The organism is Kitasatospora sp. NPDC088160 (assembly GCF_044741445.1).
In the GTDB taxonomy this organism is placed as follows: Bacteria; Actinomycetota; Actinomycetes; order Streptomycetales; family Streptomycetaceae; genus Kitasatospora.
The window spans coordinates 17,307-72,887 of sequence record NZ_JBIUSS010000003.1 but is presented as its reverse complement, the minus strand read 5'-3'; the positions used below and the strand labels follow the sequence as shown (position 1 = coordinate 72,887).

Below are 55,581 nucleotides of genomic sequence, written 5' to 3'. Positions count from 1 at the left end.
ACGGGAGCGGTCCGCACCTCGCCGCCGAGGCCGACCAGCCAGCGGGCGTAGCCGAGGGTCGCCGGATCGTCGTGGACGCTGTCCTGGTAGATGGTGCGCAGGCCGACCCCGCGCAGCAGGGCCTCCTCGTCCAGGGGGCGGGAGGCGGCCAGGCTGGCCGCGGACTGGGCGCCGCCGGGCATCACCGCCAGGGCCTCGGTGGTCAGCCGGGCGCTCAGCATCTCCAGCTTCTCCTGGATGGCGTCCAGCCCGACGAGCCGTTCGCGGCCGCCGACCGGGGTGTCGGTGCGCAGCGTCGCGTACGCCGCCAGGGCGCGTGCGACGGCCGCCTTGGAGGCGGCAAACTCCTGCTGACGGCAGGCGAGTTCCTCTTCCTGTCGGCGCAGCAGGAGGTCGAGCCCGCGTTCCGGGCTGACCGGTCGCAGCGCGCCGGGCCGATCGCGGGAGGCCCGGAGCAGGGTGAGGTCCGCGAGCCGGTCGAGGGCGGTGTGCACGGCGGCCTCGGGAAGCGCGAGCCGGTCGCAGATTTCGGCGATCCCTCCGTCGGGGTCGGTGAGCATTTCCCGGTAGACCGCTTCCGCGGTGGTGTCCAACCCCAGCAGTTCCAGCATTCCGCGCCCCCGATCCCCGTGGTCGATTCGGTATTCCCGATCGGCCCGTTGTCGATCTTTCCGCCGGGTGGACACCCTTGCAAGGCATGATCCGGTCAACGCCCCCGCCCAGGTCGTCCGGGCCTCTTTGCAGCAAGCTGCCTGGCCTGATCCTGCCTGCCGGATCCGCTTCCCGTGACGGTTCGTGGAGGGGAGGATTCGCCGTGCGCGCTCTCTCGCCAAAGCCCGGACACCCAGAATTCCGGCGCCCTCGCCCTGGTTCCCGCACAGAACAGGACTCCGTCGTGTCCGTCCGCCCGCTCGCCACCGTCCTCGTGTCCCTCGCCCTCGCCGCCCCGGTCGTCCCCGCTCTCGCCACCCTCGCCGCCTCCGCCGCCTTGGCCCTCGCCGCCGGGGGTGCGGGCGGCGGGATCGGCTGGGACGGCCCCTCCGCCAGGTCGATCGGTTGGGACGCCCCGCCTGCCGCCGAGGCCTCCGGGCGGTCCTGACCTCGGTGTTACCGGTCCACTTGGCCCTGTCGGCCGGTTCCGCCTGGCCGTCGGGCGATGCGGTCGCCGCGAAGGTCCAGGCCGCCCTGTGGTCGTGTGCCGGTCCCGGCGGCGGCCTGGAGCACGCGCGCCTGCGCCGTCGTCGTCGGCGCAGGCCTGGTGCTCCACGTCCGCGCTCTTGACGGGACGGCGGCCCGTTCGAGGGCGTGGGCGCTGGTGGCCCGGGCACGGGCCGCCAGGGGTCGGCATCCGTTCGATCCGCGGTAGCCGGGCTCGAATGGTTTCCAATCTTCCGGACGGTTTTCGATCGATTTCGACTGCCTGGCAATTTGGCTGATTCATTGCGATTGCTTTGCTTCGCCATGACTCTCATGGGCTCGTCATGTCGATTCTTCCTCTCTCCTCCAACGACCGGCCCTCCCGAACCGCCGGCCCTCACCCGACGAACCGTCGACACCACAAAGAACCGTCACCCACACAGACCATCGAGGAGTTCCATGCCACGCCCCACGGGCGAACCGCCACGGCACCGGGCCGCAACCGGCGCGCCGTCCCCCTTGCCGACCCGCCGCCGTACCGCGCTGCGCAACACCGCCGTCGCCCTGGCCGTGGTGCTCGCCGCCGAGTCGGCCGTCGTCATCATGACGACCGGTCAGGCCGTCGCCGTCACCACGGAGCAGGCCCCGCGGCCCACCCGGTCCCTGGGCCCGGCCGAGGCCAAGGACCTCGCCACCGCCCACCTCAAGGCCCGGCTGGAGGACCGTCGGATCGAGGTGGTCGACGAGCGTACCGAGTCCACCACCACCTGGATCAACCCGGACGGCACCACCACCCTGGACGTCGCCTCCGGGCCGGTCCGCTACCAGGACGCGGCCGGTCGCCTGCAGCCGATCGACGTCGACCTCGCCCGCCAGCCTGACGGCAGCGTCAAGGCCAAGGGCCACCCGCTCAACCTCGCCCTGGCCGGCGCCACCCCGCCCGCCGCCGTGTCGGCGTTCAAGGCCGCCGGTGCCCAGGCCGGGGACCAGAAGGCCCCGAGCACCCCGCTGGTGTCGCTGGACAACGGCAACGGCACCGCCATGTCGCTGTCCTGGCGCGGCGCCCTGCCCGCCCCCACGCTGGACGGCGCCCGCGCCCGGTACGCGGACGCGCTCACCGCCACCGACCTCGTCATCGAGTCCACCCGCACCGGCTTCGAGCAGTTCCTGGAGCTCAAGGACCGCTCGGCGGTGGCCGCCAACGGCAGCGTCACGCTCACCCTCGACGCGGACGGCCTCCGGGCCCGGCAGAACCCGGACGGCTCGGTGTCGTTCCTCGACCCGAAGACCGGCCAGGAGGCCGGCCAGCTCCCGGCGCCGGTGATGTGGGACGCGCAGGTCGACGAGCGCAGCGGCGAGCACACCCGCACCGCGCCGGTCGGGCTGAAGGTCACCCAGGACGGCGACGCGATCGATCTGACGCTCACCCCGGACGCCGCCTTCCTGACCGACCCGAGGACCGTCTACCCGGTGACCGTCGACCCCGCGGTCAACATCGGCGTCGGCTTCGACACCTTCGTGCAGCAGGGTTACGGCACCGACGTCTCCGCGCAGACCGAGCTGAAGCTGGGCAACAACGGCTCCGGCCAGGTGGCCCGCTCCTTCCTGCAGTTCCCGATGGCGAAGATCAGCGGGAAGCAGATCACCGGCGGCAAGCTCAACCTGTGGAACTTCCACAGCTGGTCCTGCACGGCGAAGAGCTGGGAGGTCTGGGACACCGGCAGCGCCACCACCGCCACCCGCTGGACGGCGCAGCCCAACTGGAACCGCAAGTGGGCCACCTCCACCGCGACCAAGGGCTACTCAAGCTCCTGCAACGACGGCTGGGTGAACCAGGACATCACCGCCCTGGTCAAGGCCTGGGCCGGGAACGGCAACGCCAACAACACCCTGGGCATCCGGGCCACCGACGAGGCCGACCCGTACGGCTGGAAGAAGTTCAACTCCGGCAACGCGTCGTCCAACACCCCGTACCTGTCGGTGACGTACAACACCCCGCCGGCGGTCTCCACCCTGGTCTCCCCGGCGAACGCCGCGCTGACCAACGAGGCCAGGCCGACGCTGTCCGCCAAGGCGACCGACCCGGACGGCGGGAACATCGCCCTGGACTTCGAGGTCTGGACGTCCACCGGCACCGCGGCGCTCCAGTCCGGCCGGACCGGCCTCGCCGCCTCCGGCTCGACCTTCACCTGGACGCCGGGCACCGCGCTGGTGCCGGGCGCCTACAAGTGGCGCTCGCGGTCCTGGGACGGCACCGCCAACAGCGCGTGGTCGGGCTTCCGCACCTTCACCGTGGACACCACGGCGCCGGGCGCCACCACCGTCTCCTCCACGGACTTCCCGGCCGGCCAGTGGGCGGGCTCCCCGGACGCGAACGGCGACTACAGCGGCACCTTCACCTTCACCCCGCCGACCAGCGACGTGAAGGACGTCCAGTACCGGCTGGACGGCGGCGCCTGGGCGACGGTGGCGACCACCGGCGCGCCGGTCTCGGCCAAGCTCACCTTCAAGGCCGGGGCGCACAAGGTCACCGCGCACACCCGCGACGCGGCGGGCAACGTCTCCGCCGACAAGACCCACGCCTTCTACGCGGGCAAGGGCTCCGCCCTGGTGGCCCCGGGCCCCGGCGAGCGCCCGGCCCGCCGCACCTCGCTCCAGGCGGAGGGCAACAGCACCTACACCGGCGTGCGCTACCAGTACCGCCGCGGTGAGACCGACGCCTGGAAGGACGTGCCGGTCGCCAACGTAGCCACCACCGACGGCAAGCCGGTGGCCGCCTGGCCGTTCGCCGCCTCCGCCGGCAAGCCGGCCGCGCTGACCTGGAACATCACCGACACCCTGGCCGAGAACGGCCCGGTGGACGTGCGCGCAGTGTTCACCGACGGCACCGCCACCGACGCCACCGAGCCGACCACCGTCACGGTCGACCGGCACGCCGGCGACGCCCCCGAGACCCCGGTCGGCCCCGGCCAGGTCAACACCCTCACCGGTGACCTCACGCTCTCGGCCACCGACGCCCAGGGCTTCGGCCTGAGCGCCGAGCGCTCGTTCTCCTCCCGCCGGCCGCTCAACGGCTCGGCCCAGGAGGGCCAGGCGGCGATCTTCGGCCCGCAGTGGAGCTCCGGCACCACCGCCGAACTCACCGAGACCGCCTACTCCTACGTCCGCCAGACCTCTCCGACCTCGGTGTCGGTGGTCTCCTCGGCCGGCGGTGAGATCGGCTTCACCGCGACCGGCGCGGGCGGCTGGAAGCCGGAGCCGGGCGCGGCGGACCTCACCCTGAGCGGTGCGTTCACCGGCGCCTTCACGCTGAAGGACACCGCCGGTACCACCGTCACCTTCGGCAAGGTCGACCCGGCGGCCACCACCTGGCAGGCCACCGGCTCCTCGCTGCCCAGCGCCGACTCCACCACCTCCGTGGTCTCGGAGAAGGTCGTGGCCAGCGGCCGGACGCTGGCCCGCCCCAAGTACGTCATCGCGCCGACCGCCGGGACCGCCTCCGCCGACTGCGCCGCCGCGCCCGCCACCGCTGGCTGCCGCGTCCTGGAGTACGTCTACGCCACCGCCACCACCGCCACCCCGGCCGCCCTGGGCGACGTGGCCGGCCAAGTGAAGCAGATCCGGCTGTGGTCCACCGAGCCCGCCGCGAGCAGCGCCACCCCCGTGGCCGTCTCCCAGTACGCCTACGACGAGCAGGGCCTCCTGCGCGAGGTCTGGGACCCGCTGATCAGTCCCGCGCTGAAGACCGTCTACACCTACGACGCCGCCGGCCGGGTCGCCACCGAGGCCCAGCCCGGAGAGTTGCCCTGGACGCTGGAGTACGGCAAGGCCGGCAACGCCGCCACCGCAGGCGAGGGCATGCTGCTGGCCGCCTCCCGGGCGACCCTCAAGCAGGGCAGCAAGGACGTCACCGACGGCGCCGCGACCACCTCGATGGTGTACGACGTGCCGCTGTCGGGCGCCAACGCCCCGTACCCGCTGGGCCCCTCCGACGTCGCCGCCTGGGGCCAGAGCGACGCCCCGACCGACGCCACCGCCGTACTGCCGCCCGACGCCGTACCGGCGGGCCACGACGGCAAGGCCCTCGGCACCGCCGCCTACGCCCGCGCCTCGGTGACTTACACCAACGCCTCCGGGCGCGAGGTCAACATCGCTACCCCCGGCGGCGGAATCGTCACCACCGAGTACAACGCCCACGGCAGCCCGGTGCGAACCCTCTCGGCCGAGAACCGCATCCTGGCCCTGGCCGCCACCGGTGAGGGCCTGGGCAAACTGCGCGCCCTCGGCATCGCCGGCCGCTCCACCGCCGACCGCGCCCAGATGCTGTCCGCCCTGTCGGTGTACTCGGCGGACGGCAAGCGACTGGTCGAGCAGTACGACCCGCTGCAGCTCGTCACCCTGGAGCACGACCTGGCGGCCTCCGGCACCAGCCCCGCCCTGGTCGCGGGCGACGAGGTCCCGGCCCGCGCCCACACCGTCACCACCCACGACGAGAACCGCCCGGCGAACGCCGCGGTCAGTGACCGGGAGACCTCGGTCGCGGTCGGCGCCAGGATCGAGGGCTACGCCGCCGACGCGGACGTGCGCACCACCGCCACCGGCTACGACTGGGCCCAGGGCCTGCCCACCCGGTCCGTCCAGGACCCGATGGGTCTGAAGATCACCACCGCCACCGGCTACGACGCGAGCGGCCGCGTGGTCTCGCAGTCCCGCCCGAACTCCGACGGCTCGGACGCGGGCACCACCGTCACCACCTACTACGGCACCGGCGCCACCGGTTCGTGCGCGGGTCGCCCGGAATGGGCCGGGCTGGTCTGCTCCACCGCCCCGGCCGCGGCGGTCACCGGAGGCAGCGCCCCCGCGCAGCTGCCGACCAAGACGTACCAGTACGACCGCTGGGGCAACGTCACCGTCCTCACCGAGTCCGCCAACGGCGTCACCCGCACCACCACCCGGACCTACGACGGCGCCGGTCGCCCGACCAAGGTCTCCGTGACGGGCGGCACCGGCACCGCCGTGCCCGACACCGTGTACGGCTACGACCAGGCCACCGGCCAGCCGTCGACCACCGGCAACGGGACGGCGACCGTCACCCAGGGCTACGACCGGCTCGGCCGCCCCGTCTCCTACGACGACGGCGCCGGGAGCGTCACCACCACCGAGTACGACCGGCTCGACCGGGTGGTGAAGAAGTCCGACTCGGTGCCCTCCACCGTCACCTACGGCTACGACACCGCCAAGGACCCGCGCGGCCTGCCCACCAGCATGACCGATTCGGTCGCGGGCACCTTCACCGCCGGCTACGACGTCGAGGGCCGCCTGGTCTCCCAGACGCTGCCCGGCGGCAACACCCTCACCAGCTCCTACGACAGCCGGGGCATCCAGACCGGCAAGACCTACGCCACCCAGGCCGGGACCGTCCTGCTCGCCGACACCGCCGGCTTCACCGTCCACGGGCAGCAGGCCGGACGCACCCAGACCGACGGCAACAGCACCAGCGAGGACTACACCTACGACGCCGCCGGCCGCCTGTTGAAGGCCGTCTCCGGCAACGGCCTGGACTGCGCCACCCGCAGCTACGCATTCGACCGGAGCAGCAACCGCACCAAGCGCACCACGGTCGGCGACGACTGCGACCCGGCCACCGCCGACGCCGTCACCACCGCCGAGAACCACGGCTACGACGCCGCGGACCGGATCACCGACCCCGGTTACGCGTACGACGCCTTCGGCCGCACCACCACGCTGCCCCGGGGCACCCAGCTGAGCTACCACGCCACCGACCTGATCCGCAGCGAGACGCTCGGCGGAACCCGCAAGACCTGGGACCTGGACGCCGCGGGCCGCCTCGCGACGGCCACCACGGAGACCAGGGGCGAGGACGGCACCTGGACCGTCACGGCCCGGGCCACCCACCACTACGACGGCACCGACGACAAGCCGACCTGGACCAGCGAGGTCAACGGCAAGCTCACCCGCAACGTCACGGACCTCGGCGGTCAGCTCGTGGCCGCCACAGGTACCGACGGCGGCGCGGTCCTGGTCCTCACCAACCTGCACGGCGACGCCTCGGTCCAGATGTCGCCCGACGGCACCCAGGACCTCGCCGTCTACCACTACGACGAGTACGGCAACGTCGCCGACGCCACCGGCACCACCGAGTACGGCTGGCACGGCGGGGAACTGCGGGCCAGCGACTCGCTCAGCGGCCTGATCCTCATGGGGGTCCGGGTCTACGACCCGGCCACCGGCCGCTTCCTCCAGACCGACCCGGTCCTGGAGGGCTCGCCGAACGCCTACGGCTACCCGGTCGACCCGATCACCATGGCCGACCTCGACGGTCTGCGCTGGCTGAAGAGTTGGAGCGCCACCATGAGCAAGGCGGGCGCCGCCCGCGTCGCCAAGCTGCTGAAGAACACCGGCTCGATCAGCAGCATCATCGGCCTGATCGTCGGACTCTTCCCGCACTTCGTGGCGAAGATCATCGGCGGCATCCTCAAGGCACTCGGCTTCCTGGTCAAGAGCATGGGCAAGGGGATCGCGGAGGCCAACAACCGCCGGGGCAGCAAGGGGGTGATCCTCACCCTCGGCATCTGGCAGAAGCACTACTGGACGCTGCCGTACCCTCGGAGCGAGATCAAGACCAGGTACTGAGCCCGCGTCCGGACCCGACCCGACCCGACCGGGCCGGGTCCGGACGCACCGCACCACGACGCTCCGCACCAGCAGGCCGGCCGGCCCGGGGATGCCCCCGGGCCGGCCGCCTCGACGTACTCGGCGGACGGCAGTGCCCGGCGGAAGGGCCGTCCGGTGTTGTCGACGGGCAGGATGCGGTCGCCGGTGCCGTGCAGGATCGGGACCGGTACGTCGATGCGTGCGATGTCGGCGCGGAAGTCTGTGTACCAGGTGGAAGGTGCGGCGGAGACGACGTAGGAGCCCCCGGCGGCCGCGGTGTTCCAGCTGTTGCGGACGGCCTCCTCGCTTGGCCTTGTCCTGAGTGGCGAAGCCGGATTCCTCCGTCTGGCGTCCTGCCGCGTTGCGGTACCTGATCTTGTACTCGTGCGGGTACTTGCTCCAGCGGGACTCGGGGTGCTCGCACTCCTTGCAGAAGCTGCCCATGCCGCGGGTGAGGCCTGTGGTCGCGATGGTGGTTGGAACCTCCGGGAGTCTTGCTGACCTTTTGCTGACTCCGGATGGTCGATCATGCCCCTGAGCTGGGCGGAAACGTCAGTCCCGCCATATCCTGCGGAAGGTGATCTGGATGGTTCCGGGCTTCACCGTGGCGGCCTACCGGGACCGGCTGCGCGAACTGGACGCCCTGATCCGGGCGGAGGGGCCGTTCGTCGCCCACTCCGCGCGCTTCCTGATCGAGGCGCGCAGGCCGTAGGGCGGTTCAGGCCCGGCCGCGCCCCGCCGGGGAGACCGGCGGGGCGCGGCCGGGCTGGCGGGCGGGCGGCGCCGCTCACGCCAGGGCGACCAGCTCCAGGTAGGAGTCGTGCCACAGGTCCTCGTCGCCGTCGGGGAGGAGCAGGACGCGGTCGGGTCGCAGGGCCTCGATGGCACCCGGGTCGTGGGTGACCATCACGATCGCGCCCGGGTAGGTGCCGACCGCCGCCAGCACCTCCGCCCGGGAGGCCGGGTCGAGGTTGTTGGTGGGCTCGTCGAGCAGCAGGACGTTGGCGCCGGAGTGGACCAGGCCGGCCAGCGCCAGCCGGGTCTTCTCACCGCCCGAGAGGACCCCGGCCGACTTGTCGGCGTCGTCGCCGCGGAACAGGAACGCGCCGAGGACGTGCCGCAGTTCGCCGTCGCTCAGGTGGGGCGCGGCCTGGGCGAGGTTGTCGCGGACGCTGCGCGCCGGGTCGAGGGTGTCGTGCTCCTGCGCGAAGTAGCCGAGCCGCAGGCCCGGGCCGGGCACCACCCGTCCGGTGTCGGGGCTCTCGTGGCCGGCCAGGACGCGCAGCAGGGTGGTCTTGCCGGCGCCGTTCAGGCCGAGCACGACCATCCGGCTGCCCCGGTCGACGGCCAGGTCGAGGCCGGTGAGCACCGGGCGGCCGGCGTAGGCCTTGGCGAGGCTGATCGCGCCGAGCGGCATCCGGCCGCAGGGGGCGGGTTCGGGCAGCCGGATCCGGGCCGTCCGTTCGGCCTGCCGGGCGGGTTCGAGGTCGGCGAGCATCCGGTCGGCGCGGCGGGCCATGCTGCGGGCGCTGGTGGCGGTGGCGACGTTGGCCCGCATCCGGTCGGCCTGGGCGTGCAGGGCGGCGGCCTTGCGTTCGGCGTTGGCCCGTTCCCTGGTGCGGCGGCGCTCGTCGGCGGCGCGCTGGTCGAGGTAGGCCCGCCAGCCGGTGTTGTGGACGTCGATCGCGGCGCGCTGCGGGTCGAGGTGGAAGACCCGGTTGACGGTGTCGGCGAGCAGACCGAGGTCGTGGCTGATCAGGACCAGCCCGCCCTGGTGGGACGCGAGGAAGCCGCGCAGCCAGGCGACGGAGTCGGCGTCGAGGTGGTTGGTGGGTTCGTCGAGCAGCAGGGTGCCGTGGTCGGCGAAGAGGATCCGGGCCAGCTCGACCCGGCGGCGCTGGCCGCCGGAGAGGGTGCCGACCGGGGTGTCCATGACCCGGGCGGGCAGTCCGAGGCCGGCTGCGACCCGGGCGGCCTCGGCCTCGGCCGCGTAGCCGCCCCGGGACTGGAACTCGGCCTCGGCGCGAACGTAGACGTCCATCGCCCGGCGCTGGTCGTGCGGTCCGTCGGCCTGCGCCATCGCCTCCTCGGCGGCGCGCAGCGCGCGGACGGCGGTGGCCAGGCCGCGGGCGGACAGGATGCGGTCGGTGACGGTGGCGGACGGGTCGGCGGCGCGGGAGTCCTGCGGGAGGTAGCCGACGGGGCCGGTGCGGGTGACCGTCCCGGCGGCGGGCGGCAGTTGTCCGGCGAGGGTGGCGAGCAGGGTGGTCTTGCCGGCGCCGTTGCGGCCGACCAGGCCGATCCGGTCGCCGGGGGCGATGTGGACGGTGATGTCGGACAGCAGCAGGCGGGCGCCGACGCGCAGGTCGACACCACGGGTGGTGATCATGGGATAACGCTCCGAAACAGCGAACGGACACACGGGTGGTGTGGAGGCGGGTCCGTTGGCTAGGAAATTCGGGGCGTAGACATGCGGCCAGGATAGCGGGGCGGGTGAAGCGTCCGCATCCGAATTACCGGGGGAGCGCACCGCGTCCGCGCGGGTTTCGGCCAGTGGGGCGGGTGTTGGCTCGTGGGGCCCCCTTGCCGGGGCGCGGGCCCCGGGCTTCCATGACCCGCATGGGTCGACGTGAGCTCGTTCTCCTGACTGATCACAGTTCGACCGAAGGAAGCCGGGACGTCCTCGTCGCCGCCGCCCGGGCCCTCACCGGCCGGGCGCCCGTGCTGCTCGACGCCCGGCACTTCATGACCGGCGGGGGCGGCCGGATCCGCCCCGACGACGAGGGCGGGCTGCGCCTGGAGGCGGACGGCCGCAGCGTGGCGGCCGACGCCGTCGTGGTCTACGAGATCCCGCCGCACCGGCGGCGCGACTTCGCGCCCTTCCAGCGGCTGCTGGGCGCGCACGGCGCCCGCTCACTCGGCACCGATGTGCAGGCCTGGCGGGCGGCCACCGAGAAGGACCTCACGGTGGCCCGCTTCACCCGCGACGGCGTCGCGCACATGCCGACCGTCTCGCTGTCCCGGCCGAGCCCGCGGGCCGCCGCCGAGGCCTTCGACCGGCTCGGCGGCGACGTCTGGGCCCGGCCCTGCGTCGGGATGGGCGGCGACGACGTCTTCCACGTCACCACCCACGCCCAACTCGCCTCCGCCGCACGGCACTACGAGGACGACGGGGCGGACTGGCTGATCGCCCGGGACGCCCGCAACTTCACCCCGGACGGCCGCCGCCACCAGTACCGGGTGGTGGTGCTCGACGGCCGGGTGGTCCGGGTCGTCGAACACGTGCAGGCGGATCCGGACGCCCCCTGCAACGAGAGCCGCGGCGCCGTCTCCGCCCCGCTCGCCGCCGCCGAACTGCCCCGGGGGCTCGCGGACCTGGCGATCCGCGCGGTCGCCTGCCTGGGCCTGCCGCTGGCCGGTGTCGACCTCGCCGCCGAGAGCGGCGGCGTGGTCTTCGAGGTCAACGTCCACCCGGCGTTCGGCCGCGGCGCCCTGGAGCAGGTCGCCGTGCCGTACGTGGCCGCGCACCTGGAGCCCGTCTGACGGTTCCGGCCGGGCGCACGGCGGGCCGGGCGCGCCCCTGGTCGGCAGCCTGTGCGGAGCAGGCCGGCTCTCCTCACCCGAGGGCGCCCCCGGCCGGTCAGCTCCGCAGGATGGCGGCGAGGAGCGACGGGCGGAACAGCAGCGTCGGCGGGGCGACCAGCGACATCACCTCGTGGAACGCGGCGGTGACCGCCGGGTCGTGGGCGGCGCCGGCCAGCACCTTGTCGAGGAAGCGGTGCTGGAACGCGAGCAGGGCGCCGGAGGGGCCGCCGGTGGTGGCGGCGAAGCGGACGTCCTCGGTGCAGGACATCACCCACGGGTTCTTGGAGACGGCCGCGATCGCACGCCGGGCGTCCCGGGCCGTGGCGTGGCCGATGCCGCCGTGGCGCAGGGCGGTGCGGCGCAGCTCGCGGGCGCAGAACAGGGCGACGGTGACGCCCTGCCCGTACACCGGGTTGAAGGTGCTGGCGGCGTCGCCGACCACCACCAGGCCGTCCGGGGCGCTGCGTTCGTAGTGTCGCCGGATGCCGGGGCCGGGGACGAAGCCGCGCACCTCGCCGGCCGGCTCGGCCTGCTGGAGCGCCTCGCGGATGCTCGGGTCGCGCAGCCGGGCCAGTTGCTTGGTGAACCCGGCTTCGCCGGGCTCGGGTTCGGCGCCGCGCATGCCGGCGACGCTGACGATCCAGCGGTCGCCCTCGACCGGCAGCAGTACGCCCAGGTGGGGCGCGTCGGGGGCCTTGGTCTGCAGGTATATCGCCTTGTAGCCGATGTCGACGCCGGCCGGGCGGTGGAACAGCCGGGAGGAGTACGCGACGCCCGCGTCCACCCGCTCCTCGGGCACCGGCGGGTGGCCCAGCTCCGCCAGCCAGTCCGGCACCGAGGTCGTGCGGCCGGCCGCGTCCACCACCAACTCGGCCGGGATCTCCCGGACTTCGCCGCGCTCTGGCCCGCGGTCGCGGACCTTGACGCCGGTCACCGTGCGGGCCGACCCGAGCAGGCCGACCACGTCGGCGCCTTCCAGGAACTCGATCGCGGGATCGGCGCGGACCCGGTCCAGCACCGCCTTGTCCAGCACCGGCCGGGTGCAGGAGAGGAAGGCGAGCTGCGCCGGGTACTGCGCCATCCACCCCGCCGAGCTGAGCCACTTCAGATCGCCCGAGACGGCGACCCTCATCGCGCCCGCCTCCGTGAGCTCCTTCTTGATGCCGGGCATCATCTCCTCCAGCGCCCGGTGCCCGGCCTCCAGCACCAGGTGCGCGTGTCGGCCCTGCGGCACCCCGGCCCGGAACGTGGGCTCCGCCGGGTAGCGGTCCCGCTCCACCACCACGATCCGCTCGGCGAACCCGCGCAGGGCCCAGGCCGCCACCGTGCCGGCCAGTCCGCCGCCGATCACCACCGCCGTGCCCCGCCCGGGGGCCGTTTCCGAAGAAGTCATGACACGTAGCGTAGTCGGGCGGTGGCGGCCCCGTAGTCGCATCGGCGGGACGAACGGGCAGGGTGCGGGCGGCCGTTGGAGCCCGAACGCGCCGGGCGCACGACCGGCCCGGAACGTTGCCGCGCGGGCCCCCGGGGGCGGGCGGTGGGAGGCACCCGGGAGCGGGTACTACACTCGGCGGGAGTTGTGCAGGCCCCCCTTTCGGTGCGCGGGCGCGCGGAGCCGAGGAGGTGAGAGCCGTGGAGTGCAGTAGTCCGGGTCGAAGTCGGCCCCGCCCCCGGTTGTCCCGCACCATTCGCGGCACCCGGCGTTCCTCCTCCCGTACGGCTCCCGCGCGGCGCTGACCTCGTCCTCGACGAGGTGCCGCCGGTCGCGCCGTGCGCGTGGTGGCCGGCCGGGCGCCTCCGGCCCGCTGTCCCCGGACGGCGGCCCGGGCACCCACCGTGGAGGTATCCGCCATGTCCGACTGGCGTGTGCGCGCCGTGCGCGCGAGCAAGCGTCCGTTCTCCCGCCCCGTCGGGGGCTCCGGCCCCGTCGACACGCAGCCGGCGCCGGAGCACTCGATGGATCCGCGGCCCGACCAGCCCGTCGAGCCGGTCACCCTGGAGCGCTCGGTGGTGGACGCGGCGGTCTACCGGGACGGGCGGCGGATCGACGCACCGGCGAACCTCGCCGACATCTACCGCGAACTGCCCGACCGGCCCGGCGCGATGGCCTGGATCGGCCTGTACCGCCCGGCCGAGGCGCAGCTGCTGGAGGCGGCGGACCGGTTCAACCTGCACGAACTGGCCGTCGAGGACGCCATCGTCGCCCACCAGCGGCCGAAGCTGGAGCGCTACGGCGACACGCTGTTCGTGGTGCTGCGTGCCGCGCGCTACCTGGACGAGGCGGAGGAGGTCGACTTCGGCGAGATCCACCTCTTCGTGGGCCCCGACTTCGTGCTCACCGTCCGCCACTCCCAGGCGCCGGACCTGTCCGCGGTGCGCCGCCGCCTGGAGACGGACCCGGACCTGCTCGCGCTCGGCCCGGAGGCGGTGCTGTACGCGGTGCTGGACGCCGTGGTGGACGGTTACGCGCCGGTGATCGCCGGGCTCCAGCACGACATCGACGAGATCGAGACGGAGGTGTTCGGCGGCGACCCGCAGGTCTCCCGGCGCATCTACGAGCTGTCCCGCGAGGTGATCGAGCTCCAGCGGGCGACCCGGCCGCTGCTGGAGATCATGAGGAGCCTGGAGGCGGGCTTCGGCAAGTACGGCACCGACGACGAGCTGCAGCGCTACCTGCGCGACGTCGCCGACCACGCCACCTACGCCGCCGAGCGGGTGGACGGCTTCCGGCAGATGCTGCAGAACATCCTGACCGTGAACGCGACGCTGGTCTCGCAGCGGCAGAACGAGGAGATGAAGCAGCTCGCCGAGGCCGGGCACGTGCAGAACGACGAGATCAAGAAGATCTCCTCCTGGGCGGCGATCCTCTTCGCGCCGACGCTGATCGGCACCGTCTACGGGATGAACTTCGAGATCATGCCGGAGCTCAAGTGGGCGTTCGGCTACCCGTTCGCGATCGGGCTGATGGCGCTGGTCTGCACCGGGCTGTACGTGGTCTTCAAGCGCCGCAACTGGCTCTGACAGCGGGGCGGGGTGGGGCGCGGCGCGGCGCGGCGCGGTCGGCTCGGGCGCGGTGCTCGCGACCGGCTCCGCCGTGCGCCGAAATCCGGTGCGGGTTGACCGGCGGCCGCAACCGGCGTCGGCCGCACGGCTGTTCGCCCGGCGTCAGGGATTCGTCAGGGCGGCGGCGCGGCGCTTGCCCCGGTCCGCGCCCGCCGGTTGGATGAGGAGCATGAACCGCCCGGCACGCCACCACGACCGCCCGCCGCATCCGCGGCCGCCGGTCCGCGTCGCCGCGGCCGCCATCGCCGTGCGCTGATCCGCGCCTCCCCGCCGGAGGGCACGGCACGTGCCGCGCCCCGCCCCGTCGCCCGATCGGCGCGGGGTGCGGGCGGGCGCGCGAGTTCCGCATCTCATCAGGTCTTTTGAGCCCGCACCCCGGCCCGGACAGGGCCGGCGGTGCCCCGCACCCTGGGAACGGTCATGTCCGAATCCGCCCTGTCCGCTCGTACCGCCCTCGTCACCGGCGCCTCCTCCGGCATCGGCTGGGAGACCGCCCGGCTGCTCGCCGGGCTGGGCGCCACCGTGCTGGTGCACGCCCGGACCACCCCGGAGGCCGAGGCGGCCGTCGCCCGGCTGGTCGACGCCGGCGCCCGCCGGGACCAACTCGTCGAGCTGGCCGCCGACTTCACCCGCCTCTCGGAGGTCGCGGTGCTGGCCGGTACGGTCGTCAAGCACTACCCGGCGCTGGACCTGCTGGTCAACAACGCCGCCGCGATGGCGCCCGAGCGCTGCACGCTGACCGACGACGGCAACGAGGTCTCGCTGCAGGTCAACTTCCTGGCCGCGCACCTGCTGGCCAGGCTGCTGCGGGCGCCGCTCTCGGCATCCGGCGACGCCCGGATCGTCAACGTCTCGTCCTCGCTGCACCGGACGGCTTCGATGAACTGGTCGGACCCGCACCGGGTGAAGAGGTACTCGCGGGTGGCCGCGTATGCGCAGTCGCAGCTCGCGCTCACCATGGCGACCGCCGACATGGCCCCGGCCGGCTCCGGCATCACCGCCGTCAGCCTCAACCCGGGCCTGTGCGACACGGCGCTGCTGCCGCTGTACGGGCGGGCCGGCGCGCCGGCGGCGGAGGGTGCGGCGGCCGTCGTCCGGCTCTGCCTGCCGGACGTCGCGGTCGCCAACGGCGCCTACTACGACGGCGGTTCGGTGGCGCCGGTGGCGCAGGCCGCCCAGGAGGAGCGCTCGCTGAAGCGCCTGGTCAAGCTGGCAGACCAGTTGGTCGGCCAGGCCGCTTGAAGCCCTTCCCCGGAATCGGAGAGCACGCGATGTCCAAGCGCGCCCGCAAGAAGAGGGCCCGGCGGAAGAACACGGCGAACCGCGGCCGCCGGGCCGGGCAGGGCTGACCCGCCCACCACCGCGGGCCACCACCCATCACCACTCACCACTCACCACTCACCACTCACCACTCACCACCGCCGAGAACCACCGCGAACCGGCGGACACCGCCGGGCGCCGGGGACGGTCGCTAAGGATGCGTCAAGAACGGCGCCCGGCGGCGTCAAGGAGCCGTCAGGGGGCGGCTTCCCGCAGGTGGCGCGGCACTAGCGTCGCCCGGCGGAGAGAAACGGTTCTGCTCCGGTTTCAGCAGGAAACCCCGGCGGACCGTGCAGCGGGGGAGAGGAACGTGCGGCCATGACCACCTCGGCAGCGGGCACGACGGCCACCACGGGGGAGGCGGCCCCGGGGACGGAAACCGGTCCGGCGGGGGAACCGGCCCCAGCCGGACCATTGGCCAGGACAACGGCCACAACAACGGCCCGGACATCGGCCCGGACAGCGATTCGGACAACGGCCGCCCCGAGCGCCCTGGCCCGGCTCCGGCACGGCGCACGGACGGTCGGCGGCCGCGCCTACTGGACCACTCCGCGCCTGGTCCGAGGCCTCACTACGCTCAGCCTGGCCGCCCTGATCGGCCTCGGCGCGGCCGCCACCACCGTCCTCGGCGGGGCCCGCGACGGCACCGACACCATCGGCCACCGGGCCGCCCCGCAGGCCACCCGCGCCGCCGACCTCTACTTCGCGCTCAGCGACATGGACGCCCAGGCCGCCAACCTGCTGCTGGTCGGCGCCGACCCCGACTACACGGCGCTGCGCAAGCAGACCCTCGACACCTACGAGCAGCGCCGTGCGCAGGCCGACGGCGACCTCCAGCAGGCCGCCCAGGCCGCCGCCGCCGACCCGGCCGGCCAGAGCGCCGTCCAGCAGGTGCTCGGCCAGCTCGGCAGCTACGAGGCCCTGGTGGCCCGCGCCCAGCTGCTGGAGGAGCAGGCCAAGGCCCCGGCTGGCCAGCCCTCGCCCGCCGCCCTGGACGCCTACCGCCAGGCCACCGACCTGCTGCGCCAGCAACTGCTGCCCGCCGCCGACCAGGTCACCGCCGCCAACGAGGCCACCGTCGAGCAGGTCTACACCGAGCGCCGCGACGCCCTCGGCAGCGGCTGGTGGTGGCTGCTCGCGGTCGGCCTGCTCGCACTCGCCGCGCTGCTCGGGCTCCAGCGCGTCCTGGCGGTGCGCTACCACCGCGTCGTCAACCCGGCGCTGGCCGCAGTCACGCTGCTCACCGGCGTCGTGCTGGCGATCGGCCTGCACCTGGTCAGCCGCGCCGACGACCACCTGGTGACCGCCAAGAGCAACGCCTACGACTCGGTGATCGCGCTCAGCCGCGCCCGTGCCGTCGCCTTCGACCTGAACGCCGACGAGAGCCGCTACCTCACAGACCCGTCCCGCGCGGCCGCCTACGAGCAGAGCTTCCTCGACAAGACCCAGGCGATCGCCCGCCTGGACGGCGCCACCCTCGCCGACTACAACGCCCAACTGGCGGCCGCCGCCGCCCGGCACCGCGCCGACCACGCGGCCGTCCCCTTCGGCGGCTACCTCGGCACCGAACTGCACAACATCACCTTCCCCGGCGAGCAGGACGCCGCAGAGCGGGTGCTGGCCGCCTTCCAGCAGTACCAGCAGGACGACCGGAAGATCCGCGCGCTGCGCGACGAGGGCCGGCTCAAGGAGGCGGTGACGCTCAACACCGGTCTCTCCCAGGGGCAGTCCAACTACGACTTCGACCAGCTGAGCACGGCCATCGGGGACACCATCGCGGTCAACGCCATGGCGATGGACTCGGCGGTCGCCGCGACCGACGGCGACCTCGACGCCAGCACGGCGGCCCTGGCCGCGGGGGCGCTGGCGGCGGCGCTCGCCCTCACCGCGCTGGGTGTCCGGCCGCGCCTGCGCGAGTACCGGTAGCCGCCGGCACCGACCCCGCGGCGGGGCCCGGTAGCGACGCACGCCGCCACCGGGCCACGCCGCGGGGCAGCCGGTCATGCCCCGGGCGGGCTTCGGCGGAGCCCCCGGCGGGCTCCGGTGCCCCGGTCTCAGCCGGCGGCGAGCCGGTCGTACTCGGCGTCCGGGTCCAGCTGGCGCCGGTACTCGGCGTGCAGCCGGACGTCGCCGTCCGGCCCGGCCAGGCGGGCGAGCGGGCCCCGGACGCCCGGGAGCGGCCGGGCGCGCGGCCACTGCTGGGCGAGTACGGCGAGCGGGGTGCCGTCGCCGGAGCGCAGGATCCAGCTGGCGCGGCCGCCGCCGATCAGGGGCAGGTACGGCCGGGGGAGTCCGAGGGCGGCGAGCGCCTCCGGCAGATCGAGGCCGTCGGGTAGGGCGAGCGCCGCGGCGTGCGGGGCGTCGGCGTCGTCGCCGGCCGCGACGCTGTCCCGGGTGAGGTGGATGCGCATGGCCGGACAGCATAGGGCGCGCCGACGCGCCCGCGCGCCCGTGCACCGGTGTGCCGGTTTGACAAACACCCTTGCCGTCCCGGCGAATGGCAGGCATGGCCGACGAAGACTTCGAGAACGTCCTCACCACAGTGGGCCCCCGGCTGCGCGCCCTGCGACGCGAGCGCGGCACCACCCTCGCCAAACTGGCCGCCGCCACCGGGATCTCGCTCAGCACGCTGTCCCGGCTGGAGTCCGGGCAGCGCAAGCCGACCCTGGAACTGCTGCTGCCGCTGGCCCGGGAGTACCGGGTGCCGCTGGACGAACTGGTCGGCGCCCCGGCCACCGGTGACCCCCGGGTCCATCCCCGCCCGGTGACCAGGAACGGCCAGACCATCATCCCGCTCACCCGCCACCTCGGCGGTCTGCACGCCTTCAAGCAGATCATGCCGCCCGGCCGGGGCACCGAGCCCGAGTTGGAGCTGAAGGTGCACGAGGGCCACGAATGGCTGTACGTCCTGTCCGGCCGGCTGCGGCTGGTGCTCGGTTCGCACGACCTGGTGCTGACGGCCGGTGAGGCCGCCGAGTTCGACACCCGGACCCCGCACGCCTTCGGCAACGCCGGGCCGCAGCCGGTGGAGTTCCTCAGTCTGTTCGGTCCTCAGGGTGAGCGGATCCATGTCAGGGCGCGCCCGGGAACCTCCGTTCGGTAGGTTCGTTCCCTGACAGCGGGGGTTTTCCGTTCCGGTCTCCCGCCAGGCCGTCGGGAGGGGCCGAGAAGATGAGTGTCCAGCAGAGCACGGAGTCCGGCGAGAGCGGTGGAACCGGGGAGCGCGGTGCGGTGGGTGCGCCCGAAGTCCCGGGCGCGGCGGGGGCCTTCGGGGCCTCCGGCGGCGGATCCGGCCGGGCCGGCGGTGGTTCCGGCGGCGGCGACGGCAGCGGCGGCAGCGGTCCGACCGGTGGGGCCGACGGGACCGGCGGTGCGGAGCCGGACGCCAAGAGCGGGCGGAAGAAGCGCCCGTTCTGGCAGGAGCTCCCGATTCTGCTGGTGATCGCCCTGCTGCTCTCGCTCGGCATCAAGACCTTCTTCGTCCAGGCCTTCTCGATCCCCTCCGGTTCGATGGAGCAGACCCTGGCGATCGGCGACCGGGTGCTGGTCGACAAGTTGACGCCGTGGTTCGGTGCCGAGCCCGAGCGTGGCGAGGTGGTGGTCTTCCGTGATCCGGGCGGCTGGCTGGAGAGCGTGCCGACGCACGCGGACGGCTCGGTCATGAGCTCGGTCCAGAAGGTGCTGAGCACCGTCGGCCTGATGCCTTCGGCGGACGAGAAGGACCTGATCAAGCGGGTGATCGCGGTCGGCGGGGACACCGTCGAGTGCAAGGCGGGAAGCCCGCTGAAGGTGAACGGCGTCGCGCTGGACGAGCCGTACCTGTTCCCCGGCTCGGCGCCCTGCGACCAGGACCCGGTGGGCATCGTCACCGTCCCCAAGGGCAAGCTCTGGGTGATGGGCGACCACCGCAACAACTCGCGGGACTCCCGCCCGCACCACAACGAGACCGGTGACGGCTTCGTGCCGGTGGGGAACGTGATCGGCCGGGCGTTCGTCGTCGCGTGGCCGCTCACGGACTGGTCCACCCTGCCCGTCCCGGACACCTTCGGCAAGGTGCCGGCGGGCGCGGCCGCGCCGGTGCAGGCGCCGTCGGCGCCGGACGCGCTCGGGCTGGCCGCCGTCGTGCCGTTCGCCCTGTGGCGCCGCCGCCGTAGCGCGCGCCGGAGCCGCCACTGAGCCGGGTGAGGGCTTCGGCGGAACTCCTCCCGTCCTTCTCTACACGCCTGTAGAGTTTCCGGGGTGAGCTGCACGCCTGGTCGCGTGGCCGCCCGACCGGGGAGGCCGCGCGCCGGGGTCGGGTCGGGAGGCGGAACCGTGGTGGAGAGTCGGCGCAGTCCTGTGGCCGTCGGGGAACCGGCGGACCCGGACGTCCAGTGGGTGTACCAGCCGGTCGAGGTGGACCTCGGCGACGGCGCCTGGGCGTCCGGGCGGATCAGCGGCTGGTGGCAGGACTCCGCCGGGCAGCGGTGGTGCCGGTTGCGGGTGAGTCGCAGCGGGCGGCCGGCGGGCTGGGAGCGGTTCGATCCGGCGCGGGTCCTGCTGCTGCCGGTCGCCGGGCTCTGAAGAGACGTCGGCCGGTTTCGACGAGACCGGTTCCGATCGGACCGGAACCGGCCTGATCGGTACCGGCATGATCGGAACCGGACCGGTGGGCCCGGACGTCCCTCGGTGCGGCGATCACGAGGCGTTGTCCATAAGAGATTCACAAAATATGACGGCATGTGCGATTCTGTGCAGCGCCCCCGTGACCCGCCCCATCCGTGTCGGCACCTTGGGGGGCCCGGGGACCGCCGACATGCCACTTCATCGACCGGGGACGACGTGAGTTCCGAGATCTACTTCAGCAGCAACTACCGCGACCTGTGCGAGCAGCACGGCACCGGCGCGGGCTTCCAGTTCGAGTTCTCCTGCTACCGCTGCTCCGACACCTGGCGCTCGTCGTTCGAGGCGTTCACCACCGGTCAGGTGGCGGGCTGGATCGGCAAGGGCGTCAGCGCCGCCTGGAACCTCATCGGCGGCAACGCCAACACCATCAGCAACGCCGCCGACGGCCTGGCCGGCCACACCTGGGGCAACGCGCGCGACGCCGCCTTCCAGCGCGCGATCACCAACGCCCAGGTGCACTTCAACCGCTGCGCCCGCTGCACCCACTACGTCTGCGGCCGCTGCTTCGACCCGGGCCAGGGCCTGTGCCACAACTGCGCCCCGGACACGGCGGCCGAGGCGATGGCGGCGCAGCGGCGCGGCCTCAACGACATGGTGTCCGACCGCTCCTACCAGCAGGGCCAGCAGTCCGGCGCCGAGTTCGACGTGCGGACGCCGCGCCAGCTCGTCTGCCCGCAGTGCTCGGCGGAGACGCACGGCACGCCGTTCTGCCCGGGCTGCGGCCACCGGCTCGCCCAGCCGACCCAGTGCGGCCAGTGCCACCAGGACATCCCGGAGGGCGCCGCGTTCTGCCCGTCCTGCGGCACCAGGCGCTGACCCCGCAGGCCTCGTAGACCTCGCAGGCCCAGCACGCCCCGCGCACCTCGCGACGGCGGGGCGCCTCCGGATCGGGATCCGCAGGCGCCCCGCCGTCGTCGTGCGTCCCGTCCGGGTCAGCCGTACGACACGTTGGCGCACGGGTCGTCGTCGGCCGACCGGGCGGCGTTGGCGACGCTGCTGGGCACCGGGGCCGGAGCGGCCGGGGCGCCGGCCGACGCGGAGGCGGCCGGGTCGGCGGCACCGGCCGGATTGGCGGCGGCGAAGTCGTGACCGAGCACCACGCTGACACCCTTGCCGCCGGCCTGGACGGTGGCACCCGGGAACAGCTTCGCGACCGCGTCGGCCGCGGCGCGCTCGCCCGCGCCGTACTCGACGACCGTGGTGGAGCGCGGCTTGCCGGTCGCGTTGCCGACGCTGGTCACGGTGTAGCCGGCGCCCTTGACAGCCTCCGCGGCCTTGCCGCCGAGCCCGGTCGCGCCGGTGCCGTTGAGCACGGCGACCTTCACGTCGGCGGGCTTGGCCTCGCCGCCCTTGGCGTCCGGCACGGGGGTGGTGGCGGTGGGGCTGGGGGTGGCCTCGGCGGCGGGGGTACCCGGCGCGGTGGAGTCCGCGGCGGTGGCGCTGGCGTCCTGGCCGTCCAGGGTGCGGTCGGCCTTGAGTGCGGCCCAGAGCTGGTCCGCGTCGGGGTGGACGAGGGCGACTCGCGGGCCCTCGTAACGCCACGGCGCCGTCACGAACTTGACGTCGTGCAGGTTGACGTCCTTGAGCGACATGGCGAAGGAGAGGAGCTTGGCCGCCGAGCCGAGGTCGGGGTCGACGGTGAGCGACTTGGTCGCGGCGTCGGCGAGCGGCAGGAGGGTGGTCGGGTCCATGCCGCGGGACTTGACCTCCTTGATGAGCGAGGAGAGGAAGGCCTGCTGACGCTTGGTGCGGCCGATGTCGGAGCCGTCGCCGATGCCGTGCCGCACTCGGACGAAGTCGAGCGCGGACTGGCCCTCCACCTTCTGCTTGCCCTTGGGGAAGACCAGCTTGCCCTTCTTGCCCAGGTTCGGGTTCAGATCGCCCTCGTGGATGTCGTTCGGCAGGCAGACCTCGACGCCGCCGACCGCCTTCGTCATCGAGGCGAAGCCGTTGAAGTCCACCACGATGGTGTGGTCGACCCGCAGGTTGGTGAGCTTCTCGACGGCGTTCTGGGTGCAGGCCGGGTTGCCCTGGTCGCTGTCGCCCACCGAGAAGGCGCTGTTGAACATCACATTGGTCTGCTCCTTGGTCCACTTGCCGTTCGGGAGCTTGCACGGCGGGATGGTGACCAGGGAGTCGCGGGGGATGGAGATGCCGACGGCGTGCTTGTGGTCGGCGTAGACGTGCAGCAGGATCGCGGTGTCCGAGCGGGCGCCGCCGTCCCCGCCGCCGCCCAGGTCGCTGTTGCCGTTGCCGCGGCTGTCCGAGCCGATCAGCAGGACGTTGACCGGGGAGCGGCCCTGGGCGTCCGGGGCCGCGGCGGCCGGCCGGTCCTTGCTGAGGGCATCGCCGTCGAAGGTGGTGAGGTTGCTGTTCAGGCGGTAGTAGACGGCGCAGCCGCCGAGGACGAGGAGGGCGGTGCAGCCGGCCGTCACCCAGAGCACCTTCTCCTTGGTGCTGCGCTTGGCCTTCGGCTTCGCCCGGCTCGTGCGGCCCGCCTGACCGGCCCCGCCTGCTTGACCGGCCCCGCTCGCCTGACCGGCCCTGCGTGCCTGACCGGTCCGGCCGGCCTGGCCGCCGTCCGCCGGGCGGCCCTCCGCGGTGCGGTCCTCGGGTGTGCGGCCGTCGGGTATGCGGCCCTCCGGCGAGCCGCCGGCCGCCCGGCGCGGCGATTTTCCGGCTCCGGGGGAACCCCTGCGACCAGACACGTCGTCATCCTCCACAGTTGCCACGAAACCCCCGTCGAACCGGCGGGCGTGCGTGACCGGGGCCGGAGCCGATCCGGGCAGGCCCGTCGCTAAACTTTTACACCGCTGTAGAAACTCAGTGGAGCATACTAGGCGCAGATGAGAAAACCACCTGGTCAGACCAGCGGATCCGGTCAGCCAGGCTCCTCCGCGCTGCTCAGAACCCGTACGAGGAGCACGATGACTCACCGGATCGCACGTTCGATAGCCGGCGCCCTGGTGGCACTGCTGGCCGCCGTCGGCCTCACCGCCGCGGCGTCGAGCGCGACGGCGACGGCCGCACCCCGGCCCGTCGCGGCCGCCGCCACCACCGTTTCCGTCACCGGCTCCGGCCCGGCCGCCCCGGCGGCGGGCCCGGCCGTCTCCGTCAGCACCCGGAGCGGTCAGACCGCGCCGGCCGCCCACCTCGCGGCCAAGGACGAGAAGAAGAAGTCGGGCTTCTTCGCCAAGCTCGGCAAGTTCCTGATCGTCGTGGTCATCCTGATCATCCTGTTCTTCGTGCTGCTGATCGTCGGCATCGTCTACGCCGCGAAGCGGATCTTCGGCCGCCGCAAGTGAGTCGCGGTGGCCCGCCCCGGAGCCGCAGCGGCACCGGGGCGGGCCACCCGGGCGCGATTGGCCCTGGGCGCGGCGTGCGACCGGCCCGACGATGGGCGGCATGAGCGACTACCTCGGCCACCGGGCCCCCGACGGACAGCAGGCTTCTGGCGGACAGCAGACCCCCGACGGACACCGGACCCCCGACGGACACTGGGCCCCCGACGGACACTGGGCCCCCGGCGCGCTGCGCCCCGAGAGCCGGATCGTCCACCCGCCTCTCGCGGACATCACCGGCAGCCGCCCGATGGGCGTGCCACTGCACCAGAGCCACCTCTTCGCCTTCGACACCAGCGACGCGCTCACCCAGGCCTTCAGCGGCCCGGGCGGGGCCTTCTTCTACAACCGCTACGGCAACCCGACCGTCCGCTCGCTGGAGACGGCGGTGGCCGACCTCGAAGGCGGCGCCGGTGCGATCGCCACCGCCTCCGGCATGGGCGCGATCAACACCGTCCTGCTCGCCCTGCTGCGCTCCGGCGACCACGTGATCGCCCAGCGAAGCCTGTACGGCGGTACCTTCGCCGTGCTCGCCGACCTCGCCGAGCGCTGGGGGGTGGAGGTCACCCACGTCGGGGGCGACGACCCGGCCGAGGTCGAGGCGGCCCTGCGGCCCACCACCCGGCTGCTGCACCTGGAGACCATCTCCAACCCCACCACCAGGGTCACCGACCTGCCCGGGCTGATCGGCGTCGCCAAGCGGGCCGGGGTGGTCAGCGTCGTGGACAACACCTTCGCGACGCCGCTGCTCTGCCGGCCGATCGAGTACGGCGCGGACGTCGTCATCCACTCGGCCACCAAGTACCTCGGCGGCCACTCGGACGTCCTGGCCGGCGTCGCCGTTCTCGCGGACGCCGAACTGCACCGCAAGGTCTGGCACTACGCCATCGAACTCGGCGCCGCCGTCGACCCGTTCGCCGCCTGGCTGACCCTGCGCGGCCTCCAGACCCTCGCCCTGCGGGTCCGCCGGCACTGTGAGAGCGCCCTCGACCTGGCCGGTCGCCTCGCCGCCCACCCCGCGGTCGGGGCCGTCCACTACCCGGGCCTGCCCGGGCACCCCGACCACGACCTCGCCCGCCGGCTCCTGCCCGACGGCCACGGCGGCGTCCTGGCCTTCGACCTCGTCGGCGGCCGCGAGGCGGCCCGCACCTTCACCGAGTCCGTCCGCCTGGCCGCCCTCGCCCCCTCCCTCGGCGGCGTGCACACCCTCGTGCTCCACCCGGCCAGCACCTCCCACCGCCAGCTCGACGACGCCGAGTTGGCCGCCGCCGGGATCGGCCCGGGGACGGTGCGGGTGTCGGTGGGCATCGAGCACCCCGAGGACCTGTGGGCGGACGTGGAGGGTGCGCTGGCGAAGGTGTGACGGCCGCCCGACCGGCGCCGCCGGGCTGTCGACCGGTTGCGTGCGCGTGCACCTAAATGTATGGTGCGTGCGCACGCACACACTTTTCCCCGGAGAAGCCGGGGAGATCCGAGGAGAGACTTCCATGGACACCGACGCCGCCCCGATCGTCCTCATCACCGGCACCTCCTCCGGGATCGGCCTCGCCGCCGCCGTGGCCGCCGCCCGCGCCGGGTACGGCGTCGTCGCCACCATGCGCGACACCGGACGGGCCGAGGCCCTGCGGCGCGCCGCCGCCGAGGCGGGCGTCGACAGGCGGATCGAGGTCGAGCAGCTGGACGTCACCGATCCGGCCTCCGTCACCGCCTGCCTGGAGACCGTCCTCGCCCGGCACGGCCGGCTCGACGCGGTGGTCAACAACGCGGGCGCCGGCCACGTCGGCACGATCGAGCAGGACGGGACGGCGCCGGTGCGGGCCGCCATGGAGGTGAACTTCTTCGGTGTGGTCGAGGTCACCCGGGCCGCACTGCCGCACCTGCGGGCCTCCGGCGGCCGGGTCGTCACCGTGACCAGCGTCGGCGGCGTGGTCGGACAGCCCTTCAACGAGGCGTACTGCGCCGCCAAGTTCGCCGTCGAGGGCTTCATGGAGTCGCTGGCGCCGGTCGCCGCCACCGTCGGCGTGCACGTCACCGTCGTCGAACCGGGCGCCGTCGCCAGCGAGTTCATCGGCAACCAGGCCATCGACCTCCCCGCGCTGACCGCCGCGGCCGGCCCGTACGCCCCCGCCCTGCGGGCCTATGTCGACCGCACGCAGAAGGCCTTCGCCCAGGCCCAGACCCCGGAGCAGGCGGCCGCCCCGATCGTCGCGGCCCTCACCGCCGAGCGGCCGCCGCTGCGGGTGCAGACCTCCGAGGCGGCCCGGGCCTTCGCCGGCACCAAGCTGGCCGACCTGGACGGCTCGGCGGTGCGGCGGATGACGGGCGGCTGGGTGGTCTGACGAGTCCGGCCCGGGTCTGACACGCCCGACGGGCCCGACAGGTCCGACAGGTCCGACGGGCCTGGTGGTCCTGACGGGCCCGAGGATCGCGCTGGGGGCGGCTCGGGGCGGCGCGGGGCCGGCAGCCGGGGTGGGAACGGAATGATCACCGGTCATACTTGGGCGGCGGCACCCGACACCGGACGCCGCGGGCCGTGCCGGCACCACCCGGCGCAGCCCGCCCGCCAGCCTTCCCGCCCAGACCGGAGGAACCGATGAGCAGCCACCTGCCGACCCACCGCCCGGCGGCCGGGGCCCCGGCAGTGCCGTGGAACCGGCAGCGGCTGCGCAGCAACAACGAATGGCTGCTGCTCGAACTGCTGCGCACCGGCGGCGGCTCCTCGCGCGCCCAACTCGCCCGGGACACCGGCCTGTCCAAGCCCACCGTGTCCGCCGCCCTGGCCGCCCTGGAGCAGGCCGGGCTGGTCCGCGAGGCCGGTCGGCTGGCCCCCGAGCGCGGCCGCACCGCGGTGCTGTACGAGGTCGACCCGGCCGCCGGGCACGTGCTCGGCGTGGACATCGGGCGGGCCAGGCTGCGGGTCGCCGTCGCGGACCTCGCCGGGACGGTCGTCGCCCGCCGCGACGTGGCCAACCGGGGCCGCTCGGCGAACGCCGTCGCCGACGCCGTGGTCGCCGCCGCCCACGAGGCCATCGACGAGGCGGGCCTGGCCGCCGACGACATCGTGCACGCGGTGATCGGCACCCCGGGCGTGTGGGACGAGCAGCGGCGCGGCGTGCGCTACGCCACCAGCCTGCCCGGCTGGGGCCGGCCCGGTCTGTTCGACCGGATCGGGGAGGGCCTGGGCGTGGCCGTCACCGTCGCCAATGACGCCAACCTGGCCGCGCTCGGCGAGTACACCCTCGGCGCAGGCCGGGGCAGCCGGATGTTCGCCTACCTGCTGGTCGGCACCGGCCTGGGCGTCGGCGTGGTCAAGGACGGCGAACTGCTGCTCGGCGCACACGGCGCGCTGGGCGAGATCGGCCTGGTGCCGCTGCCCGCCCGCCCCGGTGAGCCTCCGGCGACCATCGAGCAGGAGGCCGCCGCGGACGCCGTGGTGCGCACCGCCCAGGACCTCGGGCTGGGCGGCGCGCCCACGGCCAAGCAGGTCTTCGAACGGGCCCGGGCCGGCGACCCGGCGGCGGTCCGGGCCGTCGGCCATGAGGCCGGCCAACTCGCCTACGCCGTCGCCGTGTTGTCCGCCGTACTGGACCCGGACCTGGTGGTCCTCGGCGGCGGCATAGGCAACAGCGCGGACCTGCTCCTGGAACCGCTGGAGCAGGCCCTGCACCGGATCGCCCCGATGCGTCCGACGCTCGCGCCGAGCCTGCTGGGGGAGGAGGCCGTCCTCCTCGGTGCGGTCGCCACCGCCCTGGAGACCGCGCGCCCCGAGGTGTTCGAGCGCCGGACGGCGGGGCTGCCTTAGGTCCTGTCCTCACGGCGGCCCGTGGCTCGGCGAGCGGTTCGGCCGGCGGCTCGCCCGGGTGCCCGGCTGCTCAGCTGCTCAGCCGGCGGCCAGGGTGAGGCCGTAGGCGCTCAGGATCGGGTTGACGGGCTGGAAGTAGGTCTCGCCGCCCGAGGTGCAGTCGCCGGAGCCGCCGGAGGTGACGCCCTGCGCCTGGTTGCCGGAGATGAACGACCCGCCCGAGTCGCCGGGTTCGGCGCACACGCTGGTGCGGGTGACGCCGTAGACGCTGCCCTCCTGGTAGGTGGCGGTGGCGTTGACCTCCTCGACGGTGCCGCAGTGCCAGCCCGTCGTGGAGCCGGAGCGGCAGACCGAGGACCCGACGGGCTGCTCGGTCGAGCCGGCGACCGTCACCGCGCCGCCCGCGTAGTCGTTCACCTGCGGCTGCGCCGTCCAGCCCGGGCCGGCCTGCACCCAGGAGTAGTCGTTGCCGGGGAAGGTCGAGCCCTGGAAGGTGCCGATCGAACTGCCGTCGGAGGCCGTCGCGTTGGAACCGGGCTGCCCGCAGTGGCCGGCGCTGACGAAGCCGGGCCGGCCGTTCTGGGTGACGGGGAATCCGATCGAACACCGGGCTGCGTTGTCGATGTAGTACGCGTCGCCGCCGTGCAGGTCGGCCAGCGGCCGGGGCGTGGCGGTGGCCCGCTCGACCCGGACCAGCGCGCGGTCCACCCCGGAGCGGCGCAGGAAGTCCTCGGTCCGGGCGGCGTCGGAGGACCGGACCACGACGGCGTTGGTGCGGACGTCCACGGACCAGAACGGCGTGGCGGTGGGTGTGGCGGCCCGGGCCGCCCGGTCGAGCGCGGCCTTCGCCCGGTCGAGGGCGGCCAGGGCGTTGCGGACGACGGTGGCCCGGCCGCCGTGCGCGGTGATCGTCCGGGCGACGGAGGCGTCCGTGGTGGCGACCACCAGGGCGGCGTCCGGCCCCTCGACCCAGGCCCCGGCCCAGCGGGAGCCCAGGGCGGCGGCGAGCGCGGTCCGAACCCGGGCGGCCCGGCTCTCCCCGGCCAGCCGGTCGGCGGCGGCTTGCGGGGAGAGTCCGAGGTCGTGCTGGAGCGCGGGGAGCAGCGCGGACGGGGCCGGGGCGGTCCGGGCCGCGGGGGAAGCGAGGGCGGCGACTGTGGACGGGTCGTCAGCGGGCGCGCTGACGGCGGGGGCGGCGGTCAGGGCGACGCCCGCGAGCGCGGTGGCGACCGCGAGCACACGGATGCGGAGCATGGGGGATCTCCTCGTTCGGCGTGGGGGTTGCCGGAACGGTAGCGATCCGCTGGCCATGTCAGGAACATGCCGAATTCCCCTGCGCTCCGGCGCTATACCCCTGTTGGGGCGGTCGGCGGTTCGGCGCAGCGTGACGGCGGACCGGAGGGCGGCGCCGCTCGGTAGCCGGCAGATCTCGATCTGCCAACGAGTGGGAGATCCGTGCGCGGATCGTGTGCGAGCTCTGCTTGAATCGCACACCTCATCCAAACGGAACGGAGCGTTCTCCACCCATGCCTTCACGCATACGCGGGCGTCGGTGCGCCGGCCTGGCCGGCTTCGCCGGACTCGTCCTCACCGTCGGTCTGGCGCTGACCGGTTGCGACCCGTCGGCCGCCGACGGCGGAGCCAAGGCCTCGCCCCCGGTGACCGCCCCGGCGGGCGCCACCACCCAGTCGACCCCGCCGGCCGCACCGCCTGCGGCGCCGCCCGCCGCGTCCCCGGCCGGCACGCCGCCGTCGGCGTCGGACCCCGCGCCGAGCACGCCGACCGCCCCCGCAGCGGCGGCCCCCAGCACCCACGCGCCGTCGCCCACCCCGAAGGCGCCGCAGCCGAAGACCACCACGGCCCAGCCGCCGACCGCCCCGGAGCCGCAGCACACCGCGGCGGCCGGCGGTGCGGAGTGCGAGGTCCGCTCGAACGCGGGGAACTGCTACGCGGCCGGGCAGTTCTGCCGCAACGCCGATCTCGGCAAGAGCACCCATGACGCCAACGGGGGAATGATCTACTGCCGGATGGTCAGCGGCAAGCCGCACTGGCAGGCCTGAGCGAGGCCGATCGGGTGCGGGGGATGAACGCCTCGGCCCCCCCGCGCCCGGTCGGCCCGTCGGCGTGACCCGGGAGACCCCGGACCCTAGTCGAGCTGTCCGAGAGTGTCCCAGAACAGGTGCTCGTACGCCTGGAGCAGTCGGCCGTACTCGCGGGCCACGGCCAGGGTCGGCCCGTCCAGCGGATCCGGCCCGAGGGCGTCGGCGGCCTGCTGTTCGAGCGCGGGAGCGGGCTGGGCGAAGAAGTACCCCAGTGACCACCCCCACCCGCGCCCCCTGGATACCCGGAGGCGGCAGCGCCCTGGGGTGGGGTCTGCGTAACCCCTGCCCGGTCGGCGTCGGGCCCGCCGGAACCGACCGGGTGCAGTGGTGGGTGGTCTGGTGCCTTCAGTGCGGTGACCGGTACGCCGGGCGCCCCGCCCAGGCCGGCGACACCCACGCCCACCGCGACGACGCCCGCCACGCCGCCCGCCTCCATGCCGACGACCACGAAGCCGACTTTCGCCGGGTCGTCGCCGCCGAGCGGACCCGGGAGGCCCGCGAGCAGTCCGGGTGGACCAGCAGGGTGTACAGCCTCGTCGCGGCGGCCAGCCTGCACCCCAGCGAAGGCGGCGTGTGGTGGGACGGCACTGGCTACCGCCTCGTCCCCGCCGGGGCCCGGCTCGACGCCAAGGGCCGCCGGGTACGGCGGAAGGTGGTCGAGCTGGTCATCGCCGCCGGGTTTCTCCAGCAGGAGGAGAACGGCGACGTCGTCGCCACAGCGGACGGCCGCGCCATGCTCACCATCTGGCGGCACCACCGCACCGACCTCGCCGAGCCCTGGCCAGCCCGCGCGGAGCCCCAGGCCCTACCCCCGCTGCCCGGCGGCCACGAAGCCGCCCGCCGCCGGGAAGCCGCCCGCCAGCGCCTCGCGGAGCTGGAACGCCAGGCCGCCCAGAGCCGGGCCGAGTTCCTGCGGCGTCGTGAGGAGGCCGAGCAGCAGCACCAGGCCGAGCTGGAGGCCGCCCGCCATCGCAGCGCCGACGAGCAGGCCGAGCGCGAGCGCGCGGAGCGGGCCCGCACCGGAGCAGACATCCACCTGACGTGGTCCGCGGTGGCCGCCGGCCGCTGGAGCGTCACCGGGGCCGGCCACGACCGCCGCCTGGACGTCAGCCTCAACACCACCGACTTCGCGGCCGACATGTACGAGATCCGGGAGAACGGGCACTACATCTCCCGCCACCCCTACGAGCACCAGGCCGACGCTACCGTCCGGCAGCTGCTCGCCGACGGCGTCGAGATCGGGGAGCGGACACCAGAGCCCACCCCCGCCTCGCCCACCCAACGGGCCGTCGACACCCCCGCCGGCCGATGGCACCAGGCCCCACCCCCACCCACCCGAACGGAAGGCACTACCCCTGAGCATTCACCCCGACAACGTCCTGCCCGACGGCCGATGGAATCCGCGGTGCTTCGAACTCGACTACGAGGGCCGCAGAGGCCACTACCGGGTCGTACGGGGCCTCGGCGAACAGATCGGCACCGTGGAAAAGCACGGAGGCGTCTGGATGCCCAAGGACACCGCCGGAGCCTGGGTCGGGGCAGCCGCCGGCCGACGCGGCTACCTCACCCGCCGGGTCGCGGCCATCGAGCTGTCCATCACCGTCCCGCTCCCGCCGCCGGAGGAAGAGGAGAAGTACCGAGTGGACCCAGGGCCCGCCCCCTCCTGAGCGCGGCCCTCGCCATGCAAACCTTAAGGCGCCAACCCTGCCCGCTTCGCCATAGCGAGCAGACCGGGCTTAGAGCGTTGGTGCATGACGATCAGCACCCGTAGCACCTCGCGACCCATCGGGTGTATCTGTGCCATCTGCGGAGCGACGGCATGGGCGGCGTTGAGAGCTTCCTCGGCACCGGCGTAGTCGCGCACGGCCAACCGGGCGCGCGCAACGTCGATGTACAACCGGCCTAGGCGGTTTGGCTTCAGCCCGGCTGGTGGGGATGCGATCAGTGAACCGGACATCTGGACAGCGCGGTCGGGGGCGTCGAGTTCGACGTGGGACGCCAGCTCGTACAGTGCGGTGTTTCCCCGGCCGAACGTCAGATGGTGCTGAACCAGGTCCCTGCCGTCCGGAAGCGTCTCGGCCAGGGTCCATGCGTGCCGCAGATGGTCACGGGTGGCGTTGGCATCCTTGGCTCTCGACGCCAGCACGACGCCGCGCAGATGGAGAGAGCCGAGGTGGATGGTCCGAAAGGGGCCACTCGCGGGTACGGCCTCGTAGCGGCTGATAGCCCTCTCGATGATGGCCAACCCGTCCTCATACTGGCCAGCAGACTGGTATGTACCCGCCTCATTCCACGCTGCTGCTGCCTCGGCAGACGGGTTCCAGGTCTGCTGCGCGGCCCACATCTGGCGAGACACGATCATGTCGGCAAGATCGGGTTGTGCGAGTCGGTGTGCAACCGTGTACGCGCAGCTGTACACATCCGCGACGTAGCCCCATGCCGTCGCCTCGCCTCGGGAGTCGAGAGCGGAGGCGGTCGTTTGGCCGAGGAGCGCGGGCAGCATCCGCAGCAATTCCAGGTACTGCGTACTGGCCCTCAGGTCAGCGGCGGTCTGAACGGCCACAGTGGTCTCGGCTGGGGAGAGCGGACTCTCTCGCGGAAGGGTGTGGCGACGAACAGTGTTCCGAAGCTCGTTGAGTAGGTCCGTCTGCTCGGTCGGGCCGACGAAGGGATTCCCGTAAACGCGGGCGGTGGTGACGTGGAGAACCCGAGCGACGGCAGCCACCACCGCAGGGGTCGCAGGCCTGAGCCCAGTTTCAATCTTGGAAAGGTAAGAGAGCGTGATGCCGGCTTCCCGGGCGAGTTTGGCCTGACTCAGGCCGCGCGCTTTCCGGAGTACCGCGATGTTCTCGCCAGCTGACGGTGCTGTGTTCCCCATGCAATCAATCATCCCAACTCGACAGCTAGATGATGGCACATCAGGTTCCGCAAGGGTTGTTGTGCAAGTTTTGTGTTAACTGATCTTGGTCATCCGCCGTTGAATGATTGCAGTCAGTAAGCAAGTCATCACCTTCTAGCCCTCGGGCGGCTCCTGGCCGGCACTCGCGTACCGGCCGGGGGGCAGCCCGATGCGGTCTCCGTGCACACAGGCCGGGATTCCCTCCCGGCTGTACCGGAAGCTGTCGGCCGGGTTGAACGGGTACTCCGCGCTGGGGTGTTCGAGCACATCGAACGCCTCATCGGGGAGCCGAAGGCTGGGGCAGATCCAGCATGCATCGTGATCGTCGTCGTTGGTGATGAACGGCTCGGCGGACATGAACGCAGAGTAGCGATCGAGACACCGGAGCGCACAAGCCCAGGTGTCGCAGGAGTTCCGAGGGCCGCCCCCATACACAGCCGCCCGCGGTGAAGGAGGACCGGCCGATGGCGCGACGCACCCCCAAGCGTGAGTACCGAGAGGTCGTAACCGGGCCCTCGAAGTCCGAGTTGCAGCAGGCCCCCGCCGGCTGGAACCCGCTGGACGACTACAGGGCGGCGAACGCGGCCGACCGGGCCCCGTCCGTGGGTGCTTTCCTTCAAATCGCCGCCGTGCGGTCGTCGTGCTCCTGTGTCAACTGCGTTGCCCGCAGGGGCACTGCATGAGTTCCCGATGGAGAGGTGCAACTGTGAAAGTCGGTGTGATCCAGGGCGACCCGGTCCGGCACCGCAAGGACGGATGGACGGGCACCGTCGCGGAGACCCCGAGCAGGCTCGCTAACCACGCCTGGGTGAACCGGGACAGCTCCAGCGATCCCTACCCGGAAATGGTCCTGCTGGTGGACTTGGAGGCCGCGGATTGAACACGCTGCCGCCCTCCTGGCCTCCGGGCGAGGGGCGCGTCGTGGACCGGCCCGACGGCTACCGCGAGGGGACGTGCTGGGTCTGCTCCCGGGAGACGCTGGTCTGCGCGGGCACCTCGCTCCAGGCCCCCGGTGACCCCCAGAGCACCTGCCACCCGATCTGCAACGACTGCATCATCCGCGCCCGGACGCCCCACCGCCGTGCCGCGCTGCGGGCCGCGCTCGACAAGCGCCCGGCGTAGGTCCCGTGTCGAGATGAGGAGACCCCCGTGGACGACGGCCAGGACGACTACCGGGACACGGCCAGGAAGTCCGCCCGTGGGGACCCGACCCCCGTGACGGTCGCCGTCGCCTACACGGTTTCGCTGCTCGCGGCAAGACGGTGTACGCGGATCTGCGCCTCGGTCGGCGGCCTCGAAGCCGCCGACCCCTAAAGCTCCCAGCCCAGTTGGATGGGGAAGTCCTCTGGGCTGGGCTCCACCGGGAATCCCCGGTGGAACGTTGCACCACCTGGCAGGAAGGAACAGAGAGATGAGCGTGAACGAGCCCATCGTCACGGCCGACGAGGACGACGACGTGGCTGTCACCGTGATCGGCGACGCGGCGGCCCTCACCGTGGGCGGCACCTCCGACGGCGGCGAGGGCAAGCGGTACGTGTACCAGTACGCCGGCTGATCCGCCTTCTGCGGTGCGGCCCTTCGGGGCCGCACCGCTCCGCTTTCTGCCATTGATCTGCCAAGGGGAGGGCCACCATGGCTTTCGGGGGCTTCAGCGGCTCCGCAACGGGCACGCCACGCCCGTCAGGAGCGACACGGCTGCATCCGCAGTCGAGCGTATGGATGACCGGCATGACGCTGACTCAGCTCCACGTCACGGAGGGTGGACCGGCCCGTCGGCTGTTCGTCCTCGGGCTGAGCGGTGCGCGGCCGGCGGATCTGAAGGCGTTGGGCGCTGGGCCTCTGCCGACCGATCTGGCGTGGCGCTGGCCGGGGGCTTACGCCGTGGTGAGCGAGGCCGAACACGAAACTGTGATCTTCACCGACCCTGCTGCCGCGCAGCCGGTCTATGTCACCCGCTTCGGTTCGGGGTGGGCCTGGTCGTCGTCGGCGCGACTCCTCGCGGGGCTCAACAGGGCCCCTGTCGATACGCGGCGGCTCGTGACAGCGGTGTTCGCGCCGCTGCTCCCCGCTCTAGTTGCGGGCCGGTCGTACTTCTCCGGGGTCGAGCAGTTGCCGCCGGGCGCGCGTATCCGGCTCGCTCCGGGCACAGCACCTCAGATCACGAACCTGTGGCTGCCGCAGTCGGACATCGGACCCGAGCCGACCAGGCGCTTCCGGGTCGAGCTTGAGAAGGCGGTGGGCCTAGGACTGGGCGACGGCCCGTTCAGCACTGACCTGTCGGGCGGACTCGACTCATCGTCCATCACCCTCCTGGCAGCTCGCCGAACACCCGACAACGTGTGCGTCAACGCCGTCACGGTCCACCCTGAAGGGGACGAGTCGGGAGCAGACCTTCGATTCGCTCGGCTCGTGGCGAACTCGATGCCCGGCAGGATCGAACATCACCTACTGCCCACGCAACGCGGGCATCTGCCCTACACCGGGATCACCGACGTGCCCGCCGCTGATGAACCGGCCCCGTCCACGATGGCCTGGGCTGGGCTGCTTCGGCAGTTGGAGTGGATGGCCGAGCGATTCGACACCGCGCTTCATCTGACCGGTGACGGCGGGGACAGCGTCTGCTCGCAGCCGCCGGTCCATATCGCGGATCTGGTTCGACACCGGCAGTTCCAGGCCGCCTTCCACCAGGCCGCGGGCTGGGCCCGGCTTCGGCATCTTCCTCTTTCGAACATTCTCCGGCAGGCAGTCGCGTCGGCTCGACTCTCCCGGGCCGACGCACTGTCCGTACTTGCCGAACGGATCGTTCAAGGCTCGTCCTCGGCGGTCGGCACCGTTCACTGGTTCGCGCCCGTGCAGCTCCCTGCCTGGGCTGGTGCCGAGATCCTGCCGCAACTGCGGGGTGAGATTGAGCGGGTGGCCGCCGCTCCGGACCCGCTTGTGGGACTCGATGCCGGGGTCCGCACGGTTGTTGACGAGATTCGTGAGGTGGCCCGGACGGCGCAGGCGGATGCCGCGCTGGCGGAGGAAATCGGTATCCGACTTCGCAACCCGTTCCTGGACGCCAGCGTGGTCAACACCCTGCTGCGCGTCCCGCTCGAAGCCCGCCCACCCGTGTACGCCTACAAGCCGCAACTGGTGCGGGCGATGAGTGATCTGCTGCCGGCCCCGCTCGCCGCCCGCAGTACCAAGGGCTCGTTCAACGCCGACTTCTACACCGGCCGGCGGGAGAACCTGGATGCCCTGCTCGGCTTGGCGGACGGGTTCCTCTCCGCCCTCGGTCTGGTCGAGCCCAGGGCTCTTCGCCGCGTACTGAAGCAGGCCGCGATGGGCATGCCCGTGCCGATGGGGATTCTGGATCGGACACTCGCCGTCGAGGCATGGCTTCTGGCGCTTGACCGCGAGTCGGAGCCGCAATGGATCGAGGAAGTAGGAGACCGTGACTGACTCGCCTTCGTTCGTGAGCATGCCCCGCCATGTCCGTGGTCTGGACTTTGGGCACGCCGTTGTTCTGGTGAACTACTACAACGGCCAGGTCAGCACGCTCCCCGCGTCGGCCGGCACAGCTCTCCGTCACGCGGCGGAGTTCGGCAACGCCCAGCACATCCCGAAGCCGCTACTGAAGTCGCTGCTGGCGGCGGGCTTGCTGGTCGTGACTGACCGGCCCCGGCCGTGGCGGAGCGTCCGCGAGGTGGAGGCGCCGAAGGCAAGCTGGGGCGGCGACGAGTTCCGGGCCGGGCTGACTCCTCCCGTGCCCGTCCCGCGTACCCGGACACTGGCGGCGGCTACCGCCCTCTCGGTGGTCCACGCCATCAAGGCCGCAGGCCCGGAGCATGAGGCGATGGGCCGTGTTCTCAAGCTGGTTCACTCCGCCAGCACGACGGGGCGGAGAAGGCCGGCGACCGCCAGCGAAGCCGAACAGGCCGTCCACGCCGTACGTAGCGCGGGCTGGTACTCGCCCGGACGAACCAACTGCCTGGAGGAGTCGGCAGCCGCGATGCTGCTGCTCCAGCTCACGGGTAAGGCCGCGGTTTGGCGTCATGGCGTCGCGCCTGACCCGATACGGTTGCACGCCTGGATCGAGACCATGGACGGCACGCCCGTCGCCGAGTCCACGTCAGTTGGGCTGTTCACAGCGATTCTTAGCATCCCCGGAGCACACTATGTCCGTTGAACAGATGATCTGGCTTTCCGATGGCACCTGCGGGCTCGGCCCCCTTCGATCTGACCTGGCAGAGCAGTACTGGCGCTGGGAGGAGAACCCGAGTTCCCTGATCGGGTTCGGCCGCCCGGTTCCCGAGTCGCTGCAAAGCCGGACCCAGGGACTTCAGCAGCAGCTCGCCGGCAGGAACATCAGGTTCACGGTCTACGACCTCACGGACGCCGAGACCCCGGTGCCCAGCGGCATGACCACGCTCCAGCCCGACACCTACGCCCGCACCGCCGAATACATCCTCGTCATCGCGCCCGAGGCGCGCGGCAAGGGCCTCGCCACCCGAGCCACCCGGCTGACGCTGGACTTCGGGTTCCACGTCGCCAACCTTCGGTCCATCTGGCTCAAGGTGCTCGCGCCCAACAAGGCCGCCGTCCACGTCTACGAGAAGGCCGGCTTCAAGCACGTCGGCGCGATGCGCCAGGCCGGGTACTGGCGCGGCGCGGTGTGCGACGAGCTGATCATGGACGCGTTGGCCTCGGAGTTCTCGGGCCCCAGCGTCTTGGCATCGGCGGACTGACCGGCGAGTCCTGACCATCTCGCACCCCCGCCGCCCTCAACCCCCAGCGGCGGGCCCACCCCCGCCCTGCGGCTGCCCCCGCTGCCGCAGGGCGGAGGACTCTCCACCCTCCTCAGGAGTAGCCATGTGGGCCACCACCGAACAAGACCGGCAGGCCATGCTCAGGGCACTCGTGATCGCCGCGCTGCCGGCCATCGCCCTCCGGTACGCCTCCGGCGTCGGCGTCAGAAGGCTCGCGACGGTTTACGGGTGCGATTCCAACTGGCTCCAGGCCCAGATGATCAAGGCCGGGTACCGCGTCCGGCCGCTTGAGGAAGCAACCGGTCTGCGCCCCGCACCCTGGCCGTGGATGCCTATCAGCATGCCAGGGCGGAAGACGATGCCCTGATTGGGCGCCCCGCTCAAACCGGAGCCTCCAAGCTCACGCGACGAGCGCGTAGCTGGTGAGCTGTACGTGTTTCCGCAGGCCAGGGGTTAAGTCTACGTCTGTATACTTACTCCAGGCCGTGAAGTTGGCGACCAGCGCGGCGGCCGCGGCGGCGGGCTCGCCGTTCAGTGCGAGCCAGGCGAGGTAGGCCGGGTAGGCCGGGTAGGCCTGGCAGCCGGCCAGTGGTGGCCGGGCGGCGAGTTCGTCCGGGCCGAGGCCGCAGGCGGCGGCGAGGCCGGGCAGGGTGCGCAGCGCGGCGCTCTCGCCCCGGCGAGGGCGGCGAACCAGGCGCTCACCGGAAGGTCGGCGCTGCGGGTGGCGAGCAGCAGCAGGCTGCGCCGGTCGGAGGCGATGATCCGGTGCTGCTGGGCGGCGAGTTCGGCCAGGGCCGGGCGGGGCGCCGTGCCGTCGGCGAGCGCCGTGACGAGTGCCGGGGCGGCGTCGCCGGGCGCCAACTCGGCGCGCAGGTCGCGGATCTGGTCGAGGATCGGGTGGTTCACCGGTGCCTCCGTGGTGCGGTTCGATCCCGGTGCCATTCCTACCGCCTGGCGGGGCCCGGTCGGTGGCGACAGGCCGGGGCGGGCCCCGGGTTGCTCCCGGCCCCGCGGGTGCGGGGCCGGGAGCGGGCGGTGCGGTCGGTGGCTCAGGACCCGGCGCAGGCGCTGGTCACGTCGCCGGCGGCGTCGGTGATCGCCCCGATGTCGGGCATCTTGCCCTTGGAGACGTTGTCCTGGGCGCTGGAGACGGCCTTGTTCAGCTTGTCGGTGGCCTTGTCGAGCTTGTCCCCACTGTTGTGGTCGCGGAGCTTCTTGATGTCGTCGCCGACCTTCTTCAGGGCGTCGGAGGTGTGTTTGCGGCGATCCTGGTCGGTGAGTTGGCCGACGTTGATGGCCGATGAGGCGAGGTCCTGGATGTCGCCGGTGATGCTGACGGCCTGTTTGCCGCAGTCGAGTGCCTGGTCGACGTCCTTGCATGCGCTGAGCAGTGGAGCGGTGGCGAGCAGCGCGAGTGCGGCGGCGGCCAGTCGGTACGGTTTCCTTGTCATGTCTGTATCCCTCCCGCCGGCAACAACGCCTGATCGCCCGCTCGTGGTTCCGCCCGATCGGGTGAATCATGGGTGAACCTTTACTGTCGGCCAGGAAAGGGAGTTGATGGAACATCAGATTCCGGACTCGACTTCGCCGACTTCACGTCAGGGGTGCTGCCCATGACGTGAAGTCGGCCGGGACTGCTACCGGTTGGCCGGTCCGGAGAGGTCGCGCACCAGTCCGGCGAGGGTCGGGGTGTCGACCCCGTGTGCGGCGGCGGCCCGCAGGACGGCGCCGCCGATGGCGTCCAGTTCGATCGGACGGCCTGCCTCCACGTCGCGCTGCATCGAGGACTTCATCGACCCGGGCACCCGGTCGAAGGCGGCGAGCAGTGCCTGTGCGTCCGCCGGGGCGCCCGCCGCGCCGGAGACGGCCGCGATCTCGTCGAGGACGGTGAGCAGTTCGGACCGGTGCTCGGTGCGTACGACGCCGACCTCGCTGCGGTGGCGGGTGGTGAGCAGCGCGAACGGGGCGAGGAAGGAGAGCTTGCTCCAGAGCATCGCGGTCTCGTCCTCGCGAAGCGTGACATCGAGGCCGGTGCGCCGCAGCTGCTCGGCCAAGTCCGCTGCCGGTCCGGCCAGTTCGAGCACGGTGAAGGGGCTGGTGTGCTCGATCCGCCCGGGCGCGGTCCGAGTGGCCTCGACCCGGATCGTGCCGGCCGCGACCTGCCCGGCCGGGTAGCGCTCGCGCAGCGCCGCGACGTGGTCGAGTCCGTTGAGCAGCGGCACCACGACGGCGGAGCCGAGGGCCTGCGGCGGCATCCGGTCGAGAGCGTCGGCCAGCGCCGTCTCCTTGACGGTCACGAACGCGGCGTCGACCGGCTCGCGCAGTTCGGTGGCGGCTTCGACCCGGGCGGTGAACTCGCCGAACTGCCCGCTGTGGACGTGCAGTCCGTCCCGGTTGAGGACGGCGGTGGTCTCCTCGCCGGCCAGGCAGATCACCCGGTGCCCGGCGCGCGCGAGCAGTCCGCCGATCAGGCCGCCGACGCCGCCCGGCCCGAGGACGGCGATGGTCAAGGGGGTGGTCGCGGAGGTGGACGCGGGGGTGGTGGTCATGTCGACTCCTGGTGAAGGGGTGAGGGGTGGGCTTCCGGGGAGGAGAGGGAGACGAGGCCGAAGGTGAACGGCGGTTCGTGGCGCGGCTTCCGCCCGCCGGCCGGGGTCCAGCGCACGGGGGTGTTTCGGCTGAGGCGCAGCGTGTCGTACCGGACGTTGCCGTGGGCGGGATCGGGGACGGGCAGGCCCCCGGCGCGCAGCGCCTCGACCACCTCGTGGGCCGGCCGGCCGAAGACGTCGACGCCGTGGAGGCCGACCGGGCAGGCGGTCGCACCCTCCAGCGGTTCCACCGGGCGGCGCGAGAGGAAGACGGCCCGGAGGCGCTCGCCCGAGCCCGAGCAGAGGGTGACGCCGACCCCGGGCAGGGTGAAGTGCAGAGCCCAGCTGGAGCCGCAGACGAAGATGGGGCGCACACCGCCCGGGAGCGCCTCGTGGTGCGGGGCCAGCAGGCGGCGGACCGTCGCCTCGGTGAGGCCGAAGCGCAGTCCGGGCAGCGGCGCGGGCAGGCGGACGCCGTGGCCGGGCAGCAGGTCGATGGTCACCCGTTCATGATCCCTCGTCGGATGGGCGGCGCGGGGCCCGGGGGCGGGCGAGGCTCAGCTCGCGGGCGTACCGAGGCGGTGGCCCGAACCGCGTCCTGCCGTCGGGCGTCGCGGTCGGTGAGCGCCGGCACCGACTCTCCGGGCGGGAGGGGGCGGCGGTCCGGGCGCCCACCGTGCCGGTCAGCCGGCCGTCAGACCGTTCAGCGCGTCGGTGACCTGACGGGCGAGGGCGGGCGGCAGTGCGGCGTAGCCCAGCTGCGTCGCGGCCGGCTGGCCGGCGGCGCTCACCGCGTGGGAGAGCAGACCGGCCAGTGCCTGGGTCGGGCGGTTGCCGCGGTTGTCCGGTGCGTTGGTGTCGCAGAACACCGCGTAGCCGACCTGGACGAGCGGGTACGCGCCGGAGCCGGGGTTCGCGTAGTCGACGTCGACCGTCAGGCCGGCGCCCGTGCCGGTGACCAGGGCGGCGGTGGCGGCCTCGGTGGTGGCGGCCACCGGGCCGGAGCCGGCGGACAGTTTCGCGGTCCGCAGCCCGTCGGCGTCCTTGAGCGGGAGGAAGGCGATCGCGCCGGACTTGCCGGTCACCGTCTGGCGGACGGCGCCGAGATCGCCGACCGCCAGACCGCCCGTCGCCTGGGCGGGCCAGGAGCGGGCGGCCGTCGGGTACGGCCAGGCGGCGGACGCGGCCTTGGCGAGGTAGCGGGTGAAGCCGAGCGTGATCGGCGATTCGGCCGACGGGTGGACCGCGGTGATGGCCGAGTCGGGCAGCACCCGGCCGGGGTTGAGCGTCGCGATCGCGGGATCCCGCCAGCTGGTGATCTGGCCGTTGAAGATCCGGGCCACCGTCGGGGCGTCCAGTACCAGCGAGTCGAGCCCGGGGACGTTGTAGACGACCGCGATCGGCAGGGCGGCGAGCGGGAGTTGGGCGGGCCGGGCGGCCGTGCACCGCTTGCCGAGGCCGTCACCCTCGTCGCCCAGGGGCGCGTCGTCGAGGGTGACGGCGTCGACCTGGCCGGCGACGAACTGCTGGTCGGCGGTGCCGCCCAGGTCGGCGGTGGCCACGTTCGCGGTGGGGCACGCCTGGTGGTAGTCGGCCGTCCAACGGCTCATGACGGTCTTCAACGGCCCGTCTCCGCCCACGACGGCGCGGGCCGAGGGGCAGTCGGGCGGGCCGGACCGGCCTGACTGACCGGGAGTGGACGGAGCCGAGGCGGCCGGGGGCAGGGCACCGGCACCGCCGCTGTCCTTCTCCTGCTGCCGCAGCAGGACGGCCGCGCCGCCGGCCGCGGCCAGCGCGACGGCGACCGCGACGACGAGCGCGGCCGTCCGGCGGCGTGGCCTGGGGACGACGGGGTCGGTCGGCGCCGGTATGACGGCGGGCCCGGCGGGCGGGGGGAGGGCGGGTGCGAGGGGTGCCGAGCGGACGTCCGGCTCGGTCGGTACGGGCGGCACGGCGGGCCGCTCCCACACGGTCGCGGGCCGGGTGTCGGGCGCGGCCGGGGGAGGCTCCACGCCCGCGACGGACCACGTCAGCAACGTCTCCAGGGTGGGCCGTCGGGTCGGCTCCTTGGCGAGGCAGGCCGCGACCATGGGGAGCAGCTCCGCCGCCAGCCCGGCGAGGTCCGGCTCCTCGTAGACGACCCGGAAGCCCACCGCGTGCGAGGAGTCCGCGCCGAACGGACCGCGCCCGGTGCCCGCGAAGGCCAGCACCGAACCGAGCGCGAACACGTCGGTGGCCGGGCTGGTGTCGCCGCGCCGGAACTGCTCCGGCGCCATGAACGGCGGTGTGCCGACGGCGACGCCGGTGCTGGTGAGCTGGGTGCCGTCCAGGGCGCGGGCGATGCCGAAGTCGATCACGCGGGGGCCGTCCTCGGCGAGCAGGACGTTGCCGGGCTTGAGGTCCCGGTGCACCAGCCCGGCACGATGGATGTCCCGCAGCGCCTCCGCGAGGCCCGTCGCCAGCCGCCGTACCTCCGGCGGGCTCAACGGGCCCTGCCGGGCGACCCGTTCGGCCAGCGAAGGGCCCGGGACGTACAGGGTGGCCAGCCAGGGCGACGGGGCGTCGGGGTCCGCGTCGACGACGGGTGCGGTGAACGCCCCGCTCACCCGGCGGGCGGCCTCGACCTCGTGTCGGAACCGGGCCCGGAACTCTTCGTCCCCGGCGAGCTCGGGGCGGATCACCTTGAGTGCCACCTGCCGCCCGGACAGCGACCGCGCGCGGTACACGACGCCCATCCCGCCCGCGCCGATCCGGCCCTCCAGCCGGTACCCGCCGATCTCGCGCGGATCGTTCTCCAGCAAGGTCACGTGACCCCCGTCCTCAGACACCCGTCCCCCGTCCCCCGGTCAAACGGGAGCCAGCCTAGTACCGCACCGTCGGGCGCCGTGACGGTGGCTCGGGTCGGTCGGTCGGTCGGTCGACCTCGACGGCGCCGGGATGGGACCGGACCGCGACGGTGCCGGGGTGGGACGGGACCGCGACGGCCTCGACCCGACGTACGCGTCCTGGGTCCGGAGGTAGGGCCACCTGCGGGGTTCGGTTTTCCGAACCCCGAATTGGGGGGCCAGCCCAATCGATCGTGCGGCCGTTCATGCCCAGGATGGAGGGCATGAACGGGATGACGACAGCCGCCGCGGCGGCGAGCGGCGAGGTGGCGGGCGCGACCCTGACCGGGGACGGGCTGCACCGGGAGTACGGGCGGGGCACGGCCGCCGTCCGGGCGTTGCGGGGGGTGTCCGTGGCCTTCGCGCCGGGGACGTTCACGGCGGTGATGGGGCCCTCGGGTTCCGGCAAGACGACGCTGCTGCACTGCCTCGCCGGGATGGACCGCCCCACCCGGGGCACCGTCCGCTGGGGCGGGACGGAGGTGTCCCGGCTGCCCGAGCGGCGGCTCGCGCAGCTGCGCCGTACCAGGGTGGGGTTCGTGTTCCAGGCGTTCAACCTGATGCCCGCGATGACCGTCGCGCAGAACGTCGAACTTCCCGGGCGGCTCGCGGGGGCGCGGCCGGACGGGGCGCAGGTGCGGGAGGCGCTCGCCAGGGTCGGCCTGTCCGGGCGGGAGCGGCACCGGCCCGGGCAGCTGTCCGGCGGCCAGCAGCAGCGGGTGGCGATCGCCCGGGCGCTGGTCGCGCGGCCGGCCGTGCTGTTCGCGGACGAGCCGACCGGCGCGCTCGACCGGGCGACCGGGCACGACGTCCTCGACCTGCTGCGTTCCGGTGTGGACGCGGACGGGCGGACGTGTGTGATGGTCACCCACGACCCGGTGGCCGCCGGCTACGCGGACCGGGTGCTGCTGCTGGCCGACGGGCTGCTGGTGGACGAGCTCGACCGGCCGACCGCCGCACAGGTCGGCGAGCGGTTGAGCCGGCTGGGCGGGGGAGCGCGATGAGCCCCGTCCTCTCCCTGGCGGCCGGTCAGATCCGGCGCCGACCGGCCGCCTTCGCCGGGCTGGCGGTGGCGCTGTTCCTGGCGGTGGGGACGGTGACGCTGTTCGGCTCGCTGGTCGCCGCCCAGGCCACGGCCCCCGCCGCGGTGGCCCGCCGGGCGGTGGCCGGGCCGGGCCTGCTGCTGATCGCGGGGGCGTTCGGTGAGATCGCCGTCCTGGTCGCGCTGTTCGTCGTGGTCAACGCGCTCGGCTTCACCCTCCGCCAGCAGCACCGCGACCTCGCCCTGCTGCGGACGGTCGCCGCGACACCCCGTCAGGTGCGTCGGCTGGTGCGGGCCCAGGTCGCGGCGACCGTCCTGCTGATGGCCGTGCCCGGCGGCGCGGCGGGCACCCTCGCCGCCCGGGGCTTCCTCGCCGCGCTCCGACGGCGCGGGCTGGCCGCGCCCGGCCTGCGGATCCCCGGGACGCCGGTGCCGATGCTGGTTGCACTGGCGGTGGCGCTGCTGGTCGGCCTGGCCGCCACCGCCCTCGCCGCCCGACGGATCACCCGGCTCACCCCGGCCGCCGCGCTGACCGCCGACACCTCGGGCCAGCGGCGCACGGGCGTGCTGCGGGTGCTGGCCGGGCTGGCCGTCCTGGCGGGCGGGGTGCTGCTGCTGCGGCTCGCCGCCACCAGAGGGGCCGGTGAACTGGACAAGGCGGGGCAGGCGGCGATGCTCGGCTCGCTGGTGCTGCTGGTCGCCCTCGCCCTGCTCGGGCCGCTCGCCGCACGGGCCGTGGCCGCCGTGCTCGGCGCGCCGGTACGGGTGCTGGCCCCCGGGGCGGGCTGGCTCGCCGACGCCAACCTGCGCGGCTACGCGGCCCGGCTCTCCTCGGCCGTGGTGCCGGTCGCGCTCCTGGTCGGGCTGTCGGGCACCATGTTGATCATGACGAGCACCGCCGAGCACGTGGTCCGTACGACCGGCGCCGCGACCAGCGTCACCAAGGTGACGGACGTCTGGCTCCGCGAGGCGGAACTGGGGATGCTGGTCTGCTTCGCGGCCGTCTCCACCGTCAACACGCTGGTCGCCCTGACGGCCGACCGGTGGCGCGAGTTCGCGCTACTGCGCCTGGTCGGCGCGACCAGGCGGCAACTGCTGCGGATGCTGTCCGTCGAGGCGGCCCTCACCACGGCGGTCGGCGTGCTGCTGGGTGCGGCGGTGGCGGCCGTCGCCACGGGGGCGTTCGCCCGGGCGGTGACGGGGTCGGTGCTGCCGGTGGTGCCGGGCGTTGCGTGCGGCTGGGTGGTGGCGGGCGCGGCGGGGCTGACGGTACCGGGAATCCTGGGCGCCGGCCTGCGGGCGATCCGGGGGCGCGCGGTCGAGGCGGTCGGCGGTGAGCGGGGGTGAGCGGGGGTGGCCGGGCCCTTCGCCAGGTGCGGTGGGGCCGGGTCGAAGCCGCCTGGGTGTGTCGTCGAAGCGGTGAGTGGTGAGTGCGGTGAGTGCGGTGAGCGTGGTGAGTGGGAGTGGTGAGGTGGACGGTGGCTGAGCGTCGGCGGTATCTGTCGGTGCGCGGTGGCGAGTTGGCCTTCGCGCTGCTCGGGCTGCCGATCGGCGTGCTCGGCGGGGTCTACGCCGTGGCCGTGCTCTATGCCGGGGCGTTGCTCTCGCTCACCGTGCTCGGGCTGCCGTTCGTGGTGGCCGCCCTGGCCGGGGCGCGCGGGCTGGGCGGGCTGCACCGGCGACTGGTCGGGCGGCTGCTCGGCGAGCGGGTGTCGGCTCCGGGCGCGCTGCCCCGGCCGTCCGGGGCGATCGCCCGGGGCCGGGCGGTGCTGACCGACCCGGTGGCCTGGCGGGCGCTGCTCTACCTGCTGCTGCGGCTGCCACTGGGGGTGCTTGGCTTCCTGGTCGCGGTCGGACTGCCGCTCAGCTGCGTCTGGTTGGTGGGCTTCCCGCTGTGGGTGCGGCTGCTGGAGCCGGGGCCCAGACCGGTCGGCTGGCTGGACGTGGCCGGGGCCCCGGCCGGGCTCGCCGTACTGGCGGCGGTGCCGGCGGCGCTGCGGGCGGTGAGCGCGGCCAATCGGAGCCTCGCCCGGCTGCTGCTCGGCCCGGTGCGGTCGCAGGAGCGGGTGCGCGAGCTGGAGACCGCCCGGGCCACCTTGCTCGCCGAGAACACCGACCGGTTGCGCCGCCTCGAACGCGATCTGCACGACGGGACGCAGGCGCAACTGGTCGCGCTCGCCATCACCCTCTCGTTGGCCGACGACGCCCTCGGTGCGGTCACCGGTGAGGCCGTTGGTGAGGCCGTTGGCGACGCCCAGCCCGGGCTGACCGGGCTGCCCGGCCCGCCCGGCGCTCCGGACGCCGAGCGCCTGCGCACCCTGGTCGACCGGGCCCGTCGGCAGACCGACGACACCATCGCGGAGCTGCGCCGGCTCACCCGGGGCATCCACCCGGTGGCGCTGGACGGCGGCCTCGCCCAGGCGCTGCCCGGGCTCACCGCTACCGCGCCGGTGCCGGTCACGGTACGGCTGGACCTGAGGGAGCGGCCGGACGCGGCGATCGAGCAGGCCGTCTACTTCTGCGCGGCCGAGTTGCTGACCAACGTCGCCAAGCACAGCGGCGCGGCGGCGGCGGAGCTCGCGGCGAGCGCAGCCGACGGGCGGGTGCGGCTGACGGTGCGCGACGACGGCCGCGGGGGCGCCGCCCCGGGCGGGGGCTCCGGCTCGGGCTCCGGTTCGGGTTCGGGCCTGGCGGGCCTGGCCGAACGGCTCGTGGCGGTGGACGGGGTGCTGCGGGTGGACAGCCCGCCGGGCGGGCCGACGACGGTCACCGCCGAACTGCCGAGCCGCCTGTGACGGGTGGCCGCGGCGCGGCCGTCCACGGAACCGCTGCTCCCGGCTCAGCCGCCGGTTTCGGCGAGGTAGGTGAGGACGGCTTTGACGCGCCGGTTGTCGGTTTCGGTCGCCGACAGGTCGAACTTGGCGAAGACGGCGGCGACGTGCTTCTCCACCGCCCGCTCCGAGACCACGAGCAGCCCGGCGATCGAACGGTTGGAGTGGCCCTGCGCCATCAGCTCCAGTACCTCCCGTTCGCGCGGGGTGAGCGCGTCGACACGGTTTCGCCGCCCACCGTGCATCAGGCCGTTGACGATCTCCGGGTCGAGCGCCGTGCCGCCGGCCGCCACCCGGTGCAGCGCGTCCACGAACTCCGAGGTGCGGGCGACGCGTTCCTTGAGCAGATAGCCGACGCCGGCGGCGCCACCTGCGAGCAGCCGGGCCGCCCAGGCGGTCTCGGCGTGCTGGGAGAAGACCAGGATGCCGACCCCGGGCGAGGTGGAGCGGAGCTCGACGGCGGCGCGGATGCCCTCGTCGGTGTGGCTGGGCGGCATCCGGATGTCGACCACGGCCACATCGGGCCGGTGCTCGTCGACGGCGGCGATCAGTTCGGGGGCCGTCCCGGCGGTGGCGACCACGGTGCACCCGCGCGCGGTGAGGAGTTCGACCATGCCGTCCCGGAGGATCACCGAGTCCTCGGCGAGGACGACGCGGAGCTGCTTCTCGATCATGTCGCCATTATCGGCGGTGGCCGGTCCGCCGCCGGTCGGCGCCCGGCCGCCCGGGGCCGGCTGTCGGCCGGCTCCGCCGTCCAACTCACCGTCCGTGCCGTGCGGCTCCTCCTCCTCGCCCTGCCCGACGGCTCGCTACGCGGGGCGTCGGCCCCTTCGTCAGAATGGTATTGACGGTGCGTCAGTGTTCGTCCCCCCGCTGTCCGCGCCAGGCGTGGACGCCGGGGGCGACCTCGACCACCTCGAACGGGTAGGCGTCCCGGACGAGTTTGAGCAGGGCGCGCTGCTCGTCCAGCCAGCCGGGGGCGGGGGACAGGACGACCCGGAGGGTGACGCCGGAGTCCTCGGCGTCGGAGACGGTCACCCAGAGGCCGCCGGGTCGCCCCGGCTCGATCCGCAGCTCCGGGCCGTGCTCCTCGTCCAGCCAGCGCACCGCCTCGCGTCGCGCCAGACGTTCCAGGGCGGCTTCCCACTGCTGGAGTTGACGTCCAGTCACCAGTGTGACGAACTGCCCGCGGGCCGAGTCGGCGGTGACGGTGATCTCGCAGTCCAGCCAGTCGTGGCCGAGCAGGGAGCCCGGTGCGTGCCGCCCCAGCACCCGCACCCGTACGCTCCGCCCGCCGGTGCGCCCCTCGTGCCCGGTGGCGTCGTCGGTGCCGGGGCGGTCCGTCAGTCTGATCAACTCGTTCTGGTGCGAAGCGACTTCACGCACTGTGTACTCCCGGTCACTGCGAATCCAAGGGCTGACATCCTCGCGCAGGTGTTCGTCCGGTGCCAGTCCGTGGGAGGGGTTCGTCTCCGGCGCGCCGACGGCCCGCCCGACCGTGGAGGTCGGACGGGCCGGGTGGGGCGGTGCGGTCGGCTGGCGGTCCGCGCTGCTCAGGGCTGATCCACCCTGGTCGGGACCGGCCGGGACTGGTCGGGGCCGGCGCGGGTCGACGGGAGTCCGTCGGCGCCCGTCAGTGCCCGTCAGTGCCCGTCGGCGCCCGTCAGTGCCCAGCGGCGCCGGTCACCGCTGGTCGGCGTGGCCGGTCAGGACGGTGGTGAAGATCGGCTCGCCGTTCTGGTGGCCGGTGACGGTGGTGGTGAGGGCGTCCGGGTCGTCACCGGGGGTGTGCCGGGCGGTGATCGTGGTGGCGGCGTCGTGCTCGGCGTACCGGTGGTAGGTGGTCGCGGCGGAGGCGGGGATGACGGTGGCCGGTGAGACGAGCGCGTTGGTGGCCTGGCGGGCGGCCTCCAGCAGGACCATGCCGGGAATGTGGTCGTTGGCGTGGTCGAAGAGGATCGGGTGCCAGAGGTCGGGGGTGAGGTGCCAGGTCCCGGGTGCGTCGGCCGGGGTCAGGACGACGTCGCAGGGGCGGATCCGGCCCACTCGGCCCGGGGCCAGCGGCTCGCCGGAGACGGCGGGCGCCGGGTCGGCCTCGCGGCGTGCCCCGCGCAGCCGCCGGTAGGTGGAGTCCGGCACGGTGGTGAACCGGGCGTGTCCGGTGGCGGCGAGGTGGGCGCCGCGTCGGATGACGGTGCTGAGGGTGAAGTCGATGGTGGTGCCGGCCCGGCGCGGCTGTGGGACGAGTCTGGCCTCGATGGTGAGGTCGGTGGGCGCCGCGCCGATGAGCAGTTGGCGGGGGCGGGTGGTGTAGTCGAGGTTCCACATCATGAACTTGTGGTCGAGCGGGACGCCGAACCGGGTGTGCGCGAGGTAGAGCCCGGCTTGGCGGATCGTTTCAGCGGCCTGGATCGGGTCGTGCCGGGTTCCGTCGGGGGTGGTGAAGAAGGTGTGGGCGCGCGGCCACTGCGCGGTGACGGCGAAGGTCGTCTCGTTCAGCTGCTCGCTGCCGGTGAGGAAGACCTCGGCGTGACAGGCCCGGTGGACGTACTCCTTGGCAACGGTGCTGGTCAGGCGCGGTGCCGGTCCGGTCGGCACGGCCGGTCCGGCGGTGCGGCCGGGGGTGGTGCCGTGGTCCGCGCCGGCGACGCGGGAGATGGCGGGGGCGCGGTAGGCAAGCAGGGTCATGGGAGCGCTCCGGAAGGCCGTGGCGGGCGGGGTGGGCTGCTCAGGGCTCGTAAGATACGTACCTTCCGGTTTGGTTTTCAAGGAGCCCGAACGAAGGTTCGTTGGCGGCCGAGCGTGGTCGGGTGGTCGCTCCAGGTGCCGCGCGATGGCCGTCCGGGTGGCCTGAACCTGGGGCGGATGCCGCCTGGCCTGCAAAGGAATCCCCAAAAGTGGGGTGACAGGTGCATTATCACGGCGGGCCGTTTTCGGTGGGATGCGGCCGGAAGTGGGGAGCTGGATTCCGGCTCTGTCGGCCGGGGGAGGGGTGGCGGTCGCTTTCCCGCCCTGTAGCGTCCACGCGGTTTTCCTTCACTCGAAGGCGGGTGCATGCGACCTGGGGGCGAGGGATCGCCGGTTGACCGGCGGGTAAGATACAGGGTGTTTGGTTTTGTTTGCCGAGCGTTTCGGGCGGGGTGGTTGCGGTGGTGCGGCAGGAGCGGGCGATCCGGACGCGTCGGCTGATCCTGGAGGCGGCGGCCTCGGTCTTCGACGAGCACGGGTACGAGGGGGCGACGATCGGTGAGGTGGTCGCCCGTGCGGGTGTGACCCGGGGTGCGGTGTACTTCCACTTCGCGTCGAAGCGGGAGCTCGCACAGGGCGTCGTGGAGGAGCAGTTCGGTCGGGACGAGATCCCCGAACGGCATTGCAAGCTCCAGGAGTTCGTCGACCTGGGGATGGTCGTCGCCCATCTCATGCCGGGTGACCCGCTGTTGAGCGCGGGCGCGCGGCTCTCGCTCGGCCAGGACGTGTTCGGCGACCTCAGCGGCGGTGCCACGCCCGGGTGGATCGCCCGGCTGGAGGCGGTGCTGACGGCGGCCGGCGAGCGGGGCGAGCTGCTGCCGCACGTGCTGCCGGCCGAGACGGCGTGGCTGATGACGGGCGCCTGGACGGGCGTGCAGATCCAGTCCCAGAAGATGTCCGGCCGGGCGGATCTGGAGCGCCGGGTGGCCGTGCTGTACCGGCACGTGATGCCGAGCATCGCGGTCCCCGGGGTGCTGGCCGCGCTGGATCTGGGCTCGGACCGTGGTGGGCGGGTGGTGGCCGAGCTGGCGGCGGCCCGTGCTGGTGGCGCCTGACGGCTTGCGCCCGGGGCTGACGCGGCGGCACTTGTGGCGGCGGTCGGTCCGGTCGGTCGCCGCAGTCCGGAGCTCGATGGTCCGTTCAATAACAAACAGCTCGTTCGGTTTTGTATTGACAAACCGTCCGTCCTGTTTTTGGATGAGCACCTGGTGCTCGGCTGTGCGGTAGCCGCAGCGCCGGCCGGCCGGTGGCCGTCGGGGTCGCCGATCCGTCTGGATTGGGGTGGACGTCATGGAGATCCGGGTGTTGGGGGCCTTGGGGGTCCAGGTGTGCGGGGTGTCGGTGGTGCCCTCGGCGCCGAAACCACGGCAAGTGCTCGCCCTGCTGGCCCTGCGCGCCGACCAGGTCATCTCGGCGGGCGTCCTCGCGGAGGAACTGTGGTCCGGCCATCCGCCACGCAGCGCGCGCACCACCGTCCAGACCTACGTCCTCCAACTGCGCGACCTCATCGACCGGGCGCTCGCCCACCGCGATGACGCCGGAGGAGCGTGCGGAGCCAAGGACGTCCTGGTGACCTCGCCCGGCGGCTACCGGCTCGACAGCGGCGGCGGACTGGTCGACCTCCAGGAGTTCGACCGCCTCGCGGGCCTCGGCTACCGGGCCATGGACGGCGGCGACTTCCCGCTCGCCGCCCGCCAGTTGGGCGAGGCGCTCGGCCTGTGGCGCGGTCCGGCGTTCGCCGACGTCCCGCTCGGCGGTCAACTCGCCGTCGAGGCCAAGCGGTTGGAGGAGACCCGGCTCTGCGCGCTGGATCAGCGGATCGAGGCCGACCTGCGGCTGGGCCGCCACCGCGTCCTGCTCGCCGAACTCACCGTCCTGGTCGACCGCTACCGCACCCACGAGAGCCTGCACGGCCAGTACATGATCGCCCTGCACCGCTCCGGCCGACGGGGCGAGGCCCTGGAGGCCTACCAGCGCCTGCGCAACACCCTGGTACGGGAGTTGGGCATGGAACCCTCGGCCGGACTGCGACGGCTCCAGCGCTCCATCCTGCTCGCCAACCCCGATCGCCCCGAGCCCGACCGTGCCGCCGGCCCCGCCACCCCCGCCGACCAGACCCCTCCTCGCACCACCCGGCTCACCCGCGTCGGCTGAGCCCGCCACGGAGGCGGCCCGCCGAATCGCTGACTAAGACCCCAGGTCCGGCCGCGGGTGGCCGGTCAGGCCCAGGTAGTGGCCGAGCCGGGCGGCCGCGTCGAGCATGGCCAGGCCCTGGGCGGTGAGCCTGCGCTGCCAGCCGTCGAGGGCGTCGGCCAGGGAGGCCGTGCCGCCGGCCGTCCGCACCTGTCGGACCACGGTGGCGATGTGGTCCAGCGGGTAGCCGCCGCGCCGGAGCAGGTGGGCGAGTTCGGCGTCGCGGATGTCGTCGGCGCGGAAGACGCGGTGCCCGGTGGCCTGGTCCCGGGCGGGGGTGAGGATGCCCGCGCCCTCCCAGTTGCGCACGGTCGCCGGGGTGACGCCGAGCCGGTGGGCGAGTTCGCCGATGCTCAGGACGGCGCCGTCCACCGCGGGCTCCGCCGATGGGCCCGCCTCAAGATCCGTCTCAAGATCCGCTGCAAGGTCCGCTGCAAGGTCCGCTGCAAGGTCCGCTGCAAGGTCCGCCGAGAGATCCCGCGCCGCGTCGGGTCGCGCCGTCAGGTGGTGCACGGCCTTCCGCACCGCGTCCAGGGTGTCCCGGTCGCGGAGCAGTTGGCCGTGGCCGCGGTCGATGGCCGTCAGGGCATCGTCGAGCCCGCCCCGGTGGAGTGCGGTCATGATCCGGCCGCCGGTCGCGTGGCCGTACGCCGCGACCAGGGAGCGGTAGGCGTCGAGCGCGGCCGCGTGCACCTCGGTGTAGATGCGGTAGCCGCTGGCGGTGCGTTCGGCGGGCGGGAGGAAGCCGTCCCGCTCGTAGTTGCGCACGGCCTGGGTCGAGAGGCCGTGCCCGCGGGCGAGGTCGGAGGGGCGCATGGTGGTCACCGGTTTGAGACTTCAGCGGAGGATCGGGCGGTCGGGGCGGGAAAAGTCTCAACCGTTCTTTCAAGGATACGCTTGAGGGTCATGAGTCAGGACTTGCGAGACCTCGTCCCTTCGCCATGCGCACTGCTGGCGCTCGGTGAACCCACCCACCGGGAACCGGCCTTCGCGCGGATCCGCAACGAGCTGTTCGCCCGACTGGTCGACCGGGGATTCCGGTCGATCGCCCTCGAAACCGACCGGGTGGCCGCGCTCACCGTGAACGACTTCGTCCAGGAGGGGGTGGGCACCCTCGACTCGGTGATGGGCGAGGGCTTCTCCCACGGCTTCGGAGAGCTGGACGGCAACCGGCGGCTGGTCGCCTGGATGCGCGACTACAACCGGAGCCGGCCGCCGGCGGACCGTCTGGCCTTCCACGGCTTCGACGCGCAGACGGAGAACACCAGCGCACCCAGCCCGCGGCGCTACCTCGAACACGCCCGCGACTACCTCGGGCTCGACCTCGACCTCGCCGGCCTGGTCGGCGAGGACCAGCGCTGGAGCCGCCCCGAGGCGGTCCTGGACCCGAAGATGTCGCCCGGCGCCTCCGCCGAGGCGGAGAAGCTGCGGACGGTCGCCGACGACCTGCTCACCCTGCTGTACGCGCGGGCCCCGGAACTGGTCGCGGCGACCTCGCGCGCCGAGTGGCTCAGGGCCAGGACGCACCTCACCGCCGGCCTCGGTCTGCTCCGCTACCACCGGCAGTCGGCCGAGCGCCTGGAGCCGGGCGCCCGGCTGTCCGGCCTCCTCGGCACCCGGGACGTGCTCATGGCCCAGAACCTCCTCGACATCCGCGGCGGCGAGGCCCGCCGAGGGGGGACCCTGGTCTTCGCCCACAACCTCCACCTGCAGCGGCAGCCGAGCGCCATGCGGCTGGCGGACCTGGACCTGACCTGGAGCGGCGTCGGCGCGATCCTGAACTCCCTGGACGAGCCGTACACCTTCGTCCCCGGCAGCCTGGGCCGCAGCGAGGCCGTCGGGCTCCAGGAGCCCGAGCCGGACACCCACGAGGGCGCGCTCCAGCGAGGGGCCGCCACCTGGGGACTGGTCGAGCCCGGTGCGGCCGCCGGTGGCCGGACGCGCACCGACACCACGCCGGAGCAGGGCTACTTCCCGCTCGACCGGGCGGTCCTCGACGGGGCCGACGCGATCCTGCACATCGGCGACGGGACCGCCGCCGCCGCGCTCTGACGGCGGCCTGCGGAGGACGGACCCCCGGCAGCGTCAGGTGCGGGCCCCCGGGCCCGGATAGGACGTCCGCAAGTGGCCCAGGAGCGCGGCCGTGGGCGGCGCGGTGGGGCGGCCGGTCGGCCAGGCCAGCGCGATCCGCACCAGCGGGACGGGGTCGGTGAGCGGCCGGATCCGCAGCCCGGCGGCGGGCGGCGGATCCGGCAGCACGGCCACGCCCAGCCCGTGCGCGGCGAGTTCGGCCAGCTGCGGCGGGGCGGACGCCTCGACCGCGACCGTGGGGCGTGCCCCGGCCGCGGCCAGGGCCTGCTCCAGTGCCGTCCGCAGGCCGGTGCCGCGCGGGGTGCTCACCAGGGCGTGCCCGGCCAGTGCGGCGACCGGCAGGGGGCCGTCCGGTCCGCCGGCCAGCGGGTGGTGCCCGGTGAAGGCGGCGACCAGCGGGGCTTCCAGCACGGTGTGCAGGGCGAGCCCGGCCAGCGTCCGCCAGCCGTCGTCGTCGTCCCGTCCGCTCGCGGTGGTGGGCAGGCCGATCACGGCGAGGTCCAACCGCCCCTCGCGCAGGGCGCCGAGCATCCGCGCGGTACCGTCCTCGGCCAGCGAGAGGTCGATGCCCGGGTGGTCGCGGCGGAACGCGGCGAGCGTGGTGGCGAGTCCGGGAAGGCCGTCCGCCCCGGCCGGCGGGACAGGACCCAGGGCTGCCCCGGAGACCAGCCCGAGCCGGACGTGCCCGCGCCGCAGTCCGCCGAAGTCCTGCGCCGTCTGCCGCGCCGCCGCGGCGGAGGCGAGCGCCGCCCGCGCGTGCGGGAGCACCGCCTCGCCGACCGGGGTGAGCCGGACGCCGCGCCCGCCGCGGTCCAGCAGCCGGTGGCCCAATTCCTTCTCCAGCTGCCGGATCTGGGCGCTGACCCCGGGCTGGGTGAGGTGCAGCAGTTCGGCGGCGCGGGTGAAGCTGCCCTGCTGGGCCACGGTGACGAAGTACTGGAGCTGCCGGAGTTCCATAACTTCTGATGATAGGTGGAAGAACTCCCCGGTCTTGGACGTCCGGAGGGTCCCGGCCGCAGGCTGGAGGCATGGGAACCGTGCAGCACGACCAGGCCGTCGACTGGGTCCGCGAGCAGATCGCGGCCGAACGCCGGGAACTCGCCGAGGTGTTCACCACCTTCTCCCCGGACCAGTGGAACTCCCCTTCGCTGTGCGCAGGTTGGCGCGTTCGCGAGGTCGCCGCCCACATGAGCACCGGCTTCCGCCACTCCACCGCCCGCAGTCTCGCGGACCTCATGCGGGCCGGCGGCTCCCTCCACCGGATGACCGACCGGGTGGCGCGCCGCGACGCCGCCGCCCTCACCGACCGCCAACTCGCCGCCGCTCTCGCCGACCACGCCGAACACCCCTGGCGCCCCCCGGTCGGCGGCCGGATCGCCGCCCTCGCCCACGACGTCGTGCACGGCCTCGACATCACCACCGCGCTCGGCCTGCCCTCGCGCCTACCGCTGCCTCGGGTCACCGCCCTGCTCGCCACCGTCTCCCGGCGCAGTCTGCGCTTCTTCGGCGCCCGACTCGACGGTGTCCACCTGCGGGCCGCCGACACCGCCTGGGCGTACGGCGAGGGCCCGGCCGTGGTGGAGGGCCGGGCCGAACACCTCCTGCTGCTCACCTACGGGCGCCGGCTGCCGCCCGGCCTCCTCACCGGCCCGGGCGCGGGGCGGTTCACCCTGGACGGGTAGCGGGCGCGTCCGCTCTCGCGTGCCCGGCCGTCGGCGGGAGCGCCGTGCGGGTGCCGGAGCAGATCACCGGGCTGATCCCCGGCCCCGGCCCCGGCCCCGGCCCCGGCCCCGGCCCCGGCCCCGGCCCCGGCCCCGGCCCCGGCCCCGGCCCCGGCCCCGGCCCCGGCCCCGGCCCCGGTCG

51 protein-coding genes and 2 pseudogenes (1 of these 53 cut by a window edge) are annotated in these 55,581 nt (G+C 73.6%); 33 read left to right on the top strand and 20 right to left on the bottom strand.

Annotation, left to right across the window (positions count from 1 at the left end):
• On the bottom strand, positions 1-611 hold the 5' portion of the coding sequence (locus ACIOGZ_RS05090; protein ID WP_363582661.1) for a helix-turn-helix transcriptional regulator. It extends 376 nt beyond the left edge of the window; the window shows 611 of its 987 coding nt (coding positions 1-611); its start codon is at positions 609-611; the stop codon falls past the left edge of the window.
• Between the two features lie 284 nt (positions 612-895).
• On the opposite strand from ACIOGZ_RS05090, the gene ACIOGZ_RS05085 reads away from it, so the two are divergent.
• Positions 896-1,099: a hypothetical protein gene (locus tag ACIOGZ_RS05085; protein WP_363631329.1), complete on the top strand. Its 204-nt coding sequence runs from the start codon at positions 896-898 to the stop codon at positions 1,097-1,099.
• 497 nt (positions 1,100-1,596) lie between these two features.
• Positions 1,597-7,791: a DNRLRE domain-containing protein gene (locus ACIOGZ_RS05080; protein WP_400984931.1), complete on the top strand. Its 6,195-nt coding sequence runs from the start codon at positions 1,597-1,599 to the stop codon at positions 7,789-7,791.
• 101 nt (positions 7,792-7,892) lie between these two features.
• Here the strand turns inward: ACIOGZ_RS05080 and ACIOGZ_RS05075 are convergent.
• A pseudogene (locus ACIOGZ_RS05075) lies at positions 7,893-8,135 on the bottom strand (alpha/beta fold hydrolase); the annotation flags it as partial.
• 239 nt (positions 8,136-8,374) lie between these two features.
• Between ACIOGZ_RS05075 and ACIOGZ_RS05070 the strand changes: the two are divergent.
• Positions 8,375-8,524: pseudogene (locus ACIOGZ_RS05070) on the top strand (SAM-dependent methyltransferase); the annotation flags it as partial.
• 75 nt (positions 8,525-8,599) lie between these two features.
• Here ACIOGZ_RS05070 and ACIOGZ_RS05065 read toward each other — a convergent pair.
• Positions 8,600-10,201 (bottom strand): ABC-F family ATP-binding cassette domain-containing protein, encoded by a 1,602-nt coding sequence (locus tag ACIOGZ_RS05065; RefSeq protein ID WP_363631326.1) that lies wholly within the window; start codon positions 10,199-10,201, stop codon positions 8,600-8,602.
• 230 nt (positions 10,202-10,431) lie between these two features.
• Here ACIOGZ_RS05065 and ACIOGZ_RS05060 point away from each other — a divergent pair, with 230 nt between their 5' ends.
• The gene (locus tag ACIOGZ_RS05060; RefSeq protein WP_363582669.1) at positions 10,432-11,355 is read left to right on the top strand and encodes an alpha-L-glutamate ligase; all 924 of its coding nucleotides are present in this window, start codon (positions 10,432-10,434) and stop codon (positions 11,353-11,355) included.
• Positions 11,356-11,452: 97 nt separating this feature from the next.
• On the opposite strand, the gene ACIOGZ_RS05055 is transcribed toward ACIOGZ_RS05060, so the two are convergent.
• Entirely contained in the window at positions 11,453-12,790 is a 1,338-nt protein-coding gene (locus ACIOGZ_RS05055; protein ID WP_363631323.1) for an FAD-dependent monooxygenase, read from the bottom strand.
• Between the two features lie 458 nt (positions 12,791-13,248).
• Here ACIOGZ_RS05055 and ACIOGZ_RS05050 point away from each other — a divergent pair, with 458 nt between their 5' ends.
• From ACIOGZ_RS05050 to ACIOGZ_RS05040, 3 genes are all read left to right on the top strand, one after another.
• Entirely contained in the window at positions 13,249-14,418 is a 1,170-nt protein-coding gene (locus ACIOGZ_RS05050) for a magnesium and cobalt transport protein CorA (protein ID WP_363582673.1), read from the top strand.
• A 462-nt stretch (positions 14,419-14,880) separates the two neighbouring features.
• The gene (locus tag ACIOGZ_RS05045; RefSeq protein ID WP_363582675.1) at positions 14,881-15,702 is read left to right on the top strand and encodes an SDR family NAD(P)-dependent oxidoreductase; all 822 of its coding nucleotides are present in this window, start codon (positions 14,881-14,883) and stop codon (positions 15,700-15,702) included.
• Between the two features lie 492 nt (positions 15,703-16,194).
• Positions 16,195-17,706, top strand: a complete 1,512-nt coding sequence (locus ACIOGZ_RS05040; protein WP_363582677.1) for a hypothetical protein — start codon at positions 16,195-16,197, stop codon at positions 17,704-17,706.
• 128 nt (positions 17,707-17,834) lie between these two features.
• On the opposite strand, the gene ACIOGZ_RS05035 is transcribed toward ACIOGZ_RS05040, so the two are convergent.
• Positions 17,835-18,191: a hypothetical protein gene (locus ACIOGZ_RS05035; RefSeq protein WP_363617074.1), complete on the bottom strand. Its 357-nt coding sequence runs from the start codon at positions 18,189-18,191 to the stop codon at positions 17,835-17,837.
• Positions 18,192-18,286: 95 nt separating this feature from the next.
• Here ACIOGZ_RS05035 and ACIOGZ_RS05030 point away from each other — a divergent pair, with 95 nt between their 5' ends.
• The 4 genes from ACIOGZ_RS05030 to ACIOGZ_RS05015 all read left to right on the top strand — a co-directional run bounded on the left by ACIOGZ_RS05030 (position 18,287) and on the right by ACIOGZ_RS05015 (position 21,261).
• Positions 18,287-18,883 carry a helix-turn-helix domain-containing protein gene (locus ACIOGZ_RS05030; RefSeq protein WP_063350727.1) on the top strand — a complete coding sequence of 199 codons (597 nt, stop codon included), beginning with the start codon at positions 18,287-18,289 and terminating at the stop codon, positions 18,881-18,883.
• Positions 18,884-18,951: 68 nt separating this feature from the next.
• On the top strand, positions 18,952-19,956 hold the full coding sequence (gene lepB, locus ACIOGZ_RS05025; RefSeq protein ID WP_400984929.1) for a signal peptidase I: 1,005 nt from the start codon (positions 18,952-18,954) through the stop codon (positions 19,954-19,956).
• Positions 19,957-20,094: 138 nt separating this feature from the next.
• Complete coding sequence (locus ACIOGZ_RS05020) at positions 20,095-20,343, top strand: hypothetical protein (protein ID WP_363631316.1); 249 nt, start codon at positions 20,095-20,097, stop codon at positions 20,341-20,343.
• A gap of 258 nt (positions 20,344-20,601) precedes the next feature.
• The gene (locus tag ACIOGZ_RS05015; RefSeq protein WP_363582685.1) at positions 20,602-21,261 is read left to right on the top strand and encodes a double zinc ribbon domain-containing protein; all 660 of its coding nucleotides are present in this window, start codon (positions 20,602-20,604) and stop codon (positions 21,259-21,261) included.
• A gap of 116 nt (positions 21,262-21,377) precedes the next feature.
• Here the strand turns inward: ACIOGZ_RS05015 and ACIOGZ_RS05010 are convergent, their stop codons facing one another.
• On the bottom strand, positions 21,378-23,153 hold the full coding sequence (locus tag ACIOGZ_RS05010; protein WP_400984927.1) for an LCP family protein: 1,776 nt from the start codon (positions 23,151-23,153) through the stop codon (positions 21,378-21,380).
• Between the two features lie 219 nt (positions 23,154-23,372).
• On the opposite strand from ACIOGZ_RS05010, the gene ACIOGZ_RS05005 reads away from it, so the two are divergent.
• The 4 genes from ACIOGZ_RS05005 to ACIOGZ_RS04990 all read left to right on the top strand — a co-directional run bounded on the left by ACIOGZ_RS05005 (position 23,373) and on the right by ACIOGZ_RS04990 (position 27,588).
• A complete protein-coding gene (locus ACIOGZ_RS05005; RefSeq protein WP_063350731.1) occupies positions 23,373-23,750 on the top strand; it encodes a hypothetical protein in 378 nt (125 codons plus the stop codon).
• A 100-nt stretch (positions 23,751-23,850) separates the two neighbouring features.
• A complete protein-coding gene (locus ACIOGZ_RS05000) occupies positions 23,851-25,149 on the top strand; it encodes a trans-sulfuration enzyme family protein (protein ID WP_400984925.1) in 1,299 nt (432 codons plus the stop codon).
• A 124-nt stretch (positions 25,150-25,273) separates the two neighbouring features.
• Entirely contained in the window at positions 25,274-26,125 is an 852-nt protein-coding gene (locus ACIOGZ_RS04995; RefSeq protein WP_400984923.1) for an SDR family NAD(P)-dependent oxidoreductase, read from the top strand.
• A gap of 254 nt (positions 26,126-26,379) precedes the next feature.
• Positions 26,380-27,588, top strand: a complete 1,209-nt coding sequence (locus ACIOGZ_RS04990) for an ROK family transcriptional regulator (protein WP_363582691.1) — start codon at positions 26,380-26,382, stop codon at positions 27,586-27,588.
• 78 nt (positions 27,589-27,666) lie between these two features.
• On the opposite strand, the gene ACIOGZ_RS04985 is transcribed toward ACIOGZ_RS04990, so the two are convergent.
• Positions 27,667-28,842: a trypsin-like serine protease gene (locus ACIOGZ_RS04985; RefSeq protein WP_400984921.1), complete on the bottom strand. Its 1,176-nt coding sequence runs from the start codon at positions 28,840-28,842 to the stop codon at positions 27,667-27,669.
• A 272-nt stretch (positions 28,843-29,114) separates the two neighbouring features.
• Here ACIOGZ_RS04985 and ACIOGZ_RS04980 point away from each other — a divergent pair, with 272 nt between their 5' ends.
• Positions 29,115-29,648 carry a hypothetical protein gene (locus ACIOGZ_RS04980; RefSeq protein WP_400984919.1) on the top strand — a complete coding sequence of 178 codons (534 nt, stop codon included), beginning with the start codon at positions 29,115-29,117 and terminating at the stop codon, positions 29,646-29,648.
• Positions 29,649-29,767: 119 nt separating this feature from the next.
• Positions 29,768-29,905 (top strand): hypothetical protein, encoded by a 138-nt coding sequence (locus ACIOGZ_RS04975; RefSeq protein ID WP_363582697.1) that lies wholly within the window; start codon positions 29,768-29,770, stop codon positions 29,903-29,905.
• A gap of 590 nt (positions 29,906-30,495) precedes the next feature.
• On the opposite strand, the gene ACIOGZ_RS04970 is transcribed toward ACIOGZ_RS04975, so the two are convergent.
• Complete coding sequence (locus ACIOGZ_RS04970; protein ID WP_400984917.1) at positions 30,496-30,726, bottom strand: hypothetical protein; 231 nt, start codon at positions 30,724-30,726, stop codon at positions 30,496-30,498.
• 469 nt (positions 30,727-31,195) lie between these two features.
• On the opposite strand from ACIOGZ_RS04970, the gene ACIOGZ_RS04965 reads away from it, so the two are divergent.
• Positions 31,196-31,357: a hypothetical protein gene (locus ACIOGZ_RS04965; RefSeq protein ID WP_363582701.1), complete on the top strand. Its 162-nt coding sequence runs from the start codon at positions 31,196-31,198 to the stop codon at positions 31,355-31,357.
• A 23-nt stretch (positions 31,358-31,380) separates the two neighbouring features.
• On the opposite strand, the gene ACIOGZ_RS04960 is transcribed toward ACIOGZ_RS04965, so the two are convergent.
• Both ACIOGZ_RS04960 and ACIOGZ_RS04955 read right to left on the bottom strand, forming a co-directional pair.
• Positions 31,381-32,568, bottom strand: coding sequence for a helix-turn-helix transcriptional regulator (locus ACIOGZ_RS04960; RefSeq protein WP_363582703.1), 1,188 nt, complete (start codon positions 32,566-32,568; stop codon positions 31,381-31,383).
• A gap of 135 nt (positions 32,569-32,703) precedes the next feature.
• Positions 32,704-32,946 (bottom strand): hypothetical protein, encoded by a 243-nt coding sequence (locus ACIOGZ_RS04955; protein ID WP_363582705.1) that lies wholly within the window; start codon positions 32,944-32,946, stop codon positions 32,704-32,706.
• A 349-nt stretch (positions 32,947-33,295) separates the two neighbouring features.
• Between ACIOGZ_RS04955 and ACIOGZ_RS04950 the strand changes: the two genes are divergently transcribed.
• The 8 genes from ACIOGZ_RS04950 to ACIOGZ_RS04915 all read left to right on the top strand — a co-directional run bounded on the left by ACIOGZ_RS04950 (position 33,296) and on the right by ACIOGZ_RS04915 (position 37,707).
• Positions 33,296-33,469, top strand: a complete 174-nt coding sequence (locus ACIOGZ_RS04950; RefSeq protein ID WP_363582707.1) for a hypothetical protein — start codon at positions 33,296-33,298, stop codon at positions 33,467-33,469.
• Positions 33,470-33,510: 41 nt separating this feature from the next.
• The gene (locus ACIOGZ_RS04945) at positions 33,511-33,711 is read left to right on the top strand and encodes a hypothetical protein (protein WP_363582709.1); all 201 of its coding nucleotides are present in this window, start codon (positions 33,511-33,513) and stop codon (positions 33,709-33,711) included.
• A 27-nt stretch (positions 33,712-33,738) separates the two neighbouring features.
• A complete protein-coding gene (locus ACIOGZ_RS04940; RefSeq protein WP_363582711.1) occupies positions 33,739-33,903 on the top strand; it encodes a hypothetical protein in 165 nt (54 codons plus the stop codon).
• Positions 33,904-34,000: 97 nt separating this feature from the next.
• Positions 34,001-34,144 (top strand): albusnodin family lasso peptide, encoded by a 144-nt coding sequence (locus tag ACIOGZ_RS04935; protein WP_363582713.1) that lies wholly within the window; start codon positions 34,001-34,003, stop codon positions 34,142-34,144.
• A 77-nt stretch (positions 34,145-34,221) separates the two neighbouring features.
• Entirely contained in the window at positions 34,222-36,033 is a 1,812-nt protein-coding gene (locus ACIOGZ_RS04930; protein ID WP_400984914.1) for an albusnodin/ikarugamycin family macrolactam cyclase, read from the top strand.
• Between the two features lie 19 nt (positions 36,034-36,052).
• Entirely contained in the window at positions 36,053-36,760 is a 708-nt protein-coding gene (locus tag ACIOGZ_RS04925; protein WP_363582779.1) for a lasso peptide biosynthesis B2 protein, read from the top strand.
• On the top strand, positions 36,750-37,319 hold the full coding sequence (locus tag ACIOGZ_RS04920) for a GNAT family protein (RefSeq protein ID WP_363582717.1): 570 nt from the start codon (positions 36,750-36,752) through the stop codon (positions 37,317-37,319). The genes ACIOGZ_RS04925 and ACIOGZ_RS04920 overlap by 11 nt, the downstream gene beginning before the upstream one ends.
• A gap of 124 nt (positions 37,320-37,443) precedes the next feature.
• A complete protein-coding gene (locus tag ACIOGZ_RS04915) occupies positions 37,444-37,707 on the top strand; it encodes a hypothetical protein (RefSeq protein WP_363582719.1) in 264 nt (87 codons plus the stop codon).
• Positions 37,708-37,871: 164 nt separating this feature from the next.
• Here ACIOGZ_RS04915 and ACIOGZ_RS04910 read toward each other — a convergent pair whose 3' ends face one another.
• From ACIOGZ_RS04910 to ACIOGZ_RS04890, 5 genes are all read right to left on the bottom strand, one after another.
• Entirely contained in the window at positions 37,872-38,246 is a 375-nt protein-coding gene (locus ACIOGZ_RS04910; protein WP_400984912.1) for a hypothetical protein, read from the bottom strand.
• A 143-nt stretch (positions 38,247-38,389) separates the two neighbouring features.
• A complete protein-coding gene (locus ACIOGZ_RS04905; RefSeq protein WP_363582723.1) occupies positions 38,390-38,791 on the bottom strand; it encodes a hypothetical protein in 402 nt (133 codons plus the stop codon).
• Positions 38,792-38,977: 186 nt separating this feature from the next.
• A complete protein-coding gene (locus tag ACIOGZ_RS04900) occupies positions 38,978-39,889 on the bottom strand; it encodes a ketopantoate reductase family protein (protein ID WP_400984910.1) in 912 nt (303 codons plus the stop codon).
• The gene (locus tag ACIOGZ_RS04895) at positions 39,886-40,431 is read right to left on the bottom strand and encodes a hypothetical protein (protein WP_400984908.1); all 546 of its coding nucleotides are present in this window, start codon (positions 40,429-40,431) and stop codon (positions 39,886-39,888) included. Before ACIOGZ_RS04895 ends, ACIOGZ_RS04900 begins: the two co-directional genes overlap by 4 nt.
• A 180-nt stretch (positions 40,432-40,611) precedes the next feature.
• Entirely contained in the window at positions 40,612-42,735 is a 2,124-nt protein-coding gene (locus tag ACIOGZ_RS04890; RefSeq protein WP_400984906.1) for a serine/threonine-protein kinase, read from the bottom strand.
• 311 nt (positions 42,736-43,046) lie between these two features.
• Between ACIOGZ_RS04890 and ACIOGZ_RS04885 the strand changes: the two genes are divergently transcribed.
• From ACIOGZ_RS04885 to ACIOGZ_RS04875, 3 genes are all read left to right on the top strand, one after another.
• Positions 43,047-43,817, top strand: a complete 771-nt coding sequence (locus tag ACIOGZ_RS04885) for an ABC transporter ATP-binding protein (protein WP_400985118.1) — start codon at positions 43,047-43,049, stop codon at positions 43,815-43,817.
• Complete coding sequence (locus ACIOGZ_RS04880) at positions 43,814-45,202, top strand: FtsX-like permease family protein (protein ID WP_400984903.1); 1,389 nt, start codon at positions 43,814-43,816, stop codon at positions 45,200-45,202. The genes ACIOGZ_RS04885 and ACIOGZ_RS04880 overlap by 4 nt, the downstream gene beginning before the upstream one ends.
• Positions 45,203-45,333: 131 nt before the next feature.
• The gene (locus tag ACIOGZ_RS04875; RefSeq protein WP_400984900.1) at positions 45,334-46,650 is read left to right on the top strand and encodes a sensor histidine kinase; all 1,317 of its coding nucleotides are present in this window, start codon (positions 45,334-45,336) and stop codon (positions 46,648-46,650) included.
• A 44-nt stretch (positions 46,651-46,694) separates the two neighbouring features.
• Here the strand turns inward: ACIOGZ_RS04875 and ACIOGZ_RS04870 are convergent, their stop codons facing one another.
• The 3 genes from ACIOGZ_RS04870 to ACIOGZ_RS04860 form a co-directional block, all read right to left on the bottom strand.
• Positions 46,695-47,360 (bottom strand): response regulator transcription factor, encoded by a 666-nt coding sequence (locus ACIOGZ_RS04870; RefSeq protein ID WP_363633685.1) that lies wholly within the window; start codon positions 47,358-47,360, stop codon positions 46,695-46,697.
• A gap of 181 nt (positions 47,361-47,541) precedes the next feature.
• Entirely contained in the window at positions 47,542-48,072 is a 531-nt protein-coding gene (locus ACIOGZ_RS04865) for a DUF5959 family protein (protein WP_400984895.1), read from the bottom strand.
• 297 nt (positions 48,073-48,369) lie between these two features.
• A complete protein-coding gene (locus ACIOGZ_RS04860) occupies positions 48,370-49,374 on the bottom strand; it encodes a ScbA/BarX family gamma-butyrolactone biosynthesis protein (RefSeq protein WP_363582739.1) in 1,005 nt (334 codons plus the stop codon).
• 461 nt (positions 49,375-49,835) lie between these two features.
• Between ACIOGZ_RS04860 and ACIOGZ_RS04855 the strand changes: the two genes are divergently transcribed.
• Positions 49,836-50,489, top strand: coding sequence for a ScbR family autoregulator-binding transcription factor (locus ACIOGZ_RS04855; protein ID WP_363633690.1), 654 nt, complete (start codon positions 49,836-49,838; stop codon positions 50,487-50,489).
• A 235-nt stretch (positions 50,490-50,724) separates the two neighbouring features.
• The gene (locus tag ACIOGZ_RS04850) at positions 50,725-51,588 is read left to right on the top strand and encodes an AfsR/SARP family transcriptional regulator (RefSeq protein WP_363582743.1); all 864 of its coding nucleotides are present in this window, start codon (positions 50,725-50,727) and stop codon (positions 51,586-51,588) included.
• A gap of 33 nt (positions 51,589-51,621) precedes the next feature.
• Here the strand turns inward: ACIOGZ_RS04850 and ACIOGZ_RS04845 are convergent, their stop codons facing one another.
• On the bottom strand, positions 51,622-52,443 hold the full coding sequence (locus ACIOGZ_RS04845; protein WP_400985116.1) for a TioE family transcriptional regulator: 822 nt from the start codon (positions 52,441-52,443) through the stop codon (positions 51,622-51,624).
• A gap of 90 nt (positions 52,444-52,533) precedes the next feature.
• On the opposite strand from ACIOGZ_RS04845, the gene ACIOGZ_RS04840 reads away from it, so the two are divergent.
• The gene (locus ACIOGZ_RS04840) at positions 52,534-53,679 is read left to right on the top strand and encodes an erythromycin esterase family protein (protein ID WP_400984891.1); all 1,146 of its coding nucleotides are present in this window, start codon (positions 52,534-52,536) and stop codon (positions 53,677-53,679) included.
• Between the two features lie 33 nt (positions 53,680-53,712).
• On the opposite strand, the gene ACIOGZ_RS04835 is transcribed toward ACIOGZ_RS04840, so the two are convergent.
• Positions 53,713-54,675 (bottom strand): LysR family transcriptional regulator, encoded by a 963-nt coding sequence (locus ACIOGZ_RS04835; protein ID WP_363582747.1) that lies wholly within the window; start codon positions 54,673-54,675, stop codon positions 53,713-53,715.
• Between the two features lie 71 nt (positions 54,676-54,746).
• Between ACIOGZ_RS04835 and ACIOGZ_RS04830 the strand changes: the two genes are divergently transcribed.
• Positions 54,747-55,400, top strand: a complete 654-nt coding sequence (locus ACIOGZ_RS04830; RefSeq protein WP_400984889.1) for a maleylpyruvate isomerase family mycothiol-dependent enzyme — start codon at positions 54,747-54,749, stop codon at positions 55,398-55,400.
• The last annotated feature ends 181 nt before the right edge of the window (positions 55,401-55,581 follow it).

What these genes read in the sequence shown, in the direction of transcription:
- ACIOGZ_RS05080 (WP_400984931.1), top strand. Translation starts at nt 1,597, where the DNA reads ATGCCACGCCCCACGGGCGAACCGCCACGGCACCGGGCCGCAACCGGC.
- ACIOGZ_RS05065 (WP_363631326.1), bottom strand. Translation starts at nt 10,201, where the DNA reads ATGATCACCACCCGTGGTGTCGACCTGCGCGTCGGCGCCCGCCTGCTG.
- ACIOGZ_RS05060 (WP_363582669.1), top strand. Translation starts at nt 10,432, where the DNA reads ATGGGTCGACGTGAGCTCGTTCTCCTGACTGATCACAGTTCGACCGAA.
- ACIOGZ_RS05055 (WP_363631323.1), bottom strand. Translation starts at nt 12,790, where the DNA reads ATGACTTCTTCGGAAACGGCCCCCGGGCGGGGCACGGCGGTGGTGATC.
- ACIOGZ_RS05050 (WP_363582673.1), top strand. Translation starts at nt 13,249, where the DNA reads ATGTCCGACTGGCGTGTGCGCGCCGTGCGCGCGAGCAAGCGTCCGTTC.
- ACIOGZ_RS05045 (WP_363582675.1), top strand. Translation starts at nt 14,881, where the DNA reads ATGTCCGAATCCGCCCTGTCCGCTCGTACCGCCCTCGTCACCGGCGCC.
- ACIOGZ_RS05035 (WP_363617074.1), bottom strand. Translation starts at nt 18,191, where the DNA reads ATGCGCATCCACCTCACCCGGGACAGCGTCGCGGCCGGCGACGACGCC.
- ACIOGZ_RS05030 (WP_063350727.1), top strand. Translation starts at nt 18,287, where the DNA reads ATGGCCGACGAAGACTTCGAGAACGTCCTCACCACAGTGGGCCCCCGG.
- lepB (WP_400984929.1), top strand. Translation starts at nt 18,952, where the DNA reads ATGAGTGTCCAGCAGAGCACGGAGTCCGGCGAGAGCGGTGGAACCGGG.
- ACIOGZ_RS05005 (WP_063350731.1), top strand. Translation starts at nt 23,373, where the DNA reads ATGACTCACCGGATCGCACGTTCGATAGCCGGCGCCCTGGTGGCACTG.
- ACIOGZ_RS05000 (WP_400984925.1), top strand. Translation starts at nt 23,851, where the DNA reads ATGAGCGACTACCTCGGCCACCGGGCCCCCGACGGACAGCAGGCTTCT.
- ACIOGZ_RS04995 (WP_400984923.1), top strand. Translation starts at nt 25,274, where the DNA reads ATGGACACCGACGCCGCCCCGATCGTCCTCATCACCGGCACCTCCTCC.
- ACIOGZ_RS04990 (WP_363582691.1), top strand. Translation starts at nt 26,380, where the DNA reads ATGAGCAGCCACCTGCCGACCCACCGCCCGGCGGCCGGGGCCCCGGCA.
- ACIOGZ_RS04985 (WP_400984921.1), bottom strand. Translation starts at nt 28,842, where the DNA reads ATGCTCCGCATCCGTGTGCTCGCGGTCGCCACCGCGCTCGCGGGCGTC.
- ACIOGZ_RS04980 (WP_400984919.1), top strand. Translation starts at nt 29,115, where the DNA reads ATGCCTTCACGCATACGCGGGCGTCGGTGCGCCGGCCTGGCCGGCTTC.
- ACIOGZ_RS04965 (WP_363582701.1), top strand. Translation starts at nt 31,196, where the DNA reads ATGCCCAAGGACACCGCCGGAGCCTGGGTCGGGGCAGCCGCCGGCCGA.
- ACIOGZ_RS04960 (WP_363582703.1), bottom strand. Translation starts at nt 32,568, where the DNA reads ATGGGGAACACAGCACCGTCAGCTGGCGAGAACATCGCGGTACTCCGG.
- ACIOGZ_RS04955 (WP_363582705.1), bottom strand. Translation starts at nt 32,946, where the DNA reads ATGTCCGCCGAGCCGTTCATCACCAACGACGACGATCACGATGCATGC.
- ACIOGZ_RS04935 (WP_363582713.1), top strand. Translation starts at nt 34,001, where the DNA reads ATGAGCGTGAACGAGCCCATCGTCACGGCCGACGAGGACGACGACGTG.
- ACIOGZ_RS04930 (WP_400984914.1), top strand. Translation starts at nt 34,222, where the DNA reads ATGGCTTTCGGGGGCTTCAGCGGCTCCGCAACGGGCACGCCACGCCCG.
- ACIOGZ_RS04925 (WP_363582779.1), top strand. Translation starts at nt 36,053, where the DNA reads ATGCCCCGCCATGTCCGTGGTCTGGACTTTGGGCACGCCGTTGTTCTG.
- ACIOGZ_RS04920 (WP_363582717.1), top strand. Translation starts at nt 36,750, where the DNA reads ATGTCCGTTGAACAGATGATCTGGCTTTCCGATGGCACCTGCGGGCTC.
- ACIOGZ_RS04915 (WP_363582719.1), top strand. Translation starts at nt 37,444, where the DNA reads ATGTGGGCCACCACCGAACAAGACCGGCAGGCCATGCTCAGGGCACTC.
- ACIOGZ_RS04905 (WP_363582723.1), bottom strand. Translation starts at nt 38,791, where the DNA reads ATGACAAGGAAACCGTACCGACTGGCCGCCGCCGCACTCGCGCTGCTC.
- ACIOGZ_RS04900 (WP_400984910.1), bottom strand. Translation starts at nt 39,889, where the DNA reads ATGACCACCACCCCCGCGTCCACCTCCGCGACCACCCCCTTGACCATC.
- ACIOGZ_RS04885 (WP_400985118.1), top strand. Translation starts at nt 43,047, where the DNA reads ATGACGACAGCCGCCGCGGCGGCGAGCGGCGAGGTGGCGGGCGCGACC.
- ACIOGZ_RS04880 (WP_400984903.1), top strand. Translation starts at nt 43,814, where the DNA reads ATGAGCCCCGTCCTCTCCCTGGCGGCCGGTCAGATCCGGCGCCGACCG.
- ACIOGZ_RS04870 (WP_363633685.1), bottom strand. Translation starts at nt 47,360, where the DNA reads ATGATCGAGAAGCAGCTCCGCGTCGTCCTCGCCGAGGACTCGGTGATC.
- ACIOGZ_RS04860 (WP_363582739.1), bottom strand. Translation starts at nt 49,374, where the DNA reads ATGACCCTGCTTGCCTACCGCGCCCCCGCCATCTCCCGCGTCGCCGGC.
- ACIOGZ_RS04850 (WP_363582743.1), top strand. Translation starts at nt 50,725, where the DNA reads ATGGAGATCCGGGTGTTGGGGGCCTTGGGGGTCCAGGTGTGCGGGGTG.
- ACIOGZ_RS04845 (WP_400985116.1), bottom strand. Translation starts at nt 52,443, where the DNA reads ATGCGCCCCTCCGACCTCGCCCGCGGGCACGGCCTCTCGACCCAGGCC.
- ACIOGZ_RS04840 (WP_400984891.1), top strand. Translation starts at nt 52,534, where the DNA reads ATGAGTCAGGACTTGCGAGACCTCGTCCCTTCGCCATGCGCACTGCTG.
- ACIOGZ_RS04835 (WP_363582747.1), bottom strand. Translation starts at nt 54,675, where the DNA reads ATGGAACTCCGGCAGCTCCAGTACTTCGTCACCGTGGCCCAGCAGGGC.
- ACIOGZ_RS04830 (WP_400984889.1), top strand. Translation starts at nt 54,747, where the DNA reads ATGGGAACCGTGCAGCACGACCAGGCCGTCGACTGGGTCCGCGAGCAG.